Raw genomic sequence first — 57,215 nt, 5'->3', positions numbered from 1 at the left:
GTCGTCGCCGACGACGCCCTCGCGCAGGACGACGAACGCGCTCACGACCGATCCGCGTTCGGCGTCGGGTTCTCCCACGACGCCGGCCTCGACCACGTCGGGGTGTCCGTCGATCGCGGCCTCCACCTCGGGTGCGCCGATGTTGTAGCCCGAGGACACGATCATGCTGTCGGTGCGGGCACGGTAGAAGAAGTAGCCGTCCTCATCCTGCACGAAGGTGTCGCCGGTGACGTTCCAGCCGTCGACGACGTACCCGAGCTGCCGGTCGTCGTCGAGGTAGCGGCAGCCCACCGGCCCGATGACGGCGAGCCGGCCCTCGGTGCCGGGGGCGACGGGTCGGTCGTCGGGTCCGAGGATGGTGGCGCGGTAGCCGGGGACCGGCTTGCCCGTGCTGCCGGGGCGGATGTCGTCGCCGGCCGCGGAGATGAAGATGTGCAGCATCTCGGTGGCACCGATGCCGTCGACGATCGCCAGCCCGAGCTCGGAGCGGATCTGCTCCCAGACCTCCTGCGGGATGTGCTCGCCGGCGCTGACCGCCGTCCGCAGCCCGGCCAGCCTGGGCAGGTGGCCGGCCTTGATGATCTGCTTGTATGCCGTGGGGGCCGTGGCGAGGACGGTCACCCCGTGCTCCTGCACCAGCTCCGCGAGCTGGGCAGGCGTCGCCTGCTCGGTGACCAGCGCGCAGGCACCGGCCCGCAGCGTGAACACGACGAGCATGCCGAGGCCGAAGGTGAAGGCGAAGGGTGCGGTGCATGCGACGACGTCGTCCTCGGTGAGGCGCAGGACGTGCCGGCCGAAGGTGTTGTCGATCGAGAGCACGTCGCGGTGGAAGTGCGTGGTGATCTTGGGGACACCGGTGCTGCCCGAGGTCGGCCCGAACAGTGCGACGTCATCGGCTGCGGTGTCGACGGCGGTGAACTCCCCGGACTTCGCAGTCACGCGTCGGGTGAGGTCCTCGTCGGTGTCGCCCCCGAAGGGGACCACGACCAGCTCGGGGGCGACCGTTTCACGAACCGTCTCGACGTCCTCGGTGAACCGGTGGTCGACGAGCGCGATGCCGGGCCGGGTCTTCTCGACGATCGGGCCGAGCTCGCGGGCCCGCAGCGCCGCCATCGTGGTGACGACCACCCCACCGGCCTTGAGGACGCCCAGCCACGCAGCCACCGTCCACGGGTTGTTGGGCGAGCGAAGGAGCACCCGGTTGCCGGGCACCAGCCCGAGGTCGTCGGTCAGGACCGCGGCGACCTGGTTGACCGTGCGCTGCAGCTCGCCGTAGCTCCAGACCGTCCCGTCCGGTGCCCGCAGGGCAGGGCGGTCGGCGCCGAGCCGGGCGACGGTGGCGTCGAGCAGCTCCACGGCGGCGTTGACCCGCTCGGGGTACTGCAGGTCCGGTGTCGTGAACTCCAGCACCGGCCACTGGTCCGCGGGCGGGAGGTGGTCACGCGCGAAGGTGTCGGTGTACCCGCTCGGCGAGAGGGCGGCGGGGGCGGGGGTGCTCGGAGTGGGCGACATCAGTGACCTCCCGGGGTGGCGCGGATCATGCCTTCCTGGACGACGGTCGCGAGGTGCTCGCCGTCGGGGGTGAAGAAGCGGCCGAGGCCGACACCGCGACCGGAGTCGGCGGCCACCGCCTCCTGCGCGTAGAGCAGCCAGCCGTCGAGCACGCCGGGCTCGGGTGCGCGGTGGAACCACATGGCGTGGTCGAGGCTCGCCGTCACGAGACCCGGCTGCGCCCACGGGAGGCCGAGGACCCGCAGCACCGGCTCGAGGATCGTGTAGTCGCACACGTAGGCGAGGGCGGCGAGGTCGCGCTGGGCGTCGGTGAGCCCCTCGACCGGACGCAACGCGTCGAACGGCTTGACCCACAACGCCTGGTGGGGCGTGCTGCCCCCGTCCACCTCGAGGTAGACCGGCCCCGGCACGTGCCGCATGTCGAAGCTGCGGCCGCCCGACCAGTACGCCCTGGCCTCCTCCGTCATCGTCGAGTCCCCTCCCGGCGCCCGGTCCGCGAGGTATGCCGCGGTGCTGGGCAGCGTGTCCGGTGCGGGGACGCCGGGGGCCGGCTGCGCGGCATACGAACCTCCGGGCTCGCCGGCGGCGAAGCTGGCGAGGCAGGTGTAGGCGGCCTTGCCGTTCTGGAAGGCGCGGACCTGGCGGGTGGCGTAACCGCGCCCGTCGCGCAGCACCTCGACCTCGTAGGTGACCGGTGCGCCGATGTCGACCGGGCGCATGAAGTACGAGTGCATCGAGTGCATGGTCTTGCCGTCGGTCACGGTCAGCATCGCCGCGGCCGCCGCCTGGGCGACCATGTCGCCGCCGTACGCCTTGGGCCACGGGCACGGCTGCGTCGTCGCGGCGAAGGCGACGTCGAAGTGCTGCGCGGCGACAGGAACCAGCTCCAGCGCGCGAGTGAGGATCTCGGACGTCGGGGCGGGGTCTGGCTCGGAGCCCACGGGGCCTGCGGTCGTCACGGGCGGTCCACCCAGTGGCGCAGGTCGGTGTCGGCGACCTGGTCGAGGTTGACGACGATGTTCTCCGGGGTGCGGGTCGTCATCCAGGTCAGCGGGTTGTTGCGGTCGAGGTTGCACTCGACGTGCGGCATGAACGGCGGCACGAACACCCAGTCGCCCTCGGCCATGTCGAGGTAGTCCTCGAAGCGCTCGCCGAAGTAGATGCGGGCCCGGCCGGACAGGACGTAGCCGCCGGTCTCCGCCTCGCCGTGGTGGTGCGGCACCGAGCGGTAGCCGGCCTCGTTGCTCACCTTGCCGAACCACAGCCGCTGGGCCGGGGTGTGCTGGATGCTCACGCCGGAGATGCGGCTGGCGCCCCCGGACTGACCGGTGTCGCCGACCTCGCTGCCGCCGCGGGTGACCACGGGAACGACCAGGCCCGACTCGTTGGCGTACACCGAGTTGTCTCCCATGAGCTGGTACTTGCTGAAGTCGGGTTCCACGGTGGTCTCCTTCGTCGGGCGGTACGGCGGTCGGGTGGTGCGGCAGTCGGGCGGTACGGCGGTCGGGTGCGTCGGGGTCAGGCGGTGTGAGCGGGGAGTCGGATGACGTTGCACAACAAGCCGATCCGCTCGATCTCGGTCTCGAGGACGTCGCCGTCCGCCAGGAACCGCTTCGGGTCCCGGGCCACGCCGACGCCACCGGGGGTCCCGGTGAGGACGAGGTCGCCGGGACGCAGGGTGGTGAACGTCGAGATGTAGGCGAGCAGGTCGGCGGAGTCGAAGACGAGCGTCGCGGTGCTGGCGCGCTGGACCTCCTCACCGTTGACCCGGCACGTGATCGTGAGCCCTGCCACGGGGTCGACCTCGTCAGGGGTCACGACGACCGGACCCGTCGGGGTCGAGTCGTCCCACGCCTTGCCCTGGAACCACTGGAGGGTGCGGTACTGCCAGTCGCGCACGGACACGTCGTTGGCGACGGTCCAGCCGGCGATCGCCGCGGTGGTTGCCGCACGGTCCGCGTGGCGGATCGTCGCGCCGACGACCACGGCCAGCTCGGCCTCCCAGTCGACGTCCGTGCCGGCCAGCAGGGACACGTCGTCGGTCGGCCCGACGAGGCTGTCGGCGTACTTCACGAACAGGGTGGGGTGGCTCGGCAGCTCGCGGCCGGTCTCGCGGATGTGCTCGCCGTAGTTGAGCCCGCAGCAGATGACCTTGGCCGGCCGAGGGAGGGGAGCGACGGGCTCGGCACCCTCGAGCAGGTCGCCGAGCGGTGTCCCGGGACCGAGGGTGCCGCCGGCCGCGAGGAAGGCGGACAGGTCCGCGGTCGGTGAGCCCACGGCATACGCGTCGCCGTCCTCGGGGCGCGACGCCGGGGCGACCAGCGCGCGCCAGCCCTCGGTGGTGAGGGCGGCGGCACGGGTGCCGCCGTCGTGGGCGACGGTGCCGAACTTCATATAGCGAGATTTTCACGATCGTCGCCAAACGTCAATAGGTGGGCTACCCTCGGACCGGCACCCCGGACGCCGCCCTGTACGCCGCGCCGGGGTGGCCGACGACCACCCGCGACCCTGGAGGTTCGATGTCCGTCCACCCCTTGTCCCCGGTCCCCGTGAACCCGGCCTCGCTGCCGACGCCGAGCGGGTACTCCCACGGCACGCTGTCCGGCAACACGCTCCACCTCGGCGGGCAGACGGCGCTCGACGCGGACATGAAGATCGTCCCCGGGGGGATCGTCGAGCAGTTCCGCCAGGCGTTCTCGAACGTCCTGACGACGCTCGCCGAGGCCGGCGGCGTCCCGGAGGACCTCGTGAGCATCACGATCTACCTCACCGACATCCCCGACTACCAGGCCCACGGCCGGGAGATCGGCCGAGCCTGGCGCGAGCTGGCCGGACCGGTCTACCCCGCGATGGCGGGCATCGGCACCACGGCGCTCTGGCAGCCGGAGGCCCTGATCGAGATCGTCGGCGTCGCGGTCATCCCGGACGAGCGGCTCCGGCCTGCGCGGTGACGAAGTCGTGGGCCGGCCCGGCGAGCATCCCGTGCAGCGCGAAGAACGTCTGCGCAGCGGTCGTGCCCGACCACGAGGCCGGCAGCAGGTCGGTCGGCAGGCCCGGGTCGAGGTAGGGCAGGCGGCGCCACGAGGTGAGCGCGCGGACGTAGTCGGAGAACGCCTCGCCGCCCGGCGGAACCCGGTGCTGCGCCTCCCAGTGCCGTCGCGCCGGCTCGTGGGCCTCGAGGAAGTCGGTGTACAGCTGCTCGAGCGCCTCGAGGTCCCACCATCGCGCGATCTTGGTGGCCGGGTCGCCGAACGCGAGGTACTCCGCTCGGAACAGGTCGACGTAGGGGTCGAGGCCGTCGCCGAGCAGCACCTCGCGGGCGTCGTCGGCGAGCCGGCCGGGGGCGATCCACACTCCGGAGGACACGGTGCCGAACCCCAGCCAGGACAGCCGCGCCCGCAGCGCGTGCCGCTTCTGCCGCTCGGACTCGGGCACGGAGAAGACGACGACGACCCAGTCGCGCGTGTGCGCCTCGCGCTCGGCGAAGATGCGGCGGTCGCCCACCTCGAGGAGCTGGCGGGCGTACTCCGACAAGGCGTACCCGGCCGCGCCACCCCGGCGCTCGGCCTCGACGATCCCTCGCCGCTTGAGCCGGGACAGGGCCGAGCGCACGGCCTGCTCGTCGACCCCGGCTGCCGCCATGAGCCGGATCAGGGCGCTGACGCTGATCCAGCCGCCGAACTCGCGGACGTACAGACCGAGCACGGTGACGATGAGCGCACGCGGCGGGAGGGGGCCGCGTTCCGCACCCCCGTCGAGCTCGGTCGTCGTCACGAGGGGAATCTATCCGGCCGGGGCAGGGTGGGGTGCGTGCCGCCCCGGCGCGGAGGCAGCCGGTGGACGGTCCTTGTCGTCACAACGGGGCACGCCCTAGTCTTCCGTAGGACAAAAAGATAAATCCGTATCGTGGAAGATCGAGGTCGAGCCATGTCTGCACCGAGTCCGGGCTACTCCATCACCGTGCGCGCCGAGGCGCCTGCGGCCATCGACACGACCGGGACGCTGGCGGCTGCCGTCGCCGCCGCGGGCGGCGCGCTCACCGCGCTCGACGTCGTGGAGTCCCGGGGGCAGAGCCTCGTGGTCGACGTGACCTGCAACGCCTCGGACGCCGACCACGCCGACCGCATCACCGAGCAGATCGCGGCGGTGCCGGGCGTGACCGTGCGCAAGGTCAGCGACCGCACCTTCCTGCTCCACCTCGGCGGCAAGCTCGAGGTCAACCCCAAGGTGCCGCTTAAGCACCGCGACGACCTCTCGCGGGCCTACACGCCGGGCGTCGCCCGGGTCTGCCTCGCCATCGCGGCGAACCCCGAGGACGCCCGCCGGCTGACCATCAAGCGCAACACCGTGGCCGTGGTGACCGACGGTTCGGCGGTCCTCGGGCTCGGCAACATCGGACCCGCAGCAGCCCTGCCGGTCATGGAGGGCAAGGCGGCGCTGTTCAAGCAGTTCGCCGGCGTGGACGCCTGGCCGGTGTGCCTCGACACGCAGGACACCGAGGAGATCATCATGATCGTCAAGGCGATCGCCCCGGTCTACGGGGGCGTGAACCTCGAGGACATCTCGGCGCCGCGCTGCTTCGAGATCGAGCGCCGGCTGCGCGACGAGCTCGACATCCCCGTCTTCCACGACGACCAGCACGGCACCGCCATCGTCGTGATGGCTGCCCTCACCAATGCGCTACGCGTCGTCGGCAAGTCGCTCACGGACGTCCGCATCGTCGTCTCCGGCGTGGGTGCGGCCGGTCACGCGATCATCCGGCTGCTGCACGCGCAAGGGGCCGAAGACATCGTCGGCTGCGACCGGAACGGTGCGCTGGACGCGTCCAGCGGGCACCGCGACGAGTTCCGCGGCTGGATCGCCGACAACACGAACCCCCGCGGTGTCGAGGGCCCGCTCAAGCAGGTGCTCGCCGGTGCCGACGTCTTCATCGGGGTCTCGGCCCCCGACCTCCTCGACGAGGACGACATCGCCACCATGAACGACGGCGCGATCGTGTTCGCCCTGTCCAACCCCGACCCCGAGGTGGACCCGGTCGCCGCGAGCCGGCACGCCGCGGTCGTCGCGACCGGTCGCTCCGACTACGCCAACCAGATCAACAACGTGCTCGCCTTCCCGGGGTTCTTCCGGGGCCTGCTCGACGCGGGCGTCAGCGACATCACCGACGCGATGATGATCGCCGCGGCCACGGCGATCGCCGACTGCGTCCACGCCGACGAGCTCAACGCGAGCTACATCGTCCCGAGCGTCTTCGACCCCGACGTGGCCCCCGCCGTGGCCGCGGCGGTGCGGCACGCGGCAGGGGCGCACGAGCGCCATACCGAACGCTCCTCCTCCCTGGCAGCGGGCCGGACCGCTGACCGCACCACCTCCGACGAGACCAGCTCTCCCGACACGCACGAGGACCCCGCCCGATGACCTTCGACGTCGCCCACCTCTCCGCCGAGCTCGACGCGCACCTGGCCGATGCCGACGACGCGCTCGCGTCCGGCTTCCCCGGGGAGCGCGCCAGCCGCCAGCCCGTCCACACCGTCTACGTCCCGGCCGACCGCTACGACGCCGGGCTCGTGAGCCGTTGGGGCAGTGAGGCGCTCGCCACCCTGGACGAGCACGGCGGTGACGACGCCGCGTATGCCGCCGTGCTGGGTCTGCCTGCCGGCCTGGCCGGCGAGGTGGTGCCCCGGGTCCGGGCCAAGCTGGCGAGCGAGCCGATCGAGGACCTGCGGGTCGACTTCGAGGACGGGTACGGCAACCGGTCGGACGAGCAGGAGGACGCGGCGGTCGACGCCGCGGCGTCGGCGCTCCGCTCGTCGCTCGCCGCCGGAGGTGCCGCACCGTTCCACGGCATCCGGTTCAAGAGCTTCGAGGCGCCCACGCGGGCCAGGGGGGTGCGGACGCTGGCGAGGTTCGTCGAGGCGGTGGCCGTCGACGGGCACCTGCCCGACGGGTTCGTCGTGACCCTGCCCAAGGTCACCTCGGTCGACCAGGTCGAGGCGATGGTCGTCGCCTGCTGCCGCCTCGAAGCAGGGTTGGGGCTGGAGTCCGGGGCGATCGGCTTCGAGATCCAGGTCGAGACCCCCCAGTCCATCCTCGGTCCCGACGGCACCGCGCTCGTCGCCCGGATGGTGCACGCCTCGGCCGGCCGCTGCACCGGACTGCACTACGGCACCTACGACTACAGCGCCTCCTGCGGCATCGCAGCGGCGTACCAGTCGATGGAGCACCCGGCGGCCGACCACGCCAAGGCGGTGATGCAGGTGGCCGCAGCCGGGACCGGCGTGCGTCTCTCCGACGGGTCGACGAACATCCTGCCCGTCGGCGACCGGGACCGCGTGCACGCGGGGTGGGCGCTGCACGCCCGGCTCGTGCGGCGGTCGCTGGAGCGGGGTTACTACCAGGGCTGGGACCTGCACCCCGCCCAGCTCCCGAGCCGGTATGCCGCGACGTACGCCTTCTACCGCGAGGGTCTCCCTGCTGCCGCCGAGCGGCTGCGCAACTACGTGGGACAGGTCGACTCGGGGGTCATGGACGAGCCGGCCACCGCGCGGGCCCTGGCCGACTTCGTGGTGCGCGGGCTGGACTGCGGCGCCGTCGACGACGCCGAGGTGCTGGAGCTGACCGGCATCGACCGCGCCCGGATGGACGTCCTGGCCCGCCGCGCGAGGTAGCCGCCGCCCGCGCGACCGATGGGCGGAGACGAAGACGGACGGAGACCGGGACGGACCGGAGCCGTGGTCGGGATCGGGCCGGGACTGGCCGGGCTGGACCGGGGTCGAGACCGGGACGGGATCACGAACGGACCGCGGGTAGGTTGACCGCATGCGCGTCCGGGTGGAGTTCACGACCGAGCCGTTCCACGGTGAGGACGACCAGCTGCCGGCCCACGTCACCGTGTCGGCCGAGGCGCTGCGCGGGGCCGGCCTGACGCCCGACCTCGGGCCCCTCGGCACCTCCGTGGAGGGCGAGGCAGGGCTCGTCGTCGATGCCGTCGGCGCGGCCCTCAAGGAGGCGCTGTCGCACGGCGCGACGCGCGTCACCCTCACGGTGAGCGACCTCGACGCCGCGGTCGCACCGCCGGCCACCGGGGTCGCCACCGACCTGTCGGACGGCCTGGCCCGCCTCATCGCGGAGGTCGAGGCCCAGCTCGGCGGCAGCCTCTCCGGGCTGCCGCGGGCGCAGAAGCAGCACGCGGTGCGGTTGCTCGAGGAGCGCGGGGCGTTCGAGATGCGGCGGTCGGCCGAGACGGTCGCGGAGGCGCTCGGGCTGACCCGCTTCACCGTCTACAACTATCTCAACCGGATCCGCGAGACCGACGCCACCGGCGCCTGAACCCGCCGGCCCCCGCCGAGCCACTGACGCACGGGCTCGGCTGGTGGACGTGCTCTGGCGCCGCGAGGAAATTCTCAACAAACTGTTGACGTTGGCGTGGCGCCGTCCTACAGTTCCACTATTCGCAACATTGTTTCCGCATCGTGGAAGCATCATCGGACGCCCACCCTGCGCCCGCGGCAGGACCGGCCACCACCCGCCGGTCACCGCTTGCACCTCCAGGCCCGCCGACCACCGGCCCGCCTGGCCCGTCACCGGCACCGCAGCCCCGGCAAGGAGCACCATGAGCTTCGTCCTCGGACCCAACCAGTACGGCAAGGCGGAGAACCGCGTCGTCCGCGTCTACCGCGACACCGCCCGCCACGAGATCCGTGACCTCAACGTCTCGACCGCCCTGCGCGGCGACTTCCGCGACGCGCACGAGACCGGCGACCAGGCCAACGTCCTGCCGACCGACACCCAGAAGAACACGGCGTTCGCCTTCGCCAAGGAGCACGGCGTCACCTCCCCGGAGGACTACGCCCTCACTCTCGGCGACCGCTTCCTCGCCGTGACGCCGGCCGCCGACGCGAGCCGGGTCGAGGTCGAGGAGTACGCCTGGGACCGGATCGACGTCGGTGGCGCCGGGCACGACCACGCCTTCGTCAAGCGGGGCGGGGAGGTGCGCACCACGGTGGTGACGCGCCAGCGCGTACCGGACGGGACCGGGGCCGGCACGAAGGCGTGGGTGGTCTCCGGGGTCAAGGACCTCGTCGTCCTCAAGTCGACCGGCTCGGAGTTCAAGGGCTTCCTCAAGGACGAGTACACGACGCTGCAGGAGACCGACGACCGCATCCTCGCGACCTCTCTCGTCGCCCGCTGGCGCTACGAGGACGACGCCGTCGCCGGGGGCACCGACTGGAACAAGTCCTTCGACGACATCCGCCAGGTGATGCTCGAGACGTTCGCGACGACCTACAGCCGGGCGCTCCAGGAGAGCCTCTACGCCATGGGTTCCGCGGTGCTGGCCGCTCACCCCGAGGTCGCCGAGATCAAGTTCTCCGCCCCGAACAAGCACCACTTCCTCGTCGACCTGTCCCCGTTCGGGCTCGACAACCCCGGCGAGGTCTTCATCGCCGCGGACCGTCCCTACGGCCTCATCGAGGCCACCGTGCAACGCGAGGACGGCAGCGACCCGGGCGACGCCTGGCTCACCGTCCCCGGCTTCTGCTGACCGGCCGGAACAGGAGGCCACCGTGTCAACGACGACACGTCCCGAGGACGAGCGGCTGGGGCTCGGCCCCACCTACGCCTACGGCGTCCAGCACATCCTCACGATGTACGGCGGCGTCATCGCCCCACCGCTGATCGTCGGGGGAGCGGCCGGGCTGTCAGGCCCCGAGATCGCCCTGCTCGTCTCGGCCGCGCTGTTCGTCAGCGGGCTCGCGACCATCCTGCAGAGCGTCGGCATCCCGTTCTTCGGCTCGCAGCTGCCCCTCGTGCAGGGGATCTCGTTCGCGAGCGTCTCGACCATGACCGCGGTGGCGACCGGTGACGGCGGGCTGCCGGCGGTCTTCGGCTCGATCATCGTGGCCGGGCTCGTGGGGCTGGCGATCAGCCCGTTCTTCAGCCAGGTCGTGCGCTTCTTCCCACCGGTGGTCAACGGCACCATCATCACCGTCATCGGGCTGTCGCTCTTCCCCGTCGCGGTCCGCTGGGCCATGGGCGGCAACGACAAGGCCGCCGACTGGGGCTCGATGGGCAACATCGGCCTGGCTGCCTTCACGCTCCTCGTCATCCTGCTGCTCTCGCGCCTCGTGCAGGGACCCGTGAGCCGGCTGTCGATCCTGCTCGGGATCGTCGTGGGCACGGTGTTCGCGCTGCTCCTCGGCCGCGCCGACTTCTCCGGGGTCGGCACCGGGAGCTGGGTCGCCTTCCCGACGCCCTTCCACTTCGGTGCGCCCGTGTTCCAGGTCGGCGCGATCATCTCGATGACCATCGTCATCCTCGTGATCATGACCGAGACCACCGCCGACATCCTCGCGGTCGGCGAGATCGTCGGCACCCAGACCAGCCCGCGCCGGGTGGGGGACGGCCTGCGCGCCGACATGCTCGCCACCGCGATCGCCCCGGTCTTCAACAGCTTCCCTGCCAGCGCGTTCGCGCAGAACGTCGGCGTGGTCGCCATCACCGGGGTCCGCAGTCGTTGGGTGGTCACCGCCGGCGGTTCGGTCCTGGTCGCCCTGGGCCTGTTGCCGGTCCTCGGTCGCGTCGTGGCGGCCGTCCCCCAGCCCGTCCTCGGCGGTGCGGGCATCATCCTGTTCGGGTCGGTCGCCGCGAGCGGCATCCGCACCCTGTCCAAGGTCGACTACGACGGCAACCTCAACATCGTCCTGGTCGCCACGGCCCTCGGCTTCGGCATCATCCCCATCGCGGTCCCGTCGTTCTACGACCGGTTCCCCGAGTGGTTCGCCACGATCTTCCACTCCGGCATCAGCGCGGCCAGCCTCGTCGCGGTGCTGCTCAACCTGTTCTTCAACGTCATGCGCGGCGGGGTCGGCCGATCGCCCTCCGTCGTGTCCGGCGCACCGCCCGTCATGGTCACCAAGGACCAGGCCCGAGCGCTGCGAGGGCGGTGACCCCGCCTCCGCACGCGCCATACCGACGACGTGCGTCACGCCAGCGGCACCCCGGTGCCGTCCACACTCTCTCCGCACACCTCCCGCTCTGCTCCTCCCGCGAACAGAAAGGTGCCTGTCATGAGCACAGCCACCGCTGAACCCCAGTCGTCCCAACGTTCCTCACGCCACCCGGTCGACGAGGTGCTGCCCGTCCCGAAGCTCGCGATCTACGGTTTCCAGCACGTCCTGGCGTTCTACGCAGGCGCGGTCATCGTGCCGATCCTGCTCGCGAACTCGATCGGCCTCAGCACCGCCGAGCTCATCCACCTCATCAACGCCGACCTGTTCACCTGCGGGATCGCCTCGATCATCCAGTCGGTGGGGTTCTGGAAGGTGGGGGTGCGCCTGCCGCTGCTGCAGGGCGTGACGTTCACCGCGGTCTCGCCGATGATCGCCATCGGCCTCGCCGCCGGCGGTGGGACCGACGGGCTGCTCGTCATCTACGGCGCCGTCATCGTCGCGGGGCTGTTCACGTTCCTCATCGCGCCGTACTTCAGCCGGCTCATCCGGTTCTTCCCACCGGTCGTGACCGGCTCGGTGATCACGATCATCGGCCTCGCGCTCCTGCCGGTCGCCGCAGCCGACGCCGCAGGTGGCGCCGGTCCGACGCTCGACCCGAGCAGCGGCCGCAACCTCGCCTACGCGCTCGGCACCCTGGCGCTGATCGTCGCGATCCAGCGGATCTTCAAGGGGTTCATGGCCACCGTCGCCGTCCTCATCGGACTGGTCGCCGGGACGCTCATCGCCTGGCTGCTCGGTGACGCCCACTTCGACAGCGTCTCCGGATCGGGCTGGATCGGGTTCACGACACCGTTCCACTTCGGGTGGCCCCGGTTCTCCGTCGCCGCGATCATCTCGATGGTCGTCGTCATGCTCATCACCGCGGTCGAGACGACCGGTGACGTGTTCGCGACCGGCGAGATCGTCGAGAAGCGGATCGGGCGCGAGGACATCGCCCGCGCCCTGCGCGCCGACGGCCTGGCCACGACCATCGGTGGTGTCTTCAACTCCTTCCCCTACACCTGCTTCGCGGAGAACGTCGGCCTCGTGCGGCTCACCCGCGTCAAGAGCCGGTACGTCGTGGCGACCGCCGGCCTGATCATGATCGTCATCGGGCTGATCCCGAAGGCTGGTGCGATCGTCGCCGGCATCCCGCACCCGGTCCTCGGCGGTGCCGCCCTGGCGATGTTCGCGACGGTGGCGGTCGTCGGCTTCCAGACGCTGTCCCGAGTCGACTTCCACGACCACCGCAACGTCGTCATCGTCGCGACGAGCGTCGGCCTGGCGATGTACGTCACCGCGCAGCCCGATGTCGCCAAGGCGGTCCCCAGCTGGGCCCAGATCATCCTCGGCTCCGGCATCACCCTCGGGTCGATCACCGCCATCGTGCTGAACTTCCTGTTCCACCACGTGGGCTCGAGCCGGGGGCCGGCCGTCGCGGGCGCCCCGGGGCGCCTGGTCCGCCTCGCGCAGGTCAACGAGATGGGCCGTGAGCAGTTCGTCGACACCTTCGGAGGGCTCTTCCAGGGTCCCCGGTGGGCGGTCGAGCGTGCCTACGAGTCAAGGCCGTTCGCCGACACGACCGACCTGCGCCGAGCCTTCCAGGAGGCGCTCTACACCGCCGGTGAGGACGAGCAGCGCCTGCTCATCGACTCCTACCCCGACCTCGGTGCCGAGAGCGTCGCGGACGGACGGGAGGGGGAGGACTCGCTGCACGACCAGGCCTTCCTCGGCCTCACCCGCCTCGACGAGAAGTCCTACGGCGAGCTGTCCGAGCTCACCTCGCAGTACCGCGAGCGGTTCGGCTTCCCTCTGGTCACCTGTGTGCGCGACCGGGACTCCTTCGACCAGGTGCTGCGTTCCGGCTGGCAGCGGCTGGAGAACTCGCCCGCGCAGGAGCACGCCGCGGCGCTGGTCGAGGCTGCGAAGATCGCGGGGTACCGCTTCGACGACCTCGTCGCCGACGCCAACCCCATCCACTCCGCCCGCACCCGATTCGTGGAGAGCCAGTGAGCCAGTCCGTGAGCGTCGAGGACTTCAACGCGCTACCGCCCGACGAGGCGGGGGAGCGGCTGGCCGCGTGCCTGCCGGTGCCCCGCTGGGTGGACACCGTCCGGGACGGCCGCCCGTATGCCGCGTGGCCGGCCCTCGAGGAGACCGCTGCCGCCGCGGCGGCCCACCTCGACGACGGCGAGCTCGAGGCGGCCCTGGCCGGTCACCCCCGGATCGGGGAACGGGCGTCGAGCCCGGACCACCAGGCGGCGTTCAGCGCCAAGGAGCAGTCGGGTGTGGACCCTGCCGACGCGGAGGTGGCGCGCGAGCTCGCCGCCGGCAACGCGGCATACGAGGAGCGTTTCGACCGGGTGTTCCTCATCCGGGCGGCAGGGCGTTCAGCCCCCGAGATCCTCGCCGAGCTCCGGCGCCGCCTCGGGAACGACGACGACACCGAACGCGCCGAGACCGTGACCCAGCTGCGCGAGATCGCGCTGCTCCGACTGCGACAGGTGGTCTCCTGATGGGCACCCTCTCCACGCACGTGCTCGACACCAGCCTGGGCCGGCCCGCCGCCGGGATCGGGGTGGTCCTCGAGAGCGTCGACGGCACGGCCATCGGTGACGGCGTGACCGACGGGGACGGCCGGGTCGGCACCATCGGTCCGGAGCGCCTGGCTGCGGGCGACTACCGGCTGCGGTTCGCGTCGGGGGCGTACTTCGCCGCGCGTGACACCGAGGCGTTCTACCCCGAGGTGGTCGTGGTCTTCACCATCGCCGAGGAGGCCCAGCACTACCACGTGCCGGTGCTGCTCAACCCGTTCGGCTACTCCACCTACCGGGGCAGCTGAGCCGTAACCACGTCGGCGCGGATATATCTGCGCCGCGTGCTGGGACAGGGCGTCGGGACTGTTGACCCGCCGTCCCGCTTTCTCCTAACCTCTCACTAATCGGAAAAATAATTCCACGATACGAAAGTCAGAAGGACGTCATGACCGACCACGGACTGCGTTACCTCGTGAACTGCTCGATCCTCTTCGGCGAGCTGCCGCTCCTCGAGCGCCCCGCCGCGGCCAGGGCGGCAGGGTTCGACGCCGTCGAGTTCTGGTGGCCGTGGCCGGACCAGCCCGTCCCCTCCGACCGCGACGTCGACGCCTTCGTCACCGCGGTGCAGGAGGCAGGGGTCCAGCTCGTCGGCCTCAACTTCTTCGCCGGTGACCTGGCCGGCCCGGACTGCGGTGTGCTGTCGATCCCCGACCGGGCGCAGCAGTTCCGCGACAACGTGGACGTGACCGTCGGCATCGGTGAGCGCCTCGGCGCCTCGGCGTTCAACGCGCTCTTCGGCAACCGGGTCGACGGTGCCTCGGCGCAGGCGCAGGACGAGCTGGGGCGCGAGTCGATCGCCGCCGCGGCCAAGGCCGCCTCCGCCATCGGCGCCACCGTCCTCGTCGAGGCGGTCAGTGGCCCCAAGCCCTATCCGCTGCGCACCGCGACCGACGCGGTCTCGGTGGTCCGGGACGTGCGCGCGACCGGCGCGGACAACGTGGCGTTCCTCCTCGACCTCTACCACCTGGCCGCGAACGGCGACGACCTCGACGCCGCCATCCGTGACCACGTCGACGTCACCGCGCACGTCCAGATCGCCGACGCCCCCGGCCGTGGCGAACCCGGCACGGGCGACCTCGACCTCCAGCGCCACCTCGGTGACCTCGCCACCCGCGGGTATGCCGGGTGGGTCGGCCTCGAGTACAAGCCCACCACCGCGACCACCCCGGAGAGCTTCGCCTGGCTGCCGCGCGAACGCCGCGCCGCCACGGCCACCGCCTGACCCCCCGCCTTCCCCCGCCCTTCCCCCGCCCTTCCCCGCCCTTCCCCGGATTGGGTGCCTGAACGGTCGGAAACCCGACCACCTGAGCACCCAAAGCGGGTCAGAAACGACCAGCAAGGAGAACGACATGACCAGCATCGCCTTCATCGGACTCGGCATCATGGGCAGCCCGATGGCCGTCCACCTGCAGGAGGCCGGCCACGACGTCGTGGGCTACAACCTGCACCCCGACAAGACCCAGCCGCTCGTCGACGCCGGTGGCCGCGCCGCCGCCTCGATCGCCGAGGCGGTCGAGGACGTCGACGTGGTGGCCGTGATGGTCCCCGACAGCCCCGACGTGCAGGACGTCCTCGTCGGCGAGGGTGGCGTCTTCGACCACGCGAAGTCGGGAACGCTCGTCATCGACTTCTCGTCGATCCGTCCCGACGTGACCGCCGAGCTCGCGAAGGCGGCCAGGGACAGAGGGTTCCGGTTGCTGGATGCCCCGGTCTCCGGCGGTGAGGCCGGCGCGAAGAACGCCGCCCTGTCGATCATGGTCGGTGGCGACGGTGCCGACTTCGAGGAGGCCAAGCCGCTGTTCGACGTCGTCGGCAAGACCATCGTCCACGTCGGGGGCAACGGCGCGGGGCAGACGGTCAAGGCAGCGAACCAGCTCATCGTCGCGGCCAACATCCAGGCCCTGGCCGAGGCCGTGACCTTCCTCGACGCCTATGACGTCGACCTCGAGGCAGCCCTCGACGTCCTCGGCGGCGGACTGGCCGGGTCGAAGGTGCTCGACCAGAAGCGGGCCAACATGGCCAAGCACGACTTCACCCCGGGGTTCCGGATCGATCTGCACCACAAGGACATGGGCATCGTCACCTCGGCTGCGCGCGAGGCCGGGGTCGTCGTACCCCTCGGCTCGCTCGTCGCCCAGCTCATGGCCTCCGCCAGAGCCAACGGCGACGGTGGCCTCGACCACTCCGCGCTGCTGCGTGGCGTCGAGCGGCTCTCGGGCCGCCTCGCCGGCTGACCCAAGACCTCACCCCAGACCCGCGCCACCCGTTCGAGGTGTTCCCCCACCGGATCCCGGTAGCCGAACACCTCGACCGGGCGGCACCACCATTTCGCACAGACACTGGAGCACCACCATGGCACGCATGACTGCGGCCCAAGCGGCCGTCGAGATCCTCAAGCTGGAGGGGGTGACCAACGTCTTCGGCCTGCCCGGAGCGGCGATCAACCCGTTCTACAAGGCGATGGAGACCAATGGCGGCCTCCACCACACGCTCGCCCGGCACGTCGAGGGCGCCTCGCACATGGCCGAGGGCTACACCCGTGCGAAGGCCGGCAACATCGGTGTCTGCATCGGCACCAGCGGTCCGGCCGGCACCGACATGATCACCGGCCTCTACTCCGCGAGCGCCGACTCGATCCCGATCCTGTGCATCACCGGTCAGGCGCCGGTCTCCAAGCTGCACAAGGAGGACTTCCAGGCGGTCGACATCTCGTCCATCGCCAAGCCGCTCACCAAGATGGCTGTCACCGTCCTCGAGGCGGCCCAGGTGCCGGGGACGTTCCAGCAGGCGTTCCACCTCATGCGATCGGGCCGCCCCGGCCCCGTCCTCATCGACCTGCCGATCGACGTCCAGATGACCGAGATCGAGTTCGACGTCGAGACCTACGCACCACTGCCCGTCTACAAGCCGGCCGCGACCCGGGCCCAGGTGAGCAAGGCCCTCGACCTGCTCGAGGCGAGCACGAAACCGCTCATCGTGTCCGGTGGTGGGGTCATCAACGCCGACGCCGCCGAGCTGCTCGTCGAGCTCGCCGAGCTGACCGGCGTGCCCGTCGTCCCGACGCTGATGGGCTGGGGCACCATTCCCGACGACCACGAGCTCAACGCCGGCATGGTCGGTCTCCAGACCAGCCACCGGTACGGCAACGCCACGATGCTCGAGGCGGACTTCGTCCTCGGCATCGGCAACCGCTGGGCCAATCGCCACACCGGCGACCTCGAGACCTACACGAAGGGGCGCACGTTCGTCCACGTCGACATCGAGCCGACCCAGGTCGGGCGCGTCTTCGCGCCGGACTACAGCATCGTCAGCGACGCCAAGGCTGCTCTCGCGCTGTTCGTGGAGGTGGCACGGGAGCGTCGCGACGCCAACCTGCTGTCCGACCGCACCGAGTGGGCCGAGTCCTGCCGCCAGCGCAAGCGCTCGCTGTGGCGCAAGACGAACTTCGACGTCACGCCGATCAAGCCGCAGCGCGTCTACCAGGAGATGAACCGAGCCTTCGGCCGCGACGTCCGCTACGTCTCGACGATCGGCCTCTCGCAGATCCAGGCGGCCCAGCTGCTGCACGTCTACAAGGACCGGCACTGGATCAACGCCGGCCAGGCCGGACCGCTCGGCTGGACGGTCCCCGCTGCCCTGGGTGTCGCGACGGCGGTCCCCGACGAGACCGTGGTCGCCCTGTCCGGTGACTACGACTTCCAGTTCATGATCGAGGAGCTGGCGGTCGGGGCACAGTTCAACATCCCGTACATCCACGTCCTGGTGAACAACGCCTACCTCGGCCTCATCCGGCAGGCGCAGCGCGGGTTCGAGATGGACTACTGCGTGCAGCTGTCCTTCGACAACGTCAACGCCCCGGAGCTGAACGGCTACGGCGTCGACCACGTGAAGGTCGTCGAGGGACTGGGCTGCAAGGCGATCCGCGTCTTCGAGCCCGAGGAGATCGCCCCGGCGCTGGAGAAGGCCAAGGCGATGGCGCAGGAGTACCGCGTCCCCGTCGTCGTCGAGGTCATCCTCGAGCGCGTCACCAACGTCTCGATGGGCCAGAGCATCGCGAACGTCACCGAGTTCGAGGAGCTCGCCGACGGGGGAGCCGATGCCCCGACCGCCGTCTTCGCCCACCTGGACTGAGGCCTTCCCGTGACCGTCCCCACCTCGGCGCCGCGCGTCGTGATCGCCCCCGACAAGTTCAAGGGCACCCTCACCGCAGCCGCGGTGGCCACCAACGTGGCCGCCGGGCTCCGGTCGGTGCTCCCGGACGTCGAGGTCGTGATGGTGCCCGTCGCCGACGGCGGGGACGGCACGTTGGCCGCGGCCGAGGCCGCCGGGTTCGAGCGGGTCACGGTGCCCGCGCACGGTCCGACCGGTGAGGACCGCAAGGCCTCGTATGGCGCCCGCGGCAGCGAGGCGGTCGTCGAGCTCGCGGAGGTGTGCGGGTTGGACCTGCTCGCCGAGCGAGGCCTGGCGCCCCTCACGGCGACGAGCCGGGGGACGGGCGACCTCATCAGCGCGGCGCTGGACGACGGCGCCCGCAGGGTGGTGGTCGGCATCGGGGGCAGTGCCAGCACCGACGGTGGGCTGGGGCTGCTGCAGGCGTTGGGTGCCAGGGTGACCGGTGCCGACGGGCGTGAGGTCGGGCCCGGTGGCCTCGGCCTCGAGGATGCCGTCGCCCTCGACCTGTCCGGCCTGCACCCCGGTCTGGCCGGTGCAGAGGTCGTCGTCGCCTGCGACGTCGACAACCCCCTCACCGGGTCGCACGGGGCGGCGGCGGTCTACGGCCCGCAGAAGGGCGCCTCGCCCGACGACGTCGAACGCCTCGACGCCGCCCTCACCCGCTGGGCCGACCTCGTCGCCGCGACGACGGGGGCCGACCACCGGGACGATCCCGGTGCGGGGGCGGCGGGGGGTGTGGGGTTCGGGCTGGTCGCCGTCGCAGGGGCGACGACGCGACCGGGCGCCGACCTCGTCTTCGAGCTCGCCGGGTTCCACGACGCGCTCGTCGCCGCGACGCTCGTCATCACCGGTGAGGGAGCCATGGACCGGCAGACGTTGCACGGCAAGGCTCCTGCGGCCGTCGCCGCGGCGGCACGGGAGGCGGGCGTGCCCGTGGTCGCCGTGGCCGGGAAGGTCCTGCTCACCGAGGGCGACCTGCGCGCGGCCGGGATCGGCGCGGCATACGCGCTCGTCGAGGAGGGCTCCGAGCAGGAGGCCTTCGACGCTCCCGGTCCGCTCCTCGAACGGCTCGGGGCCCGGATCGCCCGCGAGCACCTCGGTGGTGCCCGATGAGGTTCGCGCGGGTGGGGGCGGCCGGCGCAGAGCGCCCCGTGGTGGTGTCCGCCGACGGCGGCCTGCTGGACCTGGGTGCTGCCTGGGGCGACGTCGACGGGGCCCTGGGTGACCTGGCCGCGGTGGGCTCCGCCCTCGAGGGTGGGCACCTCCCGTCGGTGGGTGGGGACGACGAGCTGCGGTTCGGGTCGCCGATCCCGCGACCGGGCAAGGTGGTCGGGATCGGGCTCAACTACGCCGACCACGCCGCCGAGGCCGGTGCGGCCCTGCCGACCGAGCCCGTGGTCTTCCTCAAGGCGACGACGTCGGTCTGCGGTCCGACCGACGACATCCGGATGCTGCCCGGGTCGTCGAGCACCGACTACGAGGTGGAGCTCGGCGTCGTCCTCGGCGCGACGCTGCGCGACGAGGCCGACCCGGCGCGCGCGCTGGAGGCCGTCGCCGGGTACGTCCTGGCCCACGACGTCTCCGACCGCGCGATGCAGCTCGAGCGCGGGGGGACCTGGACCAAGGGCAAGTCGGCCGACACGTTCTGCCCGGTGGGTCCGTGGCTGGTCACCCCCGACGAGGTCGGCGACCCGGCCGCCCTGCGGCTGCGGCTGTCGGTGAACGGTGAACCGCGCCAGGACGGGACGACGGGCGACATGGTGTTCGGCGTGGGGGAGCTGCTCGCCTACGTGAGCCGCCTGATGACCCTCGAGCCGGGTGACCTCGTCATCACCGGGACCCCCGCCGGGGTCGCCATGGGTCAGGTCGAGCCCAGGCCCTACCTGCGCCACGGCGACGTGGTGGAGCTCGACGGAGGGGTGCTGGGTCGGCAGCGCAGCCGGGTCGTCGACCCCTCGGCGAACCCGACCCCCGACCACGCCGGGGTGACAGGATGACCGACGTGGCTGCGGGCGCGAACGACAGCAACGGCGCGGACGAGAGGCGAGGTGCGGCAGTGGGTGCAGACGTGGTCCTGCGGGCCAGGCGGGCAGTGGTGGGTGGTCGCGAGACCCCGGTCAGCGTGCACGTGGCCGGCGACAGGGTCGTCGCCGTGGAGGCGTACGACGCGCCCGTCCCCGAGGGCGCCCGGGTCGTCGACCTCGCCGACGACGAGGTGCTGCTGCCGGGCCTCGTGGACTCGCACGTCCACGTGAACGAGCCGGGTCGCACCGAGTGGGAGGGTTTCGCCAGCGCCACCCGGGCGGCAGCCGCCGGCGGGGTGACGACCATCATCGACATGCCGCTCAACAGCATCCCGCCGACGGTGAATGTCGCTGCGCTGGAGGAGAAGCAGGCCGTCGCCCGGGACCAGGCGTACGTCGACGTCGGCTTCTGGGGTGGCGCGATCCCCGGGAACGTGGCGGACCTGCGGCCCCTGCACTACGCCGGGGTCTTCGGTTTCAAGTGCTTCCTGCTGCACTCGGGTGTCGACGAGTTCCCCCACCTCGAGCCGGACGAGCTCGAGGCGGCGATGCGCGAGACTGGGTCGTTCGACGCGCTGATGATCGTGCACGCCGAGGACTCCCACGCGATCGACCACGCAGCGGCCCCGGACGGCGAGGAGTACGACCGGTTCCTGCACTCGCGCCCGCGGGGCGCCGAGAACCTCGCCATCGCCCAGGTCATCGAGCTGGCCCGCTGGACCGGTGCCCGGGCGCACATCCTGCACCTGTCGAGCTCCGACGCGCTGCCCATGATCCGGTCAGCCCGCGCCGACGGGGTCCGGCTGACCGTCGAGACCTGCCCGCACTACCTGTCCTTCACGGCGGAGGAGATCCCGGACGGGGCGACGGAGTTCAAGTGCTGCCCGCCGATCCGTGAGGCGGCCAACCGCGAGCTCCTCTGGGACGGGCTGGTCGAAGGTGCCATCGACCTCGTCGTCACCGACCACTCACCGTGCACCGAGGACCTCAAGCGGTTCGACACGGGTGACTTCGGCCAGGCCTGGGGCGGCATCGCGGGCCTCCAGGTCGGGCTGTCGGCCACGTGGACCGGGGCACGCGAGCGTGGCCTGTCGCTCGCCGACGTCGTCCAGTGGATGGCGACCGGTCCCGCCGACCAGACCGGGCTCACCGACCGCGGACGCATCGAGCCCGGCGCGATGGCGAACTTCGCCGTCTTCGCGCCCGACGAGGCCTTCACCGTCGAGATCGGCCACCTGCACCACAAGAACCCCGTGTCGGCGTACGCCGGCCGCACGCTCACCGGAGTCGTCCGCCAGACCTGGCTGCACGGCACACCGGTCGACCTCGGAGCCGACCCGCGCGGGCGGCTCCTGACGAGAGGACAGTCATGACCACCCCCCGTACCACGACACCGAAGTACTACGCCCCCGCCGGTGGGCTGCCGCCGCAGACGCAGCTCACCACCGACCGGGCCACCTTCACCGAGGCGTATGCCGTGCTGCCGCGCGGGACGATGACCGACATCGTCACCAGCAACCTGCCCTTCTGGGACGACACGCGGCTGTGGGTGATCGCTCGGCCCCTGTCGGGGTTCGCCGAGACGTTCTCGCAGTACATCGTCGAGGTCTCGCCGGGAGGCGGCTCCGACCGGCCCGAGCTCGACCCCGGCGCCGAGGGCGTGGTCTTCGTCGTCGCGGGTGGCGTGCGGATCACCATCGAAGGGGTCTCGCACGACCTCGGTCCCGGTGGGTACGCGTACCTCCCCGCCGGCTGCGAGTGGACGCTGCGCGCCGACTCGAAGGAGACGGCGAAGTTCCACTGGATCCGCAAGGCGTACGAGCGGGTGGATGGCATCGACGTGCCGGAGCCGTTCGTCACCAACGAGACCGATGTCGAGGGCGGCGAGATGCCCGGCACCGACGGCGTGTGGACGACCCAGCGGTTCGTCGACCCCCAGGACGTGCGCCACGACATGCACGTCAACATCGTCAACTTCGAGCCCGGCGGGGCGATCCCGTTCCCCGAGACCCACGTCATGGAGCACGGCCTCTACGTCCTCGAGGGCAAGGCCGTCTACCTGCTCAACAACGACTGGGTCGAGGTGCAGGAGGGCGACTTCATGTGGCTGCGCGCCTTCTGCCCCCAGGCCTGCTACGCCGGTGGCCCCGGTCGGTTCCGCTACCTGCTCTACAAGGACGTCAACCGGCACGCGAAGCTCAGCCGCCAGTTCGTGTAGGTGGACGGACTCGGGTGGGCATGATGGTCGGGTGACCGGGCGAGGAGGGGCAGCGTGAACCAGCCACGACGGCAGTCGGGCATCGTCAGCCTGCTCGTCCGCGAGGGCAGCTATGCCACCGGTCCGCAGGTGCTCTCGGAGCTGCGCCGGGTCATCGCGTCCGGCGCGGTCCCACCCGGCAGCCCCATCCCGCTCGACGACGTAGCAGCGTTCTTCGGGGTGTCACTCATCCCGGTCCGGGAGGCTCTCAAGACCCTCCTCGGTGAGGGCCTGCTCGAGCACCAACCCCGCCTCGGCTACACCGTCACCGCCCTCTCCGCGGCCGAGCTCGACGAGCTCTACGTCGTGCGGGGCGCGCTCGAGGCAGCTGCTCTGGACGCTGCTGCGCTGCAGTCGACCCCGGCCGACCACACCCGCGCCGCCGCGATCCACGGGCAGCTCGTGCAGGCGGTGGCGGACGGTGACGCCGCCGGCTTCCAGCGGGCGAGCCGTGAGTTCCACGAGGCGCTGCTCGCGCCCTGCCGCATGCCGCGGCTGCTGCACATGCTCGACATCGCCTGGAACCTCACCGAGCCGGTCCAGACGATGATGCGCGTCACCGAGGACGAGCGCGAGGAGATGCGCGTCGACCACCAGGCGATGCTCGATGCGTTCGTGGCCCGCGACGCGGCCGGCCTGCGCGAGGCGAGCCACGAGCACCACGACCGGCTGACCGCCTGCATCTCCCGCCTCGGCGACCAGGGCTGAGCGGCGCGCTCACCGGCGCGCCGACCCGCGCCGACCGGCGCAAGGCCCGTGTGGATATACGCAGATATACGGTTCAAGGCCTTCTTCCACCCCGGTTCCGTCCCTAGCGTTCTCCGCAGGATCCGCGGCCGACGCGGTGGACAAAGGAGTCCGGATGAGCACCACTGAGAAGCCCTTCGAGACCGAGGCGGCAGCCGCTGCAGCCGGTTTCGCGACCCACCACGGCGAGCACGACCACGGCGCCGGCGCCGGCCTGATCAAGCCGTCGTACGACGAGCGCCTGACCAACGAGGACCTCGCGCCGCTCAAGGAGCAGACGTGGTCCTGGTACAACATCTTCGCGTTCTGGATGTCCGACGTGCACAGCGTCGGCGGGTACATCACCGCCGGCAGCCTCTTCGCCCTCGGCCTGACCAGCTGGCAGGTGTTCGTGTGCCTCATCGTCGGCATCACCATCGTCCTGTTCTTCTGCAACCTCGTGGCCAAGCCGAGCCAGCGCACGGGCGTCCCGTACCCCGTGATCTGCCGCTCGGTCTTCGGGGTCCTGGGCGCCAACATCCCGGCCATCATCCGCGGCCTGATCGCGGTGGCCTGGTACGGCATCCAGACCTACCTCGCGTCGGCCTCGTTGGACATCCTGCTGGTCCGCATGTGGCCCGGGCTCGCGCCGTACGCCGAGGTGGACCAGCACGGGTTCCTCGGGCTCTCCACCCTCGGCTACGCGACGTTCGCCCTCCTCTGGGTGGCCCAGGCGGCGGTCTTCTGGACCGGCATGAACACCATCCGCAAGTTCATCGACTTCGCCGGCCCGGCCGTCTACGTCGTCATGATCGCGCTCTGCGTCTACCTGCTGTCCAAGGCCGGCTGGAACGTCAACCTCAACCTCTCGGACCACGAGCTCTCCGGAGGCAAGGTCTTCACGACCATGCTCGCCGCGACCGCGCTGGTGGTCTCGTACTTCTCCGGGCCGATGCTCAACTTCGGTGACTTCTCGCGGTACGGCCGGTCGTTCGAAGCCGTGAAGAAGGGCAACTTCTGGGGCCTGCCGGTCAACTTCGTCTTCTTCTCGCTGCTGACCGTCCTCACCGCCGCGGCGACCCTGCCGGTCTACGGCAAGCTCATCACCGACCCCGTGGAGACGGTGGGACACATCGACAACACCTTCGCCCTCGTCCTGGCGGCGCTGACCTTCACCACGGCCACGATCGGCATCAACATCGTCGCCAACTTCGTCTCCCCCGCGTTCGACTTCTCCAACGTCAGCCCTCAGAAGATCAGCTGGCGCATGGGCGGCATGATCGCCGCCGTCGGCTCGGTCCTCCTCACCCCGTGGAACCTCTACAACAGCCCCGAGACGATCCACTACACGCTGGACACCCTGGGTGCCTTCATCGGTCCGCTCTTCGGGGTCCTCATCGCCCACTACTACGTCGTGCACAAGCAGCAGGTCTGCATCGACGACCTGTTCACCCTCGACGAGTCCGGGGCCTACCACTACACGAAGGGCTACAACCCGTCGGCGATCTGGGCCACCGCCATCGCCGCGGTGTGCGCGATGCTCGCGGTGTTCGTGCCCGGCATCAACCGGTTCGACGACTACAGCTGGTTCATCGGCTGCGGAATCGGCTTCGCCGCCTACGCCCTCATCGCCCCCCGCATGGGGATCGGCGCCGAGCAGCTGGCGGCCAAGTGCGTCGGCAAGACCGTCTCGGAGTGACCGCCGTGGGTGCCAACGACACCGTCCGACTCACCGTTATCAACCCCAACACGACGGTCGCGATGACCTCGCTCATCGAGTCGGAGGCCAGGCGCGTGGCGGGACCCGGGACCGTCGTGACGGGACGGACCCCGGCGATGGGGCCGGCGTCGATCGAGAGCCACTACGACGAGGCGCTCAGCGTCCCGGGAGTGCTCGAGATCATCCGCGAGGACACGCAGGCGGACGCGTTCGTGCTCGCCTGCTTCGGGGACCCCGGCCTGGACGCTGCGCGGGAGGCCGCGTCCAGGCCGGTGATCGGCATCGCCGAGGCGGCGATGAAGACCGCGTCGCTGCTCGGCCGGTCGTTCAGCGTCGTCACGACGATGAACCGGACGGTCGGCCGCGCGTGGGACCTCACCCGAACCTATGGTCTCGAGCGGCAGTGCGCCGGGGTGCACGCCTGCGACATCCCCGTCCTCGAGCTGGAGGAGGACCAGGACCACACGTATGCCGTGATCCTGGCCTTCGCGAAGACCGCCCTGGCCCAGGACGGCAGCGACGCCATCGTGCTCGGGTGCGCGGGGATGGCCGGCCTCCCCGAGCTGCTCACGCAACAGCTCGGGGTGCCGGTCGTCGACGGCGTCGCCGCCGGGACGTTGCTCGCGGAGTCGCTGGTGCGACAGGGACTTCGGCCCGCGACCCACGGTGAGCTCGCCCCGCCGCCGCCCAAGGCCTTCACCGGCGCCCTGTCCGCCTTCGGCCGCCAGGGCTGAGGCCGCGGCATCGGTCCAGTCCTTGAAACAGCAGGCCGCAAACCCTTGATTCAACAGTTTGTAGAGGATTACCGTCGTCGCAGCACAACGCGGCCGTTGTTCTGCATGGATAACCGGCGGACCCGCTCGTCACGCAACCATGCACCCGGTCGATCTCGCCCGGGTGGATGATGGACCCCAACGGCGGGGGACGGGAGCTGCGGGTATGGCGTCACGGCACGAGGTCACGGTCAACGGGGCGGCGCGCCCCCTCACCGGGGTCGACCCGGCGACGAACGCGTTGGACTTCCTGCGGGCCCAGGGCCTGACGGGGGCCAAGGAAGGGTGCGCCGAGGGGGAGTGCGGCGCCTGCTCGGTGATGATTGCCCGACCCGACGGGGACGACGCCTCCCGGTGGACCGCCGTCAACGCCTGTCTCATCCCTGCGGCGGCACTCGACGGCCAGGAGGTCGTCACCGCCGAGGGCCTCGGCACCCCCGACGACCTCCACCCGGTGCAGCGCGAGATGGCCGTCCGGGGTGGGTCGCAGTGCGGCTACTGCACGCCCGGGTTCATCTGCAGCATGGCAGCCGAGTTCTACCGCGGAGACCGCTGCCCGGCGCCCGGTGGACCCTCCGACGACGCGGTGTCGTCCAACGGGTCGGCCCACGCCGCGCACGGCACCGACCCCGAGCACGGCGAGAACGGGTTCGACCTGCATGCCCTGTCCGGCAACCTGTGTCGTTGCACCGGCTACCGGCCCATCCGTGACGCCGCCTACGCGCTCGAGCAGCCCGCCGACGGGGACCCGCTCGCCGAGCGCTCGAGCCGTCCGGCTCCCGTCGCCGCCCACACCCGCCTCGAGGGCTCGAGCGGCGTCTTCGAGCGACCCGCCGACCTGCCGCAGGCGCTCGCCCTGCTCGCCGACCACCCGGGCGCCGTCCTCGTCGCCGGTTCGACCGACTGGGGCGTCGAGGTCAACATCCGAGGTGTCCGCGCGCCGTACGCCATCGGCATCGACCGACTCCCCGAGCTGCGCAGCTTCCACGTGGGGGACCACTCGGTCGAGATCGGCGCAGCCCTGACGCTGAGCGAGGTCGAGCGTGGGCTGGAGGGCCGGATCCCGTTGCTGGACCAGCTGTTCCCCCAGTTCGCCTCACGCCTGATCCGCAACGGCGCCACCATCGGCGGCAACCTCGGCACCGGCTCGCCGATCGGCGACAGCCCACCGGCGCTGCTCGCCCTCGAGGCCACCGTGGTGCTGGCGTCCGTCGACGGGGACCGCGAGGTGCCCCTGTCGGACTACTTCACCGGGTACCGCCAGACCGTCAAGCGCGACGACGAGCTCATCCGCGCAGTGCGGATCCCCCTGCCCGTCAGCGGGATCGCCGCGTTCCACAAGATCGCCAAGCGCCGGTTCGACGACATCTCCAGCGTCGCTGTCGGCTTCGCCATCGACGTGCAGGAGGGTGTCGTCGCCAAGGCGCGCATCGGCCTCGGCGGTGTGGCGGCGACCCCTGTGCGGGCGCTCGCCACCGAGGCCGCGCTCGAGGGGCGCGCCTGGACCATCGACGTCGTCCGCGAGGCGGCGGACGTGATGGCCCGCGAGGGCACGCCGATGGACGACCACCGGGCCAGCGCTCCATACCGCTCCGCGATGCTCGGCACCGCCCTCCTCAAGCTGCATGCCCAGACCGCGACCCCGCAGGAGGTGGGAGCATGAGCGCACTCTCCGAGCGCCCGGCGAACCCCGTTGTCGGACAAGAGATCCCGCACGAGGCGGCCGCTCTGCACGTGACCGGTCTGGCCCTCTACACCGACGACCTCGTCCAGCGCACGCACGCTGTCCTGCACGCCCACCCGGTGCAGGCTCCGCACGCCCACGCCCGGGTGACCGGCTTGCGCACGGCCCCGGCCCTCGACGTGCCCGGAGTGGTCCGGGTCCTCACCGCGGACGACGTCCCCGGGGTCAACGACGCCGGCGTGAAGCACGACGAGCCGCTGTTCCCGTCCGAGGTGATGTTCCACGGCCACGCGGTGTGCTGGGTCCTCGGCGAGACGCTCGAGGCCGCGCGCCTCGGGTCCCTGGCCGTCGAGGTCGACTACGAGCCGCTGCCCTCGATCGTCAGCGTCCGTGAGGCCATCGAGGCCGACAGCTTCCAGGGGGCGCGGCCCAAGGTGGAGCGCGGTGACATCGACGCCGGGTTCGACGGCGCGGCCCACGTGTTCAGCGGGGAGTTCGAGTTCGCCGGCCAGGAGCACTTCTACCTCGAGACGCACGCCTCGCTCGCCCTGGTGGACGAGAACGGCCAGGTCTTCATCCAGAGCAGCACCCAGCACCCGACCGAGACGCAGGACATCGTGGCCCACGTCCTCGGCGTGCCGAGCAACGAGGTCACGGTGCAGTGCCTGCGCATGGGGGGCGGCTTCGGGGGCAAGGAGATGCAACCCCACGGGTATGCCGCCATCGCCGCCCTGGGGGCGCGGCTCACCGGTCGCCCGGTGCGGCTGCGCCTCACGCGCACCCAGGACATGACGATGTCCGGCAAGCGGCACGGGTTCCACGCGCAGTGGCGGGTGGCGTTCGACGAGTCCGGGCTGATCCGGGCGCTCGACGCGACCCTCACGTCCGACGGCGGGTGGAGCCTCGACCTGTCCGAGCCCGTCCTGGCGCGCGCGCTGTGCCACATCGACAACGCCTACTGGATCCCCAACATCCGCGTGAACGGCCGGATCGCCAAGTCCCACAAGACCTCCCAGACCGCGTTCCGAGGATTTGGTGGACCGCAGGGGATGCTCGTCATCGAGGACATCCTCGGCCGGTGTGCTCCGTTGCTGGGCATAGACCCCATCGACCTGCGGAGCCGCAACTTCTACGCAGACGGCCAGAGCACGCCGTACGGGCAGCCGGTCCGGCACCCCGAGCGGACCGGCACCTGCTGGGACCAGGTCCTCACGACCGGTGACATCCGGGCCCGCCAGGCGAAGATCGAGGAGTTCAACGCGACCCACGAGCACACCAAGCGTGGGCTGGCCATGACGCCGGTGAAGTTCGGGATCTCCTTCAACTTCACCGCCTTCAACCAGGCGGGCGCCCTCGTCCACGTCTACAAGGACGGCTCGGTGCTCATCACGCACGGCGGCACCGAGATGGGGCAGGGTCTGCACACCAAGATGCTCCAGGTCGCGGCCACGACCCTCGGGGTGCCCCTGTCGACCGTGCGCCTCGCACCGACCCGCACCGACAAGGTGCCCAACACCTCGGCCACCGCGGCCAGCTCCGGTGCCGACCTCAACGGTGGGGCGGTGAAGAACGCCTGCGAGCAGGTGCTCGAACGGCTGCGTGAGGTCGCGGGTCGCAGGCTCGGGGTGCACCCGGCCGACGTCAGGTTCGTCGACGGGCAGGTGACCACGGTCGGTGGCAGCGAGTCGGTGCCGTGGGCCGACCTGGTCAACCAGGCGTACTTCCAGCGGGTCCAGCTGTGGGCGGCGGGCTTCTACCGCACCGAGGGACTGCACTGGGACTCCTCGATCATGCACGGGTCACCGTTCAAGTACTTCTCGTACGGCGTCGCGGCCACCGAGGTCGAGGTCGACGGGTTCACCGGCGCCTACCGCACGCGCCGGGTGGACATCGTCCACGACGTCGGCGACAGCCTCTCGCCGCTGGTCGACATCGGTCAGGTCGAGGGCGCGTTCGTCCAGGGCGCCGGCTGGCTGACCCTGGAGGACCTGCGCTGGGACGAGAGCGACCGGCCGTCCCGCGGTCGGCTGGCGACCCAGGCGGCCAGCACCTACAAGCTGCCGAGCTTCTCCGAGATGCCCGAGGTCTTCAACGTGGCGCTGCTCCAGCGGGCCCACGAGGACGGCGCCGTCTACGGTTCCAAGGCGGTCGGCGAGCCGCCGCTCATGCTCGCGTTCTCCGTCCGGGAGGCGTTGCGCCAGGCTGCCGCGGCGTTCGGGCCGGCGGGCACCAGCGTCGACCTTGCCTCGCCGGCGACCCCCGAGGCCGTGTGGTGGGCGCTGGAGCAGGCCCGTCGCAGCGGTGGTGGACGCGACGAGCACGGCCACGTCGAGGAAGGCGCTCCCGGCGTGGTCCCCGACCAGCCGGCGACCAAGCCGCTGCGCCCGCACTCCGAGCTCGCGGCGCAGTCCGCCTCCGGTGGAGCCTGAGATGCACTGGCTGGCAGCGGTCGAACGGCTCCGGCGCGAGCGTCGCGCCGGCGTCCTGGTCACCCTCGTCTCCGTCCGCGGCCACTCGCCGCGGGAGGCGGGAGCCAAGATGGTCGTCTCCGTCGACGACGCCTGGGACAGCATCGGCGGGGGCAACCTCGAGGCCACTGCCGTGGCCCGGGCACGGACCATGGTCGCCGAGGGCGTGCTCGTCCCCGAGCAGCTGTCGTTGTCGCTCAACGACAAGGCGCGTGCCGAGCACGGTCAGCAGTGCTGCGGCGGGGAGGTCGTCATCCTGCTCGAGCCGCTGGCCGTGGCCCCCTCGGTGGCGATCTTCGGGATGGGCCACGTCGGCCTCGAGCTGGCCCGCATCCTCGCGCGGCACGACCTCGAGCTGCACCTCGTCGACTCGCGCGCCGACCACGTCTCACCACGGAGGCTGGCGCCGCTCGACGACGCCGTCGCGCGGGTGCACGCCCACCACGCACCGGTGCCCGAGCTGGTGCTAGGCCAGGTGCCGCACGGCACGCACGTCCTCGTCATGACGCATGACCACGCCGAGGACGCGGCCCTGTGCGACTCCGCGCTGCGCTGCAGCCACCTCGCGTCGATCGGGCTCATCGGCTCGTCGGCGAAGTGGTCCCGCTTCCGCAAGCGCCTTGCGGCGGAGGGACATTCGGCCGAAACCCTCAGTCGTATCACCACGCCGATCGGCCTGCCCGAGCTCACCGGCAAGGATCCCGCGACCATCGCCGTGAGCGTCGCTGCCGACCTCGTGCGGGTGTTCGAGGCCGAACGGTCCTCGGCCCGTGTCGACGACCGCCAGCAGGTCACGACGTGACCCTCTACCGCGCCCGCATCGTCGACACCCCGTCCGACCCCTTCGCCGGTGGCGCCCTGCGTGCAGAGGAGGACGGCGGCCTCGTCGTCGACGAGTCGGGGCTCATCGTCGCGCGCGGTTCCTTCGCCGAGGTGCGCGCCGAGCACCCGGACGAGGTGGTCATCGAGCTGCCCGGGGGCATGCTCCTGCCGGGCCTGGTCGACACCCACGTGCACTACCCGCAGGTGCGGGTCATCGGCGGTCTGGGCATGCCGCTGCTCGACTGGCTCGACCAGTGCGCCCTCCCCGAGGAGGCACGCCTCGCCGACGTCGCCTACGCCAAGGGTGTCGCGCGCGACTTCGTCACCGGTCTGGTCGATGCCGGCACCACGACGGCGCTCGTGTTCGGCTCCCACTTCGCCACCGCCGTCGACTCGATGTTCGCCGCCGCCGACGTGGCCGGGTTGCGGGTCACCACCGGGCTCGTCGTCTCGGACCGCAGCCTGCGGCCCGAGCTGCTGTCCACCCCCGACCGGGCCTACGACGAGGCGCGCGGGCTCGCCGAGCGCTGGCACGGCCACGGTCGCCTCCGGTATGCCGTGACGCCCCGCTTCTCGTTCTCCGCCAGCGACGCGATGCTCGAGTCGTGCGCGGCGACGTTCAAGGAGGTGCAGGGCTCGTGGTTCACCTCCCACGTCAACGAGAACCTCTTCGAGGTCGCCGAGGTGAGGCGGCTCTTCGGTGGGACGAACTACGTCCACACCTACGCCAACCACGGCCTGGTCGACCGCAACTCGGTGCTGGCCCACAACGTGCACCCGGTCGACGAGGAGCTGGCCCTGCTCGCCAGCCAGGACGCCTCCGTGTCGCACTGCCCGACGAGCAACTCCGCGCTGGGAAGCGGGTTGTTCCCGCTGCAGCGGCACCTCGACCACGGGGTCCGGGTGGCGTTGGGGTCGGACGTCGGTGCAGGAACAGGCTTCTCGCTGCTGAAGGAGGGGCTGCAGGCCTACTTCATGCAGCAGCTGCTCGGCGCCGACGGCGTGGCGCTCACGTCGGCCCACCTGCTGTGGCTGGCGACGTCGGCCGGTGCCGACGCGCTCGGCCTGGCCGACGAGGTCGGTGACCTGTCGGTGGGCAAGCAGTTCGACGCGGTGTGGGTGCTGCCGCAGGCGGGCAACCCGCTCGACGTCGGGCTCGGCAACGCGAACTCGACCGTGGACGCCCTGGCCAAGGTGTTCGCGCTGGGCACGACGAGCGACATCGAGGGCGTCTGGGTCGGTGGCGACCAGATCGCCGCCGGGCGGTTCCGCCGTCCCGCGACCCGCTGACGACGACGCCCGCCCCGGGTCCGACCGGGGCGGGCGTCGTGGGCGAAGCGGTGGAGGTCAGGCCTTCTCGAGCCGGAGCACCTCGGTGTAGGCGGGGAGGGTGAGGAAGTCGGGGAAGTCGGGGTCGAGCGCGCACTCGACGAACAGCCGGCGAGCGGCCTCCCACTCGCCGTCGGCGAAGGCGTCCGTGCCGACGGACTCCTCCAACGCTGCATACTCCTCCTCGACCAGGCGGTCGACGAGCTCGCGGGTGACCTTCTCCCCGGAGGTGAGGGTGACCTCGTTGTGGATCCACTGCCAGATCTGCGAACGCGAGATCTCGGCGGTGGCGGCGTCCTCCATGAGGTTGTGGATGCCGACCGCGCCGTTGCCCCGCAGCCACGACTGGAGGTAGGCGATGCCCACGGTGATGTTGCCGCGCAGGCCCTCCTCGGTGCGGTCACCGGGCGTCTTGCCCGCTGCGAGCAGGTCGTCGGCGGAGACCGAGACGTCGTCGCGCTGCTTGCCGAGCTGGTTGGGCCGGTCGCCGAGGACCTCGGTGAAGACCTCCTTGCAGAGGTCGACCATGCCCGGGTGCGCGACCCACGAGCCGTCGAACCCCGCGCCGGCCTCGCGCTCCTTGTCGGCGCGGACCTTGGCGAACGCCTGGTCGTTGACCTCGGGGTCCTTGCTCGGGATGAACGCAGCCATGCCGCCGATCGCGAATGCTCCGCGCCGGTGGCAGGTCTTCACGAGCAGCTCGCTGTAGGCCTTCATCATCGGCGCGGTCATCGTCACGGCGTTGCGGTCGGGGAGCGTGAACTCGGGACCGGAGTCGCGGAAGTACTTGATGATGGAGAACAGGTAGTCCCAGCGCCCCGCGTTGAGGCCGGCGGCGTGGTCGCGCAGCTCGTAGAGGATCTCGTCCATCTCGAACGCGGCCGGGATGGTCTCGATGAGGACGGTTGCCCGGATCGAGCCGTGGGGGACGCCGACGTGCTCCTGGGCGAAGGTGAAGACGTCGTTCCAGAGGCGGGCCTCGCGGTGCGACTCCATCTTCGGCAGGTAGAAGTACGGGCCGCTGCCACGCTCGAGGAGCTCCTTGGCGTTGTGGAAGAAGTACAGGCCGAAGTCGACGAGCGCTCCGACCAGCGGCCTGCCGTCCAGCTGCAGGTGCTCCTCGTCGAGGTGCCAGCCGCGGGGACGCGGCACGATCACCGGCGTGGAGCTCGGGTCCTCGAGCGAGTAGTCCTTGCCCTGCGGCGAGGTGAACGCGATCGTGCCGCGGACGGCGTCTCGCAGGTTGACCTGGCCGCCGATGACGTTGGCCCAGTGCGGGGTGTTCGCGTCCTCGAGGTCGGCCAGCCACACCTTGGCGCCGGAGTTGAGGGCGTTGATCGCCATCTTGCGCTCGGTCGGACCAGTGATCTCGACACGGCGGTCGCGGAAGTCGGCCGGCGCTTGCGCCACGGTCCAGTCGCCCTCGCGCACCTCCCGGGTCTCGTCGAGGAAGTCGAGCCGGCCGGTCTTCGAGACCTCCTCGCGGCGAGCCCTGCGGGCGGCGAGGAGCTCGTCGCGGGTGCCGCCGAAGCGGGTCTGCAGCTCGGCGAGAAAGTCGAGGGCCTCGGGGGTCAGGACCTCGTCGCTGCGCTCGACCGGGCCTCCGGTCACGGTGATGGCGGACATCGGTGGCTCATCCTCACTGTCGGGGTCGGTGCACTACGATACTTCCATGATACGAAATCTTCTTCTCATTCGCCTCGTGGGGAGAGATATATGAGCACCGACGAGACCGCGATCGAGCCGGTCACGGCGGCGCCCAAGACCGGTGGGGTGCAGTCCCTCGAGCGGGCCTTCGCCATCCTCGAGACGATGGCCGACGCCGGTGGGGTGATCAGCCTCTCCCAGCTCGCGAACGACGCCGACCTGCCGCTGCCGACGATCCACCGCCTCGTGCGCACGCTGGTCGACCTCGGCTACGTGCGCCAGGAGGCCTCCCGCCAGTACTCGCTCGGACCGCGCCTGATCCGCCTCGGCGAGACCACCTCGCGCATGCTCGGCCGCTGGGCCCGCCCCCACATGGAGCGGCTCGCCCACGAGCTCGGGGAGTCGGTCAACCTCGCGATGCTCGACGGCGACCAGGTGGTCTACGTCGGCCAGGTGATGGCCTCCCGCAACTCGATGCGCATGTTCACCGAGGTGGGCCGTCGGGTCCTGCCGCACTCCACCGGGGTCGGCAAGGCGATCATGGCCGACCTCGACCCGGCCGACGTCCGCGCCCTCTTGGAGCGCACCGGGATGCCGGCCCGGACCGAGCACACGATCACCACCCCGGAGGAGTTCCTCGCCGAGCTCGAACGCACCCGCCGTCGAGGTCACGCCCTCGACGAGGGGGAGCAGGAGGTCGGCGTCCGCTGCGTCGCGGTGGCCGTCCCCGACGCGCCGCAGCTCCTGGCCCTGTCGGTCTCCGGACCCGTGACGCGGGTGACCGACGAGTTCGTCGCGCGGGCGACGGGTCCGCTGCACCGTGCCGCCGAGGCCATCTCGCGGGAGATGCGCGGCGCCCGGTAGGGGTCACCGGGTGTCCGCACGGCAGCATCGGGCGAACGGTTGTCCCTGATGGGGTGAACAGTGGTCCCAACGGCCGTTTCCGGTCCGTGGTGGCCGTTTCCTTCGGCACGCTGGTGCCATGGCCTACGGCTCCGAGTTCGGACCCATCGCCCTCGCCCACCGCGGAGGCGCCGGCCTCGCGCCCGAGAACACCCTGGCCGCGTTCGGTCGGGCTGCCGCCCTCGGCTTCCGCTACCTCGAGACCGACGTCAAGCTCACGTCCGACGGCCACCTCGTCTGCTTCCACGACAACACCCTCGACCGCGTCACGGACGGCCGCGGCCCTGTCGCCCGGCACACCCTCGCGCGGTTGCGCGGCATACGGGTGGAGGGCACTGAGCCGATCCCGACCCTGACCGAGGCCTTGGAGGCGTTCCCCGACGCCCGGTTCACCGTCGACCTCAAGGACCGCGGGGCCATTGGTCCCCTCGTGAAGGTCTTGCAGCACAAGGACTTCCGGGAGCGCGTCTGTGTGGCGGGCGCGTGGGACAGCTGGCTAGCGACCGTGCGGGCCGAGGCACCCGGGGTGCGCAGCGCCCTCGGCTGGCGTTCGCTCGCCGCCCTGGTCACGTCGTCGCGGACGGGGGTGCGGCCATCGCGGCGCCTGGCGACCGCGGAGTTCGCCCACGTGCCCCTGCGCCTGGGCCGCGTGCCGGTGTTCGTCGAGCGACTGGTCGAGGGTGCGCACCGCATCGGTGTGCGGGTGGTCGTCTGGACCATCGACGACCCGGTCGCGATGCGCCGGGTCCTCGACGCCGGGGTGGACGGCATCATCAGCGACCGGCCCGACCTGCTGCGCGAGGTCCTGGTCTCCCGCGGCCAGTGGACTCCCATGCCGGGCGCGCCCACGTTCCCGGAGGCCCTGAGCGCCTGACCACGCCGGGGCGGGGTCAGGCGCTCAGGACTCGTCGGACAGGGTCAGGCGGTCCGCTGGAGCGCCTTGACCTCGTCGCGCGCCGCCACGATCGCGGCGTGCTGCTGCTGGACGACGGTGCGGAACCCGTCGCTGAGGTCGTCCTCCGCCAGCGCCTTCTCGTACTCCGACACCGCGTGGTCCTCACCGGTGACGGCCGCGCCGAGGACACCTGAGGCGTCGTCGCCGGTCAGGGCGTCCTTGAGGGACAGCCAGCCGCGGTGCAGCGTGGCGGCCACCGAGCCGCTCTCGTCGACGTCGTCACCGTAGTCGTGGCCCATGGACACGATGTCGCGCGCGAAGGCGGCGCGCTGCTCGGCCAGGCGCTCGAGCGTCGACGCGGCCTCCGGGCTGTCGCTGTCACGCAGCTTCTCGGCGGCGGACGTGAAGCCGTTGCGGCCGTCCTTGAGGGTCTCCACGAGGTCCTTGGCGACCTTCTCGTCAGCTGACATGGCTGTGCTCCTTCTGTCGGTGATGGCGTTCTCCGGTCACCTACCCGCTTCCGCAGCGTCCAAACCCCGCCACGGACACAGGCGTGCCGCGGACGCGAGGTGCGTCCGTGGCATACCTGCGCGGGGTGGTGTGGTGGAGGTCAGTCCTCCGACGAACCCGACATGCCCTGCTTGATGAGGTTCATGACCGACGAGTCGGCCAGGGTCGTGACATCGCCGACCTCGCGGTTCTCGGCGACGTCGCGCAGCAGGCGGCGCATGATCTTGCCCGAGCGGGTCTTGGGGAGCTCGGCGACCACCATGATCTGGCGGGGTTTGGCGATCGGACCGATCTCCTTGGCCACGTGGTTGCGCAGCTCCTGGACGGTCTCGTCACCGTTGTCGACGAACCCACCGCGCAATATGACGAACGCGCACACCGCCTGGCCCGTGGTCTCGTCCGTCGCACCGACGACCGCGGCCTCGGCGACCGACGGGTGCGACACGAGGGCCGACTCGATCTCGGCGGTGGAGAGGCGGTGGCCGGACACGTTCATGACGTCGTCGACGCGGCCCAGGAGCCAGATGTTCCCCTTCTCGTCGTACTTGGCCCCGTCGCCGGCGAAGTAGTACTTCTCGCCGAACCGCGACCAGTACGTCTCCTTGTAGCGCTCGGGGTCGCCCCAGATGCCGCGGAGCATGCCGGGCCACGGCTTGGTGAGCACGAGGTAGCCGACGGCCTCGGGGTCGTGCAGCGGCTGGCCCTCGTCGTCGAGGATCTCGGCGCTGATGCCGGGGATCGGGCGCTGCGCCGAGCCGGGCTCGAGCGTGGTGACGCCCGGCAGCGGGCTGATCATGATGCCGCCGGTCTCGGTCTGCCACCACGTGTCGACGATCGGGGCCTTGTCGCTGCCGATGTGCTTGCGGTACCAGAGCCACGCCTCGGGGTTGATCGGCTCGCCGACCGACCCGAGCACGCGCAGCGACGACAGGTCGAACTTCGCCGGGATGTCGTCGCCCCACTTCATGAACGTCCGGATCGCCGTCGGCGCGGTGTAGAGGATCGAGACCTTGTACTTCTCGACGATCTCCCACCACCGGCCCTGGTGCGGCGTGTCCGGGGTGCCCTCGTAGATGACCTGCGTCGCGCCGTTCGCGAGCGGGCCGTAGACGATGTAGCTGTGGCCGGTGACCCAGCCGATGTCGGCGGTGCACCAGTAGACGTCGGTCTCGGGGTGCACGTCGTGGACGACGGAGTTCGTGTAGGCCGCCTGCGTGAGGTAGCCGCCCGTGGTGTGGAAGATGCCCTTGGGCTTCCCGGTGGTGCCGGACGTGTAGAGGATGAAGAGCGGGTGCTCGCTGTCGTGGGCGACGGCCTCGTGCTCGTCGCTCGCACTGTCGACGACGTCGTGCCACCAGACGTCGCGCTGGTCGTCCCACTCGACCTCGCCCTCGGTGCGCTTGACGACGAGGACCTTCTCCACGGTGCTGTCACCCGTGACGGCGGCGTCGACGGCAGGCTTCAGCGCTGCCGGCTTCCCCCGGCGGAACTGGCCGTCGGCGGTGATGACGACCTTGGCCTCGGCGTCAGCGATGCGGGTGCGCAGGGCGTCGGCCGAGAACCCGCCGAACACCACCGAGTGCGGCGCGCCGATGCGGGCGCAGGCCAGCATCGCGACGACGGCCTCGGGGATCATCGGCAGGTAGATCGCGACGCGGTCGCCCTTGGCCACCCCGAGGGACTCGAGTGCGTTCGCGGCCTTCGCGACGTCCTTCTGCAGGTCGGCGTACGTGATGGTGCGGGTGTCGCCACCCTCGCCCTCGAAGTGGATGGCGACGCGGTCACCGTTGCCCGCCTCCACGTGGCGGTCGACGCAGTTGTGGGCGACGTTGAGCTCACCGCCGACGAACCACTGGGCGAAGGGTGCACCGCTCCAGTCCAGGGTCTGGTCGAAGTCCTTGGCCCAGCTGATGCGCTGGCGGGCCTGGGCGGCCCAGAAGCCCTCGTGGTCGGACTCGGCCTGGTCGAAGAGCTCCTTGGTGCCGTTGGCCTGGGCCGCGAACTCGGGGGAGGGGGACAGGTCCCGCTCCGGCGACTGGCTCGTGGTGGTGCTCGTGGTGCCGGTCTCGGACACGGGTTCCTCCTGGAAGGGCTGAAGACGGCGTTGGCTTGCTACCCCCAGCCAACCCGCCCGACCCCTGCCACTGCAAGGGGAACGGTCGGCGTGGTCGTCCGGCGGCCCACTGGGCCAGCCGAGCGGCTAGCCTCGTCGCCGTGACCACCACGACCCAGGCGTCGGCGCCGTCCTTCCCCGACGAGCCCGGCCGCGGATCCCGTCGTGGCGCAGCACGGCTCCGCCACCTCTGGGCGCCCCTGTCGTTCGTCCTCGGCGCGCTGCTCTGGTGGCCGGTCGGCTTCCTCGGACTCGAGACGTGGCTGCACCTGCCACTCGACGTGTTCAAGGGCGACGTGCTCTTCCTCGGCGCAACGGCCGCCGCGGCGTCGGTGTCGCTCGTGGTGCGTTCGCCCTGGCCGCGGTTCGCCATCGTGCTGGTGTTCAGCGCCCTCGGCTGGGCCCTGGACGGACCGCACACGGACACCTATCCCCACGAACGCCTCGTCCTCGTCGCGCTGCTGGGCGGCGGTGCGCTGCTCGGCATCCTGCTCGGTGCGCGCGGGGCGAAGGGAGCGCTCGCCGCCGCGACGGTGCTGGCGGTGGTTGCCGGCCTGTCGCCGACGACCTGGCCCCGCGGCCTGGCGCTGGCCCTGGCGCTCGCGCTTCCGTTCGCGGTGGCGACCTGGCAGCGGGTCGCGCCGACGGTGCTCAGCCTGCTGCGGCTGGTGGTGACCTGGCTGGTGTTCGCCCTGCTCGCCAAGGCGCTGTCGTACGGCTGGGAGACGGTGCGTCCCGGCACCGGGGGCGTCCCCGTCAAGGAGGAGGCGCGCACCGTCGCCGACACCGCGTGGCTCTTCGTGCGGACCCAGTGGTGGCACCACTCGCAGGCCCTCCTCACCTCGTCGACCAAGTGGTACGTCCTCGCGGCGGTCCTGGCCGTCCTGGTCGTGCTGGTGCGCGCCGGTCGCGCGGCCCTGGCGCGCCGGTCGGCCACGGCGCCCGACAAGGCCAGGGCCTGACCGACCGGCGCGCGGGCGCCATACCTCCCGCGGGCGGCACACTCCCGCCGACCTGACCGGTCGCACGGGAGGTGTGCCGCGCAGTCGCCTACCAGCGGTGGGCGACGTCGATGACGAGGCGGCTGGTGGTGCCGTCGTTGACGGTGAAGGCGCGGAACGGCAGCCGTGCCCGCACACCGAGGCCCATCGAGGTGTACCCCTCGAAGGTGCCGGCCCAGGCGACCTGTCGGAACGTCGTGTACCCGGTGACGTCGACGACCTCCTTGGGGTTCTTCGGCGCGTAGGACGTCGTGCCGTTCGGGTTGTACGCCGGGGCGTTGACGACGACGACCAGCTTGGCCCCGCCGCGCAGCGGCACGAGCTTCCCCTGGCCCTCGGTGAACACGTTGCTGACGTACTTCACCGTGTAGCCCGACGGCCTCCCCTTGAGGTCGACGACGAGCCGGTCGTAGCACGAGTGTCGGCCCGACCGGACCCCGGTGACCGGGCCGATGGCCATGGTGCTGTTGGTCTTCGCGAGCGAGCCCCACGTGATGCCGCAGTACGGCGCGGCGGTGGTGGCGGTGGTCGCGCTCGTCGGCGAGGCGAGCGCGGCAGTGACGGGGATGGCCCCGAGGGCGGCGGCGACGACGAGTGACCGGATGGCCAGGCGGGTCGTGCGGTTCGTGCGGGTGGTCTTCATGGTGTCCCCCTTTCGGACACCCCAACGACGCGGGCCACGGCGTGCAGGTTGACCGCTCGCGGGCCACTGACCGTGTCGTCCACATAAGTCCGGTCGGTCCCGGCAGCACGGTGCCGCGCCCCCTGCTCGGGGACGCGGCACCGTGGTTCGCGCAGACCGGGTATGGCGCGTGGCTCCGCGCGGTCGTCGGGCCGCCCTAGTGGGTGGTCGCCTTCTCGGCACCGTGGCCGGTCAGGGACCGGACCTCCATCTCGGCGTACTTGGCGGCGTTGAACTCCTTGCTCGTCACGGTGCCGAGCCAGCCCAGGACGAAGGCCAGCGGGATCGAGACGATGCCCGGGTTGTCGAGCGGGAACCAGTGGAAGTCGGTGTCCTGCAACATCGACAGCGACTTGCCCGTCGCCTGGTCGACCGGCTTGCCAGAGACCACGGGGCTGAAGATGATCAGCGTCAGCGCGGTGATGAGGCCGCCGTAGATCGACCACAGGGCGCCACGGGTGTTGAACCGCTTCCAGAACAGCGAGTAGAGGATCGTGGGCAGGTTCGCGGACGCCGCGATGGCGAACGCGAGGGCCACGAGGAACGCGATGTTCTGGCCGTTGGCCAGGATCCCGCCGAGGATGGCGAAGATGCCAATGACGACCGCGGTGATGCGGGCGACCCTGACCTCCTCCTCCGCCGAGGCGGTGCCCTCCTTGATGACGGAGTTGTAGATGTCGTGCGACAGGCTGGCGCTGGCGGTGATGGTCAGTCCCGCGACGACCGCGAGGATCGTGGCGAACGCCACCGCCGAGATGATGCCGAGCAGCAGCTCCCCGCCCAGCTCGTAGGCGAGCAGCGGCGCAGCCGAGTTGGCCTTGCCCGGTGCGGCGGCGATGACCTTCGGGCCGACGAGGGCGGCGGCGCCGTACCCGAGCACGAGGGTGAACAGGTAGAAGATGCCGATGAGCCAGATGGCCCACTCGACCGACTTCCGGGCCTCCTTGGACGAGGGCACCGTGTAGAAGCGCATCAGCACGTGCGGCAGGCCGGCCGTGCCGAGCACCAGGGCCAGCGACAGCGAGATGAAGTCGATCTTGGTCAGGCCGCTCTTGCCGTACTGCAGGCCCGGGTCGAGGACCTTCTTGCCGCCGGACGCCTGGACGGCGTCGCCGAGCAGGCTGCTGAGGTTGAGCCCGAACTTGCCGAGCACCCACAGGAACATCACACCGGCGCCGATGATGAGCAGCACGGCCTTGATGATCTGCACCCACGTCGTGCCCTTCATGCCGCCGATGAGGACGTAGGAGATCATCAGCACGCCGACGACGGCGATCACCAGCGACTGGCCCGCCTTGTCGTCGATGCCGAGCAGGAGCGCGACGAGTCCGCCGGCACCGGCCATCTGGGCGAGCAGGTAGAAGAAGCAGACCGCGAGCGTGGAGATCGCCGCGGCCATGCGCACCGGGCGCTGCTTGAGCCGGAACGACAGGACGTCGGCCATCGTGTACTTGCCGGCGTTGCGCAACAGCTCGGCGACCAGGAGCAGGGCGACGAGCCAGGCGACGAGGAAGCCGATGGAGTAGAGGAAGCCGTCGTACCCGTTGAGGGCGATGGCCCCGGCGATGCCGAGGAACGATGCGGCCGAGAGGTAGTCGCCCGCGATGGCGATGCCGTTCTGGCGGCCGGTGAAGGCGCGGCCACCGGCGTAGAAGTCGGCCGCGCTGCGGTTGTTCTTCGACGCCCGGATGACGATGCCCAGGGTGATGAGGACGAAGATCCCGAAGATCGTGATGTTCAGGGTGGGGCTGCCGACGTTGGTGGCCATGGGGACCAGGCCGGGGGCGGCGTGCACGACGGTGGCGCTCATCGGTGGTCCTCCCCGATGGTCTTGGCGAGGGCGGCGGCGCGCGGGTCGAACTCCCGGTCGGCCCAGCGCACGTAGATGATCGTGATGACGAAGGTGGACACGAACTGCCCGAGCCCGAGGATCAGGCCGATGTTGACGTTGCCGAACACCTTGGTGCTCATGAACGCCGGGGCGTAGGTCGAGAGCAGGACGTACAGGAAGTACCACGCGAGGAAGAGCGCGGTCATGGGGAAGACGAACTTGCGGAACCGGCTCCGCAGCTCGTCGAACTCCGGCGACCCTTGCAGGTCGACGTAGGGGTCGTGATCCGTGCGAGCGTCGTTGCTCACGGGACACCTCCAGTGGCTGGCGTGGCGCGGCCGGCGGGAACCGGTCGCAGGGCGCCGCGGTGTGCGGTTGGCGCCACTGTGACGTGGGCAACAGCAGGTCGGCAGGGGTGCCGGGCGGTGGCGCGCCGTACGGGGTCTGTGGTCGCCGGGTGGCCACGACCCCTGCGGTGAGCGGTCGGTGTGCTGCGACCAGCGGCAGGCTCGGCGTTCAGTCGCGGTCGAGGACGAGGTCCTCCGGGGTGTGCAGGCGGACCATGGTGCGTGCGGTGTGCAGCGGGATCCGGCCCGGCGTCGCCAGCGACACCACGACGGCGGTGGCGAACGCGAGCGGGATGCTCCAGGCCGCCGGCTGCCCGAGCAGGGCGCCGGGCCACCCGGGGATGGGTCCGGCCAGGACGGTCGCCGCCACGGCGCTCGCGGCGAGACCGCCGCCGACCACGAGCCCGGCGGCGGCTCCGACGGTGCTCAGGCCACGCCACCAGGACCCGAGGACCAGCAGCGGGCAGAACGTCGAGGCCGCGACGGCGAAGGCCAGGCTGACCATCGTCGCGAGGCCCACCGGCTCGATCAGCCGCGACGCGGCATACGGGACGACCACGCCCAGGACCGTCGCGATCCGGAAGCCCTGGACGACCGTGAAGTCGCCGCCGGTCACCCGGCCCAGCCGTCGGCGCAGGAGGTCCTGGTCGATGACCCCGGCGACCGACATCGTCAGGCCGGACGCGGTCGACAGGAACGCCGCGAACGCCCCACCGGCGAGGACCGCCGACAGGACCTCGCCGAGGTGGTCGGGCAGCATCGCCCCGGGCAGCTGGAGGACCAGCGTGTCGGCGGCGACACCCACCGGGAGCTCCGGGAGGTAGACCCGGCCGAGCACGCCGTACAGCGGGGGGAAGAGGTAGAACGCGCCGAGCAGGGCGACGACGGTGAGGGTGGTCCGGCGGGCCCCCCGGCCGTCGGGGTTGGTGTAGAAGCGCACGAGCACGTGCGGCAGGCCCATGGTCCCCAGCGCCAGCGCGAGCAGGAGGCTGTAGGTCGCGTACACGGGATGACCCTGTCCGGCGAGGCCACCCAGCGGTTCGACCCAGCCGGAGTCGCGGGCGCTCGCCGGACCGGGTGCGCCGTCGTGGAACCACACCGCGAGCAGCACGAACGCCGGTGCGGCGATCGCCGTGAGCTTGATCCAGTACTGCACGGCCTGCACCAGGGTGATCGAGCGCATGCCACCGGCGGCGACGTTCGCCACGACGACGACGGCGACGACGAGGCCACCCACCCAGCTCGGCGCTCCGGTCACGCTCGTCAGGGCCAGCCCCGCGCCCTGGAGCTGTGGCAGCAGGTAGAGCCATCCGATGCCCACGACGAGCACCGAGCAGAGGCGGCGGATCGTCGTGCTCTCGAGCCGCGCCTCGGCGAAGTCGGGCAGCGTGTAGGCGCCGGACCGTCGCAGCGGGGCGGCGACGAGGACGAGGAGCACGACGTAGCCCACGGTGTAGCCGACCGGGAACCACAGCATGTCGAGGCCGTTGGTGTAGACGAGCCCGGCGATCCCGAGAAAGCTTGCGGCAGAGAGGTACTCGCCACCGATCGCGCTGGCGTTGCGGTAGGGGGTGACCGTGCGGCCGGCGACGTAGAAGTCGCTCGTCGTGCGGGAGAGCTTGAGGCCGAACGCACCGATCGCCAGCGTCACGAGGCAGATGAGTCCGATGGCAGCCAGGCCGTAGGCGGTGTTCACGGTTCCCGCCGGGCGACGACGGCGGAGAACTCCGCCTCGATGCGTTCGCTCTGGCGCACGTAGTAGCGCGCGACCACGAGCGCCACCGGGTAGACCACCACCGCGAGGATCAGCCAGGGCAACGGGACCCGACCGATCTCCAGGCTGCGCGTCGCGGGGACGAGCAGGAAGAGCAGGGGCAGCCCGCCCAGGCCCACCGCACCGAACGCCAGCACCATCGCGGCGAGCCTCAGCTGGGCCGACATGAGGCCCGACATGTAGACCTCACCGAGGTTGCTCTGCTCGTCGATCTCCCGGGTGAGCGGCCGGGCGCCGTGGCGCGTGGTGGCGTCGCGGCGGGTGCTGGTCACCCGGACCCGTGGCGGGGCCGGGGGTGGAGGTCCCGCCGGTTCGCTCACGACGTCACTCGGCGGGGCGGTTGGGGCGCAGGAGGCGGTCACGCAGCTCCCGCGTGTGGCGCCGGCTCACCTGGAGCTCGACCTCGTCGAGCACGACGCTGCACCGACCGTGCTCCATCCGCACCTCCTTGACGTGCCTCAGGGAGACGAGCGTGCTGCGATGGATCCGCACGAATCCCGCTGCGGCCCAACGTTCCTCGAGAGTGCTGAGGGGGATCCGGACGAGGTGGGACCCGGCCGGGGTGTGGAGGCGGGCGTAGTCGCCCTGCGCCTGCGCGTACCGGATCTGGCTGCGCGTGATGAACCTCGTGACACCCGCCAGCTCCACCGGGATGGTCTCGTCCTGGTCGCCGACCGGGGGCGGGGCGGGGTCGGAGCCCGTCGGCTCCACCGAGGCGACCACCCGGCGCACGGCCTCCGCGAGGCGGTCGCGGCGCACCGGCTTCATGACGTAGTCCACCGCGTCGACCGCGAAGGCGTCCACGGCGTGCTGGTCGTGGGCGGTGACGAACACGACCTGCGGGCGCTGGGTGAACCGGGCGATCACGCGGGCGAGGTCCATGCCGTCGAGCCCGGGCATCGAGATGTCCGAGAACACCACGTCGATGTCGCCGGTCTCGAGCGCCCGCAACGCCTCCGCACCACTGCCGGCCGTCCGCACCTCGGCGATCCGGTCGTCCTGCCGCAACAGCCAGCTGAGCTCCTCCAGCGCCGGGACCTCGTCGTCGACGACCAGGGCCCGCAGGGCGTGCGGCGACGTGCCCGCGGCGCCGGCACTGGCGTCCTGCGGGCTGAGCAGCTCCGGGTCGCCGGAGGGGGCGCCAGCCATGGGGGGACTCTACGTGGTGGGGTGCACGCCCGGCGCGTACTTGGGCACCCGGAACGACACCTTGGTCCCCGCCCCGGGGGCCGTCTCGACGACGAGGCCGAAGTCGTCGCCATACACCTGGCGCAGTCGGGCGTCGACGTTGCCGAGCCCGACGTTGTCGCCGTCCGCCCGGCCGTCGAGCACCGCCCTGATGACCTGCGGGTCCGAACCCACACCATCGTCCTCGATGGTGATGCCGGCCTCGGCCCCCTCGTCCGTGGCGACGATCCGCACGTGGCCGCCGCCCTCCTTGGTGGCCAGGCCGTGCCGGACGGCGTTCTCCACCAACGGCTGGATCGCCAGGTAGGGAACGGTCACGGGGAGCACCTCCGGCGCGATGAGCAACGAGATGGTGAGCCGGTCCCCGAACCGCGCCTGCTCGAGGACGAGGTACCGCTCGACGTTGCGCAGCTCCTCGGCGAGGGTCGTGAAGGCCCCGCCCCGGCGCAGGGCGTACCGCGTGAAGTCGGCGAACTCGAGCAGCAGCTCGCGGGCGCGCTCGGGGTCGGTCCGCACGAACGACGCGATGGCAGCCAGGGAGTTGTAGATGAAGTGCGGGCTGATCTGCGCCCGCAGGGCCCGCAGCTCAGCCTCCATGGTGCGGGTCCGCTGGTGCCCGAGCTCGGCGAGCTCGGCCTGGGTCGCCATCCAGCCGGCCACCTCCTCGGTCGCCCGGGCGAGCCCCGCCGACGCGTTCGGTCCGTATGCCGCGATGGCAGCCACCACCCGGTCGGCGCTCACGACGGGGGCGATCACCGCACCCCGCACCGGGCAGTCGGGGTCGGAGCAGCTCACCTGCCCGGCGCCGAGGACGATGGTGTGCCCGCTGCGCAGCACTTCGGTGGCGTGCTCCAGCGCGTGCGGCGCGTGGTGGTCGGCGACGCCGTCCCACGCGAGCAGCGAGGCCGCGTCGGTGACGGCGATCGCCGGAGCGCCCAGGAGCTGGCGCAGGTGCTTGGCGGCGCGACCGACCCCCTCGGGAGTCAGGCCGTCCTGCAGGTGCCGCGCCGCCAACGACGCGGTGTGCAGGGTCGCGTGGGTGGCGTGGTCGACGTCGGACACGAAGCCACGCGAGCCGCTGCGGCCGTGGCGGACCAACCGGACGAGCGCGTAGACGAGCACCATCGCGCCGGCGACCACGATGGCGGTGGGGAGGTGGAAGCTGCCCGACACATGCGCACTCTAGGGCGATCGGGCCTCCAAGGACGGGCGCCCTAGGCTGGCGCCGTGCCTGATGCCGTCGCCTCGCTCCGTGCCCTCGCCGAGCTCCCGGGGGTGCCCGAGCGGATCTCCGCCGCCCGAGAGGCGTGCGAACGACTGCGGTGGCACGAGGCCCTGCGTCGCAGGATCCCCGAGGCGTCCGCCGAGTCCCGGGTCCGCGGCGCGCAGGCGAGTGCTGCGCTGGAGGGTGCGACCGTCCCCCTCGAGCTCGTGCGGGACGTCATGCGCGGCGCGGCTGCCTGGCCGCTCGAGCCGGACCCGGTCGAGCGGGTCGCACGGGGGGTCGTGCAGGCCACGGCCGAGAGCGAGCACGTCCGCTCGCTGGTGGCGACGGCCCCGCTGCAGGCCCTGGCCCGGCTGCACGTGGCCGCGGCCTCGGGGTTGGTCGAGGACGCCCAGCTCGGACGCCCGCGCCTGCACGGGGAGGACTGCGAGGAGCTGGTCGACCTCGGTCCCGCGCCGTCGGCCGCTGCGCTGCGCGCCCGGCTGGACGGTGTGGTGGGCCTGCTGGCAGCGGGGGCGAAGGGTGCGCAGGTGCCGGCGCTCGTGGTGGCTGCCGTCGTGCACGCCGAGGTGGCGACGATGCGTCCGTTCGTGCGCGGGAACGGCGTCGTCGCGCGGGCGCTGGAGCGCGCCGTCGTGCAGGCGCTCGGGCTCGACCCGACCGGCGTCGCGGTCACGGAGGCCGGCCACGCGGCCCAGGGCGGGCCGGCCTACCTCGGTGCGCTCGCGGCATACGGGACGGGCACGCGGGAAGGTGTGGGGCTGTGGCTGGAGCACTGCGCCGCCGCCCTCGTCGCCGGCGCCGAGCAGGGGGAGCAGGTCTGCGACGCGGTCCGGGCCGGACGCCTGAGCTGACCCGGAAGCGTTGCGGTCGCAGCGGATTCAGGCACCCGTCCTGACATGGAGCCGGTGGACGGTCACGATCGGGGGCGACACGCCGGGCGCCGGGGGACACGTCCCTGGTGAGCCAAAAGTCAAGGGTTCCCATCGCGTCCGGACCGCGGTACACATGGAGTTGACGTCGACGCACGAGAGTCCGACGACCACCGTGACCCCATCGGGCACCCACGCGCGGGCAGTCCACTGGTGGACCGATCGTGACGGGCTTGTCCCGGTGCGACAACTACAGGAAGCACGCCTGGTAACCCGAGGCGGATCACGGTCGATGGCACCCCGTTCGCGCGGGGTGCCATCCTCGTGTGGCGGGTGTGACGCCCGGGCCGGGCGTGGCGGATGTGACCGTTTGGGCTCGGTTGTTCGCGGACGTCTCCGCCTGGCCCGGCGCCCGAGACGACCCCCGCTCGAACGAGTTGCGGTTGAACGGTTAATGGTCCACGATGTTCCTGTTCGCTCCCCCTCGGGGTAGAGCGGACCGGCGTACCTGCTCCTCCCCCCCGGAGCATGGTGCGTCGACGGCCCCGGTTGTCCCCCCGACCGGGGCCGTCCCCTTTCTCCGGCCGGTTCCGTCCACAGGTCCGTATGCCGCCCGCGGCCGTCCACAGGCCCGTCGCCGCCCGCTTCCGGGCCGGTCCGTGACCCCTGCAGGCTCGTCGCATGGAGCATCGCGTGCTGGGTGTCGTCGGAGCGTCGGGCGGGCTGGGGGCCTCGACCCTCGCTGTCGCCCTGGGGGTGCGTGCGGCCGCCTCGGTGGGGGCGACCGTGTGCGTCGACGGCTCGTTCGAGCGCGGCGGCCTGGACGTCACTGCCTGCATCGAGCACGAACCCGGGCTGCGTTGGCCCGACCTGTCCGACGTCCGGGGCGAGGTCGACGGCGCGGACCTGCTGAGGTCCCTGCCTGCAGACGGTGTGGCGCGCGTGCTGGCCGCCCGCGGGTCGCCGGTGCCTGACGACGTGGTCGGTGCCTGTCTGGGGGCGCTGTCCTCGATCTGCGCGCTGACGGTCCTCGATCTCGGCGGATCCCTGCGGTGGGTCGCGGAGTGCACCGACGTCCTGCTGGTCTGTGGCCCCACTGCCCGGCACCTCGCCGATGCTGCGGCGGTGGCGGCGGAGGTCGGCCGCCTCGGCGTCCCAGTGCGGCTGGTCCTGCGGGCGGGTCGGCGGGAGCCGGTGACGGGGGAGCAGGTCGCCCAGCACCTCGACCTGCCGCACGCCGGCACCCTGGTCGACGACAGCCAGGTCGTCGCCGACGCCGAACGCGCACGCGCACCGGGCACCCGCAGGAACGGGGCGTTCGTCACCGCCGTGGACCGACTGCTGGCCGAGCTGGAGGTCTGCGCCGGCCGCGGCGTCGACGCCGACCGGGTCAGCGCGTGAGCGGCCCGCCCCGCCCGGGCCGCGGCGCACACGTCGGGGTGTCGACGTGAACGGGGCCGAGCACATCGCCGGACGGATCCGGCGCGGGGAGTCGCCGGACGTCGCGGCGGTCGGTCGGGTGGCGACCGCGGACGCGGTGCGGCTGGGGTCCCGTGGTGCCGAGGAGGCCCGAGCCGCGCTCGCGGCGGAGGTGTTGGGGTTCGGCCCGCTGGAGGGCCTGGTCGCCGACCGGTCGGTCACCGACGTCCTCGTCAACGGCGACGGATCCGTGTGGGTCGACCGCGGTGCCGGCGTCGAGGCGGCAGGGGTCGACCTCGCCGACGCCGCGGCCGCGCGGCGCCTCGGTGTGCGCCTGGCCGCCCTGGCGGGGCGGCGTCTGGACGAGAGCCAGCCGTGGGTGGACGGCCTGCTGCCGGGTGGGGTCCGGTTGCACGCCATCCTCCCGCCGCTGGTGGAGGGCGGGGTCCACGTCAGCCTCCGCATCCCGCGTGCGCGGGCCGACGGGTTGGCCTCGTTGCGGTCCACGAGGATGTTCGACGCCTCGGTGGAGGAGCTGCTGCGCGCACTGGTCACCCGTCGGCGGTCCTTCGTCGTGACCGGTGGCACCGGCTCCGGGAAGACCACGCTGCTCGCCGCCATGCTCGCCGAGGTGCCGGTCGACGAGCGGCTGGTCGTGGTGGAGGACGTCCGCGAGCTCGCCATCGCCCACCCCCACGTGGTGCTGCTCCAGGGCCGTGGGGCCAACGTGGAGGGGCACGGTCACGTCGGCCTGGTCGACCTCGTCCGCCAGGCGCTGCGCATGCGGCCGGACCGGCTCGTCGTGGGAGAGGCCCGCGGACCGGAGGTGCGCGAGATGCTCGCGGCCCTCAACACCGGGCACGACGGCGGCTGCTGCACGGTCCACGCCAACTCCCCGGGCGACGTGCCGACCCGGTTCGACGCGCTCGGGGCGCTCGCGGGGATGCCGCGGGAAGCGGTGCAGCGCCAGCTCGCCAGCGCGGTGCAGGCGGTCGTGCACGTCGAACGGACCCGCACCGGCAGGAGGGTGGCGTCCCTGTCGGTGCTGCGGCGCGAGGGCGACGAGGTGGTCTGCGAGCTGGCCCTCGATGCCGTGACGGGGCGGCGGGGTCCGGCCTGGTCGGCGTTGGTGGAGCACGGGGTCCGGCCCGTGGCGCGGGCATGATGGCGGGTTCCGTGGACGCGATGACGGGCTGGTCCGCCGAAGGGGTCCTGCACGTCACGCTCGGACTCGTCGTGGCTGCGGTGCTGGCCTGGCCCGGACGACGGGTCGGGTCGGGGCGGCGGGTGTGGCCGGGTCGGCGGGTCGGGCGGGACGCCGTCGGCCCGTCATGTGGTGACGAGTGGCCCCCGCGCCCACGTCGCCCCCACCCGCGCCGGGTGGTGGTCGCGGCGGAGGGTCGGCTGGCCGACCTGCTGGGCCTGGTCGCCGCGCCGCTGCGCGCAGGAGTCCCGGCGACCACCAGCCTGGAGGCCGGCGCGGCTGCGGTCGCCGACGACCGGGTGCTCGGGCCGCTTCTCCAGGAGCTCGTCAGCGTCGGCGCCTCCGGCGAACCGGTCTCGAGCACCTGGCGCCACCACGCCGCCCTGCTCGACAGCGAGGCCCTGCGGTTCGTCGGTCAGGCATGGGCGCTCAGCGAGCGCACGGGCGCGCCGCTGGCCGACGCCCTCACCGCCAGCGAGCAGGTGCTGCGAGCCCGGGTGCGCTCGCGCGAGCGCCTCGCCAGTGCCGCAGCCGGCCCCCGGGCCTCGATGACGGTGCTGGCACTGCTGCCGCTCAGCGGTCCTGTGGTCGGCCTCGCCTGCGGGATCAGCCCCCGTGACCTGTACCTCTCGACCACCTGGTCGACGGCCAGCCTCGTCGCAGGTGTGGTGTTCGCGGGGTTCGGCTGGTGGTGGAGCCGGTCCATCCTCGCCCGGGCGGCATGAGCTGGGCGCTCGCGCTCGCCGCCGGCGTGGCCGTCCTGGTCTGGCCGGGGCGCCTGCGGCCGGCGGTTCGGCGCGCGGCGTCGACCCCGGGCCGGAGGGTGCCGCGCGTCCGGCGCCGGTCCCGGGACGCGTCTCCTGCGCCTCCGGTCGACGAGGTGGCCGATGCGCTGGTCCTCGTCGCCCTGGCCCTGCGTGCCGGCCTCGACCTCACGCGGGCGCTCGAGGAGGTCGCCACAGGGGCGGGGGCGCTGGTGTCCAAGGACCTGTCCGCGGTCGTCGCCGCAGTGCGCTGGGGGCGCCCCGTGGACGAGGCCTGGTCGTACGCCAGCCCGGTCTGGCGGCCGGCTGCCCTCGCCTGGTCCGTGGCCGAGGCCACCGGTGCCGCTCCGGCAGCCCTGGTCGCCGACGCCGCCGCACGGCTGCGAGACGGTCGGGAGCGTGACCGTGAGCGACGAGCGGCGCGAGCCGGGGTGCTGCTCGTGCTGCCCCTCGGGCTGGGCTTCCTCCCCGCGTTCGCCTGCACGGCGGTGCTCCCCGTCGTCATCGCCCTGGCCGTGGGCGTCCTCGACACCGCGGGCCGATGAGGGCCGTCGGTCCACAGCACCGGGACGTCGGGGACACCGTCCACAGGAAGGGACGACGACGGTGGTGGGTCGTCCTCCAGATGGCTGGACTGGTGCCGAAGACGGCACGCAGCCGTCACCGACACAAGGAGTGCAGCGTGAGATGCAAACTGGCACAGCGGTTCCCGAGGGTTCGTCTCGCAGGGGAGGCCGGCATGACGACCGCGGAGTATGCCGTGGGGACGCTGGCCGCCTGCGCGTTCGCGGCCGTGCTCCTGGCCGTGGTCCGCTCGGGAGGCGTGAAGTCGGCGTTGGCCTCGGTGATCACGGCGGCCCTCGGCATGGCGAGCTGAGGCGGGAGAGGGGGATGGCGACCGTCGAGCTGGCGGTCGCACTCCCCGCCCTCGTGCTGGTCCTGGTCCTGGCGCTGTCGGCTCTGACCACCGTGCTGGACCAGGTCCGGTGCGTCGACGCGGCTCGCGCGACTGCCCGGGCGATGGCGAGGGGTGACGCGACCGGAGCGGCGGTGGAGCAGGGTCGGCGGCTGGCTCCGCCGCTCGCAGGGTTCGTCGTGTCCGGGTCGGCCGGTGCGGTGGAGGTCACCGTTCGTGCTCCGGCAGCGCCGGCGCTGCACTGGCTGGGTGCGCGGGCCTCGCCGGTGGCGCGCGCCGTGGCGGCGAGGGAGGACGCGCCGGCCGCCGGAGCGCCCGGCGGTGGGTCGCCGTGAACGCCCGGGAGAGGCGTGTGGTCCAGCGGCCGGGGCCGCTCGGGATCCTGAGGCGTGGCGCCCCCGGCGGGCGTGGGCGCTACCGGCGGGGGGAGCGAGGGAGCGGCACCGTCCTTGCCCTCGCAGCGATCGGGGTGGTGCTCATCGTGCTGGTCGGAGGACTCGCCCTCGCCAGCGCCGTGGTGGCGACCCATCGTGCTCGTGCTGCTGTCGACCTCGCCGCCCTGGCGGCCGCCACGGCCGTCCAGGGAGGGGCCACGACTGCGCAGGCCTGCGCCCGCGCGGCCGCCGTCACCGTCGCCAACGATGCTCGGCCGAGCGCGTGCTCCGTCTCGGTGGACGGTTCGGCACGGGTCGTGGTCACCGCCCCGGTGGGCCTGGTCCTCCCGGGCTTCGGAGCGCCCCGGGCACGAGCGACGGCGCGGGCTGGGCCCGCGCCGTCGGAGTGAGTCGTGGCCTCGCTGGGTGATCTCCCGGGAGGCCCCCTGGGTCTCGCCTGCGCGTCGCCCGGGGTCTACTCGCCGCGGTGGGCGGCCCGGCCGACGGGGTCAGCCGTGGTTCTGCGGGTCCCGGCCCATGATGCGGTCGGCCATGGTGCGGTGCGCGGGGCGGTTCTCGGCGGAGGCGTCGGTGCCGTCGCCGACCTCGGCGTCGTCGGCATTGCCGTCAGCGGCCGCCGCGTCACGGTTCGAGTGGCTGTCAGCGCTGTCACCGGGGGTGTAGAGGCGCTCGTCGGCCGAACCGTCCCCGAGCCCGGAGCCGGAGGCGGCGACATCGTCGTGGCGCTGGTCGGCGGTGCCACCGGCCACGGGGACCTCGGTGCCCTCGCGCCCGTGGTCGTGGTCGTGCGCCTGGTCGTGCCCGTGGTCCGCGTGGTCACCGTGCGAGGCCGCAGCGACGCCAGCGGCCGGGACGGCAGCGGCAGCAGCAGCCTGTCGAGCGCTGAACTCGCGCTCCAGGCGCTCGCGCTCGTCGGCGCGGGCGCGGTCCTCGATCTCGCGCTCGCGGGTGCGGAACTCCTCGTCGCGGGCGCGGTCCCGCTCGGCCAGGGTCGACTCCAGCTCGGCGTCCTTGGCGCGGTCCCGCTCGGCGAGGGCGCTCTGGTGGGTCTCCTCGGCGCGCTTGCGCTCGTCGGACCGGATCGACTCCTCGAGCTCGGCCTGGCGCTGCGCCTCCTTGGCCTCACGACCGGGTCGACGCCTGCGCTTCATGCTGCCTCGCACCATGCCGAGGCCGAACCACACGAGCAGCATGATCGCCGCACCTGCGATCAACAGCTGCAACGGCGTCAGCTCGAACTTGAAGATGCCGGTCTCGAGCGTCGAGGTGGCGGTCACGGGCAGGGCGCCGAGGACCAGGAGGATCGCGGCGACGACGGCCACCACGACCAGGATCAGTCCGAGCACGATCACGGGGGACCTCCGAAAAATCTGCGGCGCGCGGTGCGCCATTCGCTTCGACCCTAGCCCGTGGCCTGCGGTTTTGCCCGTTTCGCGGCCGTCGCTCCGGCGTGGTACCCAGGCGTCGGCCGGGGCCGGGACGCAGGCGGTTCAGGCGGGTTCGGGAGCGTGGCGCAGGACGGCCTCGAGCAGCCGGACCGCCCCCGCCTTGTCCAGGGGTTCGTTGCCGTTGCCGCACTTGGGGGACTGGACGCACCCCGGGCACCCGCTCTCGCAGCGGCAGGAGCGCACGGCCTCGAGCGTGGCCGACAGCCACATCTCGAAGACGCCGAACGCCCGCTGGGCGAAGCCTGCGCCGCCCGGGTGCCCGTCGTAGACCATGATCGTCGGCAGTCCGGTGTCCGGGTGCAGGGCCGTCGAGACGCCGCCGATGTCCCAGCGGTCGGAGGTCGCCACCAGCGGCATCATGCCGATGGCCGCGTGCTCCGCGGCGTGGGCGGCCCCCGGGATGTCGACCTCGGCCACGCCGGCGGCCTCCAGCCAGTCGACGGGCATGGTCCACCACACCGCCTTGGTGGCCAGGGTCCGCTGCGGGAGCGTGAGCGGATGGGTGCCGATGACCTCACCCCCGGGGAGCCGTCGCAGGAAGCTCGTCACCTGGTGGTGCACGCGCACGTTCCCGAACGCGACGTCGATCGGTCCCCACGAGAACTCGTCCGAGGCGCCCACGACGTCGAACGCGCTCACCGACTGCGCGAACGTGCTCCACCCCGGGTCGCCACGGACCGCCGTCGCCGTCCCCGCCTCGAGGTCGAGCTCGGTGACGACGTAGGTGCTGCCCTGGTGCACGTGCACCGCGCCGGTGTGGACCTGGGAGTGCGCCGAGGCCTCGTCGATGGTGCCGAGGACCCGACCTGTGCGGCGCTCGACGATCCCGACGACCTCCCCGCTGCCCCGGAGCGAGACGTGGTCGCTGGCGCGGTCCGACCTGGCCCAGAACCACCCCGTGGGCCGACGCCGCAGGATCCCGCGGGCCACGAGGGCGTCCACCAGGCGCCGCGCATCCGGTCCGAACATCTCCAGGTCCGCCTCGCGCAACGGCAGCTCCGCCGCCGCGGCCGCGAGGTGGGGGGCGAGCACGTGCGGGTTGTCGGGGTCGAGCACCGTGCTCTCCACCGGCTGCCCGAACACGACCTCGGGGTGGTTGACGACGTAGGTGTCGAGCGGGTCGTCCGCGGCCACGAACACCGCCAGCGAACGCGTGCCGGCCCGCCCGGCCCGGCCAGCCTGCTGCCACAGCGAGGCCCGCGTCCCCGGCCAGCCGGCGAGCAGGACGGCGTCCAGCCCGCTGATGTCGACGCCGAGCTCGAGGGCGTTGGTGGCGGCCAGGCCGAGGATGTCGCCGTGGCGCAGGGCGCGTTCGAGCTCGCGCCGCTCCTCGGGGAGATAACCGCCCCGGTATGCCGCGACGGCGGCTGCCAGCCGCGGCTGTCCCTCCAGCGTGCGCCGGGCGCTCGAGGCCAGGGCCTCGACCCCGGCCCGGGACCGGGCGAACGCCACGGTCTGCACCTTGGCGGCGACGAGCTGGGCCAGCAGGTCGGCGGCCTCGGACGTGGCGCTGCGGCGGGCCGGGGTCTCACCGGAGGTGTCCGTGAGCTCGGCGGCGGAGAAGGACTGCCCGAAGAACTCGTCCTGCGGTCCCGACGGGACCTCGTCCGCGGGGCGGCCACCGGACCAGCCGAGGTCCGTCGGCGCCGTGGCGCCGAACCCCTCGTCGAGCGGCCCGGGCTCCCACAGCGCGAACGTCATCGCCTCGCGCGGGGACCCGTCGGTCGTCACGGCCGTCACCGGGAGGCCGACCAGCCTGCTGGCGTGGTCGCCGGGGTCACGCACGGTCGCGGACGCGAGGACGAAGGTGGGGGAGGCGCCATACCGGGCACAGACACGACGCAGGCGGCGGAGCAGGGCGGCGAGGTGGGAGCCGAACACCCCTCGGTAGACGTGGCACTCGTCGATGACGACGTAGCGCAGTCGTCGCAGGAACGGTGCCCAGCGCTCGTGCAGCGGCAGGAGGGAGTGGTGGACGAGGTCGGGGTTGGTGAGCACGAGGTGGGCGTGGTCGCGGATCCAGCGGCGCTCCTCGCTGGGGGTGTCACCGTCGTACGTCGCGGCCCGCACGCCGGGCACCGCCATGGCCTGCACCCGGGACAGCTGGTCGGCGGCCAGGGCCTTGGTGGGGGAGAGGTAGAGGGCGGTGGCGCCCCGACCTGTGGGTGCAGCAGACCCCTCGACCAGGGCCGTGAGCACCGGCAGGAGGTACCCCAGGCTCTTGCCCGAGGCGGTGCCGGTCGCCATGACGACGTGCGACCCGGAGTGGGCGAGGTCGGCCGCCTCCCGCTGGTGCGACCACAGGGAGGTGACCCCGGCCCCGGCGCACGCGGCATACACGGACGGGTCCACCCACTGCGGCCACTCCGCCAGCGACGCGGGGCGGGCCGGCACCTCGTGGACGTGCCGCAGGCGGTCGGCGCGGGGGCTGGAGGCCAGGGCGGCGAGCGTCGCCTCGGGGTCGAAGGCGAGGCGCGCGCCGGGTGCGGTACCAAGGGGTGTGGACATTGCCGCTACCGTAATCCCGAGGGCAGACGGCCGAGCCGCGCGCCCGAGGGTGAAGAACTGGCGTAGTCGAGGGAAAGGGTGACTGTGGACCTGTCGGTCTCGAGCAGCGAGCAGGGTGCCGTGACGATCGTCCACGTGGCGGGCGAGATCGACGTGTACACCGCTCCGTTGCTCCGTGAGGTGCTCGACAAGCAGGTCGCCGCCGGCCGCACGACGCTGGTGGTCGACCTCGAGAACGTCACCTTCATGGACTCCACCGGGCTGGGCGTCCTCGTCGGCCGTCTCAAGCTCGTCCGCGGCCAGAGCGGCAGCCTGCGCATCGTCAGCGCCCAGGACCGCATCCTCAAGGTCTTCAAGATCACCGGGCTCGACAAGGTGTTCCACATCTACCCGTCGGTCGACGAGGCCACCGCGGCCTCCAACGCCTGACCGGAGCCTCCTCCCGCCCCACCTGCGTGACCTCCTGCGTCACGAATTCACTGTGACGCTGCTCACCGGCCGTCACATTCGGTGTGACGTGCATTACTCTCGCCAGCATCGTCCCCCGTGGTGGTGCGTCATCACGTCGTGCCCGGGGACGAGCCCGCAGTGTTCCCCATCGAGGAGGATGGAATGTCGCGCCTTGCGCCTGCCGCCGCTGCTGACCTGCAGCTGGACGGCACCAATCTCACCCTGGTCATAGCCGTGCTCGCCATCTCGGTGATCGCGCTGGTCATGGGTGTCTTCTTCCGCCAGCAGGTGCTGGCGGCCGACCCCGGCACCGAGAAGATGCAGGAAATCGGCGCCGCCGTCGAGGAAGGTGCGCAGGCGTTCCTCGCCCGCCAGTTCAAGACGCTGTCCGTGTTCGTCGGCCTCGTCTTCTTCCTCCTGCTCCTGCTCCCTGCCGACACCGCCGGCGTCCGCTGGGGGCGTTCCGCCTTCTTCATCGTCGGCGCGCTGTTCTCCGCGGCGATCGGCTACTTCGGCATGAGCCTGGCCGTGAAGGCCAACGTCCGCGTCGCGTCCGCCGCCCGCGGTGGCGACCGTGACTCCGGCATGCGGATCGCCTTCCGCACCGGTGGCACGGTCGGTATGGCGACGGTGGGCCTGGGCCTGCTCGGTGCCTCCGTGGTCGTCCTGCTCTACAAGGGCGACGCCCCCAAGGTGCTCGAAGGCTTCGGCTTCGGTGCCGCCCTGCTCGCCATGTTCATGCGTGTCGGCGGTGGCATCTTCACCAAGGCTGCCGACGTGGGTGCCGACCTGGTCGGCAAGGTCGAGGCCGGCATCCCCGAGGACGACCCCCGCAACGCCGCGACGATCGCCGACAACGTCGGTGACAACGTGGGTGACTGCGCGGGCATGGCCGCGGACCTGTTCGAGTCCTACGCCGTCATGCTCGTCGCCGCCCTCATCCTCGGGTCGGCCGCCTTCGGCAGCTACGGCCTCGTCTTCCCGCTGATCGTGCCGGCCATCGGCGCGATCACCGCCCTGATCGGCGTCTTCATCACGCGCGTCAAGCC

At 71.9% G+C, this 57,215-nt stretch carries 53 protein-coding genes (2 of these 53 running past the window's edge); 36 read left to right on the top strand and 17 right to left on the bottom strand.

Annotated features, from left to right (window positions below; all coding sequences use genetic code 11):
• The 4 genes from ASD62_RS09580 to ASD62_RS09565 all read right to left on the bottom strand — a co-directional run.
• A protein-coding gene (locus ASD62_RS09580) for an AMP-binding protein (RefSeq protein ID WP_056915761.1) crosses the window boundary here: on the bottom strand, positions 1–1,512 show its 5' portion. 165 nt of this gene lie to the left of the window's left edge; only the first 1,512 of its 1,677 coding nucleotides appear in the window; its start codon is at positions 1,510–1,512; the stop codon falls past the left edge of the window.
• The gene (locus tag ASD62_RS09575; protein WP_200956871.1) at positions 1,512–2,471 is read right to left on the bottom strand and encodes an acyl-CoA thioesterase II; all 960 of its coding nucleotides are present in this window, start codon (positions 2,469–2,471) and stop codon (positions 1,512–1,514) included. Before ASD62_RS09575 ends, ASD62_RS09580 begins: the two co-directional genes overlap by 1 nt.
• On the bottom strand, positions 2,468–2,953 hold the full coding sequence (locus ASD62_RS09570) for a cupin domain-containing protein (protein WP_056915760.1): 486 nt from the start codon (positions 2,951–2,953) through the stop codon (positions 2,468–2,470). The genes ASD62_RS09575 and ASD62_RS09570 overlap by 4 nt, the downstream gene beginning before the upstream one ends.
• A gap of 77 nt (positions 2,954–3,030) precedes the next feature.
• The gene (locus ASD62_RS09565; RefSeq protein ID WP_056915759.1) at positions 3,031–3,906 is read right to left on the bottom strand and encodes a fumarylacetoacetate hydrolase family protein; all 876 of its coding nucleotides are present in this window, start codon (positions 3,904–3,906) and stop codon (positions 3,031–3,033) included.
• 125 nt (positions 3,907–4,031) lie between these two features.
• Between ASD62_RS09565 and ASD62_RS09560 the strand changes: the two genes are divergently transcribed.
• Positions 4,032–4,463 (top strand): RidA family protein, encoded by a 432-nt coding sequence (locus tag ASD62_RS09560; RefSeq protein ID WP_056917293.1) that lies wholly within the window; start codon positions 4,032–4,034, stop codon positions 4,461–4,463.
• On the opposite strand, the gene ASD62_RS09555 is transcribed toward ASD62_RS09560, so the two are convergent.
• Positions 4,429–5,286, bottom strand: a complete 858-nt coding sequence (locus tag ASD62_RS09555; protein WP_056915758.1) for a PaaX family transcriptional regulator C-terminal domain-containing protein — start codon at positions 5,284–5,286, stop codon at positions 4,429–4,431. The two genes, ASD62_RS09560 and ASD62_RS09555, sit on opposite strands and share 35 nt — an antisense overlap.
• A gap of 153 nt (positions 5,287–5,439) precedes the next feature.
• Between ASD62_RS09555 and ASD62_RS09550 the strand changes: the two genes are divergently transcribed.
• The 22 genes from ASD62_RS09550 (at position 5,440) to ASD62_RS09445 (ending at position 32,035) form a co-directional block, all read left to right on the top strand.
• Positions 5,440–6,930, top strand: coding sequence for an NAD-dependent malic enzyme (locus ASD62_RS09550; protein WP_082580670.1), 1,491 nt, complete (start codon positions 5,440–5,442; stop codon positions 6,928–6,930).
• Entirely contained in the window at positions 6,927–8,180 is a 1,254-nt protein-coding gene (locus tag ASD62_RS09545; protein ID WP_056915757.1) for an aldolase/citrate lyase family protein, read from the top strand. Before ASD62_RS09550 ends, ASD62_RS09545 begins: the two co-directional genes overlap by 4 nt.
• A 151-nt stretch (positions 8,181–8,331) precedes the next feature.
• Complete coding sequence (locus ASD62_RS09540) at positions 8,332–8,841, top strand: helix-turn-helix domain-containing protein (protein WP_056915756.1); 510 nt, start codon at positions 8,332–8,334, stop codon at positions 8,839–8,841.
• Positions 8,842–9,124: 283 nt separating this feature from the next.
• Positions 9,125–10,054, top strand: a complete 930-nt coding sequence (gene pucL / locus ASD62_RS09535) for a factor-independent urate hydroxylase (RefSeq protein WP_056915755.1) — start codon at positions 9,125–9,127, stop codon at positions 10,052–10,054.
• 22 nt (positions 10,055–10,076) lie between these two features.
• Entirely contained in the window at positions 10,077–11,459 is a 1,383-nt protein-coding gene (locus ASD62_RS09530; protein ID WP_082580668.1) for a nucleobase:cation symporter-2 family protein, read from the top strand.
• A gap of 120 nt (positions 11,460–11,579) precedes the next feature.
• A complete protein-coding gene (gene uraD / locus ASD62_RS09525; protein ID WP_056915754.1) occupies positions 11,580–13,514 on the top strand; it encodes a 2-oxo-4-hydroxy-4-carboxy-5-ureidoimidazoline decarboxylase in 1,935 nt (644 codons plus the stop codon).
• Positions 13,511–14,017, top strand: a complete 507-nt coding sequence (gene uraD / locus ASD62_RS09520) for a 2-oxo-4-hydroxy-4-carboxy-5-ureidoimidazoline decarboxylase (RefSeq protein ID WP_200956870.1) — start codon at positions 13,511–13,513, stop codon at positions 14,015–14,017. Before uraD (ASD62_RS09525) ends, uraD (ASD62_RS09520) begins: the two co-directional genes overlap by 4 nt.
• Positions 14,017–14,343 carry a hydroxyisourate hydrolase gene (gene uraH, locus ASD62_RS09515; RefSeq protein ID WP_056915753.1) on the top strand — a complete coding sequence of 109 codons (327 nt, stop codon included), beginning with the start codon at positions 14,017–14,019 and terminating at the stop codon, positions 14,341–14,343. The genes uraD (ASD62_RS09520) and uraH overlap by 1 nt, the downstream gene beginning before the upstream one ends.
• Positions 14,344–14,483: 140 nt before the next feature.
• Positions 14,484–15,320 (top strand): hydroxypyruvate isomerase family protein, encoded by an 837-nt coding sequence (locus ASD62_RS09510; protein ID WP_056915752.1) that lies wholly within the window; start codon positions 14,484–14,486, stop codon positions 15,318–15,320.
• On the top strand, positions 15,217–16,332 hold the full coding sequence (locus tag ASD62_RS09505; protein WP_200956935.1) for a 2-hydroxy-3-oxopropionate reductase: 1,116 nt from the start codon (positions 15,217–15,219) through the stop codon (positions 16,330–16,332). The genes ASD62_RS09510 and ASD62_RS09505 overlap by 104 nt, the downstream gene beginning before the upstream one ends.
• A 118-nt stretch (positions 16,333–16,450) precedes the next feature.
• Complete coding sequence (gcl, locus tag ASD62_RS09500) at positions 16,451–18,229, top strand: glyoxylate carboligase (protein WP_056915750.1); 1,779 nt, start codon at positions 16,451–16,453, stop codon at positions 18,227–18,229.
• Between the two features lie 9 nt (positions 18,230–18,238).
• Entirely contained in the window at positions 18,239–19,384 is a 1,146-nt protein-coding gene (locus ASD62_RS09495) for a glycerate kinase (RefSeq protein ID WP_056915749.1), read from the top strand.
• Positions 19,381–20,268 carry a fumarylacetoacetate hydrolase family protein gene (locus tag ASD62_RS09490; RefSeq protein ID WP_056915748.1) on the top strand — a complete coding sequence of 296 codons (888 nt, stop codon included), beginning with the start codon at positions 19,381–19,383 and terminating at the stop codon, positions 20,266–20,268. The genes ASD62_RS09495 and ASD62_RS09490 overlap by 4 nt, the downstream gene beginning before the upstream one ends.
• 59 nt (positions 20,269–20,327) lie before the next feature.
• Complete coding sequence (allB, locus tag ASD62_RS09485) at positions 20,328–21,668, top strand: allantoinase AllB (protein WP_056917290.1); 1,341 nt, start codon at positions 20,328–20,330, stop codon at positions 21,666–21,668.
• Positions 21,665–22,513 (top strand): bifunctional allantoicase/(S)-ureidoglycine aminohydrolase, encoded by an 849-nt coding sequence (locus ASD62_RS09480; RefSeq protein ID WP_056915747.1) that lies wholly within the window; start codon positions 21,665–21,667, stop codon positions 22,511–22,513. Before allB ends, ASD62_RS09480 begins: the two co-directional genes overlap by 4 nt.
• A 54-nt stretch (positions 22,514–22,567) precedes the next feature.
• Entirely contained in the window at positions 22,568–23,260 is a 693-nt protein-coding gene (locus ASD62_RS09475; protein ID WP_056915746.1) for a GntR family transcriptional regulator, read from the top strand.
• Between the two features lie 154 nt (positions 23,261–23,414).
• Positions 23,415–24,977: an NCS1 family nucleobase:cation symporter-1 gene (locus tag ASD62_RS09470; protein WP_082553448.1), complete on the top strand. Its 1,563-nt coding sequence runs from the start codon at positions 23,415–23,417 to the stop codon at positions 24,975–24,977.
• Positions 24,974–25,732: an aspartate/glutamate racemase family protein gene (locus tag ASD62_RS09465; RefSeq protein WP_235530672.1), complete on the top strand. Its 759-nt coding sequence runs from the start codon at positions 24,974–24,976 to the stop codon at positions 25,730–25,732. Before ASD62_RS09470 ends, ASD62_RS09465 begins: the two co-directional genes overlap by 4 nt.
• A 205-nt stretch (positions 25,733–25,937) precedes the next feature.
• The gene (locus tag ASD62_RS09460; RefSeq protein WP_056915745.1) at positions 25,938–27,434 is read left to right on the top strand and encodes a xanthine dehydrogenase small subunit; all 1,497 of its coding nucleotides are present in this window, start codon (positions 25,938–25,940) and stop codon (positions 27,432–27,434) included.
• Positions 27,431–29,884 carry a xanthine dehydrogenase molybdopterin binding subunit gene (gene xdhB, locus ASD62_RS09455; protein ID WP_056915744.1) on the top strand — a complete coding sequence of 818 codons (2,454 nt, stop codon included), beginning with the start codon at positions 27,431–27,433 and terminating at the stop codon, positions 29,882–29,884. The genes ASD62_RS09460 and xdhB overlap by 4 nt, the downstream gene beginning before the upstream one ends.
• Before the next feature lies 1 nt (position 29,885).
• On the top strand, positions 29,886–30,725 hold the full coding sequence (gene xdhC / locus ASD62_RS09450) for a xanthine dehydrogenase accessory protein XdhC (RefSeq protein ID WP_056915743.1): 840 nt from the start codon (positions 29,886–29,888) through the stop codon (positions 30,723–30,725).
• Positions 30,722–32,035 carry a guanine deaminase gene (locus ASD62_RS09445; protein ID WP_056915742.1) on the top strand — a complete coding sequence of 438 codons (1,314 nt, stop codon included), beginning with the start codon at positions 30,722–30,724 and terminating at the stop codon, positions 32,033–32,035. Before xdhC ends, ASD62_RS09445 begins: the two co-directional genes overlap by 4 nt.
• 57 nt (positions 32,036–32,092) lie before the next feature.
• Here ASD62_RS09445 and aceB read toward each other — a convergent pair whose 3' ends face one another.
• Positions 32,093–33,700 (bottom strand): malate synthase A, encoded by a 1,608-nt coding sequence (aceB, locus tag ASD62_RS09440; RefSeq protein ID WP_056915741.1) that lies wholly within the window; start codon positions 33,698–33,700, stop codon positions 32,093–32,095.
• Positions 33,701–33,790: 90 nt separating this feature from the next.
• On the opposite strand from aceB, the gene ASD62_RS09435 reads away from it, so the two are divergent.
• Positions 33,791–34,585 (top strand): IclR family transcriptional regulator, encoded by a 795-nt coding sequence (locus ASD62_RS09435; protein ID WP_056915740.1) that lies wholly within the window; start codon positions 33,791–33,793, stop codon positions 34,583–34,585.
• Positions 34,586–34,703: 118 nt separating this feature from the next.
• The gene (locus tag ASD62_RS09430) at positions 34,704–35,498 is read left to right on the top strand and encodes a glycerophosphodiester phosphodiesterase (RefSeq protein ID WP_056915739.1); all 795 of its coding nucleotides are present in this window, start codon (positions 34,704–34,706) and stop codon (positions 35,496–35,498) included.
• A 44-nt stretch (positions 35,499–35,542) separates the two neighbouring features.
• Here the strand turns inward: ASD62_RS09430 and ASD62_RS09425 are convergent, their stop codons facing one another.
• Both ASD62_RS09425 and acs read right to left on the bottom strand, forming a co-directional pair.
• Positions 35,543–35,989 carry a PA2169 family four-helix-bundle protein gene (locus ASD62_RS09425; protein WP_056915738.1) on the bottom strand — a complete coding sequence of 149 codons (447 nt, stop codon included), beginning with the start codon at positions 35,987–35,989 and terminating at the stop codon, positions 35,543–35,545.
• Positions 35,990–36,129: 140 nt separating this feature from the next.
• Positions 36,130–38,103, bottom strand: a complete 1,974-nt coding sequence (gene acs / locus ASD62_RS09420; RefSeq protein ID WP_056915737.1) for an acetate--CoA ligase — start codon at positions 38,101–38,103, stop codon at positions 36,130–36,132.
• A 140-nt stretch (positions 38,104–38,243) separates the two neighbouring features.
• On the opposite strand from acs, the gene ASD62_RS09415 reads away from it, so the two are divergent.
• Positions 38,244–39,104 (top strand): hypothetical protein, encoded by an 861-nt coding sequence (locus ASD62_RS09415; protein ID WP_056915736.1) that lies wholly within the window; start codon positions 38,244–38,246, stop codon positions 39,102–39,104.
• An 88-nt stretch (positions 39,105–39,192) separates the two neighbouring features.
• Here the strand turns inward: ASD62_RS09415 and ASD62_RS09410 are convergent, their stop codons facing one another.
• The 7 genes from ASD62_RS09410 to ASD62_RS09380 form a co-directional block, all read right to left on the bottom strand.
• Positions 39,193–39,786, bottom strand: coding sequence for a hypothetical protein (locus ASD62_RS09410; RefSeq protein WP_235529313.1), 594 nt, complete (start codon positions 39,784–39,786; stop codon positions 39,193–39,195).
• Between the two features lie 196 nt (positions 39,787–39,982).
• Complete coding sequence (locus ASD62_RS09405; protein ID WP_056915735.1) at positions 39,983–41,635, bottom strand: cation acetate symporter; 1,653 nt, start codon at positions 41,633–41,635, stop codon at positions 39,983–39,985.
• Positions 41,632–41,964 (bottom strand): DUF485 domain-containing protein, encoded by a 333-nt coding sequence (locus tag ASD62_RS09400; protein ID WP_056915734.1) that lies wholly within the window; start codon positions 41,962–41,964, stop codon positions 41,632–41,634. The genes ASD62_RS09405 and ASD62_RS09400 overlap by 4 nt, the downstream gene beginning before the upstream one ends.
• Before the next feature lie 208 nt (positions 41,965–42,172).
• The gene (locus ASD62_RS09395) at positions 42,173–43,699 is read right to left on the bottom strand and encodes a cation acetate symporter (RefSeq protein ID WP_056915733.1); all 1,527 of its coding nucleotides are present in this window, start codon (positions 43,697–43,699) and stop codon (positions 42,173–42,175) included.
• The gene (locus tag ASD62_RS09390) at positions 43,696–44,049 is read right to left on the bottom strand and encodes a hypothetical protein (RefSeq protein ID WP_235529314.1); all 354 of its coding nucleotides are present in this window, start codon (positions 44,047–44,049) and stop codon (positions 43,696–43,698) included. Before ASD62_RS09390 ends, ASD62_RS09395 begins: the two co-directional genes overlap by 4 nt.
• A 52-nt stretch (positions 44,050–44,101) precedes the next feature.
• Complete coding sequence (locus tag ASD62_RS09385; RefSeq protein WP_082580664.1) at positions 44,102–44,926, bottom strand: LytTR family DNA-binding domain-containing protein; 825 nt, start codon at positions 44,924–44,926, stop codon at positions 44,102–44,104.
• Between the two features lie 9 nt (positions 44,927–44,935).
• Entirely contained in the window at positions 44,936–46,138 is a 1,203-nt protein-coding gene (locus tag ASD62_RS09380; RefSeq protein WP_235529315.1) for a sensor histidine kinase, read from the bottom strand.
• A gap of 54 nt (positions 46,139–46,192) precedes the next feature.
• Between ASD62_RS09380 and ASD62_RS09375 the strand changes: the two genes are divergently transcribed.
• From ASD62_RS09375 to ASD62_RS09345, 8 genes are all read left to right on the top strand, one after another.
• Positions 46,193–47,044, top strand: coding sequence for a Fic family protein (locus ASD62_RS09375; protein ID WP_056915732.1), 852 nt, complete (start codon positions 46,193–46,195; stop codon positions 47,042–47,044).
• A 699-nt stretch (positions 47,045–47,743) separates the two neighbouring features.
• Complete coding sequence (locus ASD62_RS09370) at positions 47,744–48,463, top strand: hypothetical protein (RefSeq protein ID WP_157581419.1); 720 nt, start codon at positions 47,744–47,746, stop codon at positions 48,461–48,463.
• A 46-nt stretch (positions 48,464–48,509) separates the two neighbouring features.
• Positions 48,510–49,646 (top strand): TadA family conjugal transfer-associated ATPase, encoded by a 1,137-nt coding sequence (locus ASD62_RS09365; protein ID WP_056915730.1) that lies wholly within the window; start codon positions 48,510–48,512, stop codon positions 49,644–49,646.
• A 20-nt stretch (positions 49,647–49,666) separates the two neighbouring features.
• Positions 49,667–50,410 (top strand): type II secretion system F family protein, encoded by a 744-nt coding sequence (locus ASD62_RS09360; protein WP_162254759.1) that lies wholly within the window; start codon positions 49,667–49,669, stop codon positions 50,408–50,410.
• Positions 50,407–50,994 carry a type II secretion system F family protein gene (locus ASD62_RS09355; RefSeq protein ID WP_056915728.1) on the top strand — a complete coding sequence of 196 codons (588 nt, stop codon included), beginning with the start codon at positions 50,407–50,409 and terminating at the stop codon, positions 50,992–50,994. The genes ASD62_RS09360 and ASD62_RS09355 overlap by 4 nt, the downstream gene beginning before the upstream one ends.
• Complete coding sequence (locus ASD62_RS20985) at positions 50,991–51,326, top strand: DUF4244 domain-containing protein (RefSeq protein ID WP_369818789.1); 336 nt, start codon at positions 50,991–50,993, stop codon at positions 51,324–51,326. The genes ASD62_RS09355 and ASD62_RS20985 overlap by 4 nt, the downstream gene beginning before the upstream one ends.
• 14 nt (positions 51,327–51,340) lie before the next feature.
• Complete coding sequence (locus tag ASD62_RS09350; RefSeq protein ID WP_056915727.1) at positions 51,341–51,700, top strand: TadE family type IV pilus minor pilin; 360 nt, start codon at positions 51,341–51,343, stop codon at positions 51,698–51,700.
• A gap of 17 nt (positions 51,701–51,717) precedes the next feature.
• Entirely contained in the window at positions 51,718–52,149 is a 432-nt protein-coding gene (locus tag ASD62_RS09345; RefSeq protein WP_200956869.1) for an Rv3654c family TadE-like protein, read from the top strand.
• A gap of 99 nt (positions 52,150–52,248) precedes the next feature.
• On the opposite strand, the gene ASD62_RS09340 is transcribed toward ASD62_RS09345, so the two are convergent.
• The gene (locus ASD62_RS09340) at positions 52,249–53,112 is read right to left on the bottom strand and encodes a hypothetical protein (protein WP_056915726.1); all 864 of its coding nucleotides are present in this window, start codon (positions 53,110–53,112) and stop codon (positions 52,249–52,251) included.
• A gap of 138 nt (positions 53,113–53,250) precedes the next feature.
• Positions 53,251–55,716 carry a DEAD/DEAH box helicase gene (locus ASD62_RS09335; protein ID WP_056915725.1) on the bottom strand — a complete coding sequence of 822 codons (2,466 nt, stop codon included), beginning with the start codon at positions 55,714–55,716 and terminating at the stop codon, positions 53,251–53,253.
• A gap of 84 nt (positions 55,717–55,800) precedes the next feature.
• Here ASD62_RS09335 and ASD62_RS09330 point away from each other — a divergent pair, with 84 nt between their 5' ends.
• Positions 55,801–56,145 carry an anti-sigma factor antagonist gene (locus ASD62_RS09330; RefSeq protein ID WP_056915724.1) on the top strand — a complete coding sequence of 115 codons (345 nt, stop codon included), beginning with the start codon at positions 55,801–55,803 and terminating at the stop codon, positions 56,143–56,145.
• Positions 56,146–56,328: 183 nt separating this feature from the next.
• Positions 56,329–57,215, top strand: the beginning of a protein-coding gene (locus ASD62_RS09325) for a sodium-translocating pyrophosphatase (protein WP_056915723.1). Its footprint extends 1,609 nt past the window's final position; the window shows 887 of its 2,496 coding nt (coding positions 1–887); the start codon lies at positions 56,329–56,331; the stop codon falls past the right edge of the window.

It is taken from the genome of Phycicoccus sp. Root563, assembly GCF_001427915.1.
Classification (GTDB): Bacteria; Actinomycetota; Actinomycetes; order Actinomycetales; family Dermatophilaceae; genus Pedococcus.
This window is presented reverse-complemented; position numbering and strand designations above follow the sequence as displayed.

What these genes read in the sequence shown, in the direction of transcription:
- ASD62_RS09565 (WP_056915759.1), bottom strand. Translation starts at nt 3,906, where the DNA reads ATGAAGTTCGGCACCGTCGCCCACGACGGCGGCACCCGTGCCGCCGCC.
- ASD62_RS09560 (WP_056917293.1), top strand. Translation starts at nt 4,032, where the DNA reads ATGTCCGTCCACCCCTTGTCCCCGGTCCCCGTGAACCCGGCCTCGCTG.
- ASD62_RS09550 (WP_082580670.1), top strand. Translation starts at nt 5,440, where the DNA reads ATGTCTGCACCGAGTCCGGGCTACTCCATCACCGTGCGCGCCGAGGCG.
- ASD62_RS09545 (WP_056915757.1), top strand. Translation starts at nt 6,927, where the DNA reads ATGACCTTCGACGTCGCCCACCTCTCCGCCGAGCTCGACGCGCACCTG.
- ASD62_RS09540 (WP_056915756.1), top strand. Translation starts at nt 8,332, where the DNA reads ATGCGCGTCCGGGTGGAGTTCACGACCGAGCCGTTCCACGGTGAGGAC.
- pucL (WP_056915755.1), top strand. Translation starts at nt 9,125, where the DNA reads ATGAGCTTCGTCCTCGGACCCAACCAGTACGGCAAGGCGGAGAACCGC.
- uraD (WP_056915754.1), top strand. Translation starts at nt 11,580, where the DNA reads ATGAGCACAGCCACCGCTGAACCCCAGTCGTCCCAACGTTCCTCACGC.
- uraH (WP_056915753.1), top strand. Translation starts at nt 14,017, where the DNA reads ATGGGCACCCTCTCCACGCACGTGCTCGACACCAGCCTGGGCCGGCCC.
- ASD62_RS09510 (WP_056915752.1), top strand. Translation starts at nt 14,484, where the DNA reads ATGACCGACCACGGACTGCGTTACCTCGTGAACTGCTCGATCCTCTTC.
- ASD62_RS09505 (WP_200956935.1), top strand. Translation starts at nt 15,217, where the DNA reads ATGCCGGGTGGGTCGGCCTCGAGTACAAGCCCACCACCGCGACCACCC.
- gcl (WP_056915750.1), top strand. Translation starts at nt 16,451, where the DNA reads ATGGCACGCATGACTGCGGCCCAAGCGGCCGTCGAGATCCTCAAGCTG.
- ASD62_RS09490 (WP_056915748.1), top strand. Translation starts at nt 19,381, where the DNA reads ATGAGGTTCGCGCGGGTGGGGGCGGCCGGCGCAGAGCGCCCCGTGGTG.
- ASD62_RS09480 (WP_056915747.1), top strand. Translation starts at nt 21,665, where the DNA reads ATGACCACCCCCCGTACCACGACACCGAAGTACTACGCCCCCGCCGGT.
- ASD62_RS09470 (WP_082553448.1), top strand. Translation starts at nt 23,415, where the DNA reads ATGAGCACCACTGAGAAGCCCTTCGAGACCGAGGCGGCAGCCGCTGCA.
- ASD62_RS09460 (WP_056915745.1), top strand. Translation starts at nt 25,938, where the DNA reads ATGGCGTCACGGCACGAGGTCACGGTCAACGGGGCGGCGCGCCCCCTC.
- xdhB (WP_056915744.1), top strand. Translation starts at nt 27,431, where the DNA reads ATGAGCGCACTCTCCGAGCGCCCGGCGAACCCCGTTGTCGGACAAGAG.
- xdhC (WP_056915743.1), top strand. Translation starts at nt 29,886, where the DNA reads ATGCACTGGCTGGCAGCGGTCGAACGGCTCCGGCGCGAGCGTCGCGCC.
- aceB (WP_056915741.1), bottom strand. Translation starts at nt 33,700, where the DNA reads ATGTCCGCCATCACCGTGACCGGAGGCCCGGTCGAGCGCAGCGACGAG.
- ASD62_RS09435 (WP_056915740.1), top strand. Translation starts at nt 33,791, where the DNA reads ATGAGCACCGACGAGACCGCGATCGAGCCGGTCACGGCGGCGCCCAAG.
- ASD62_RS09430 (WP_056915739.1), top strand. Translation starts at nt 34,704, where the DNA reads ATGGCCTACGGCTCCGAGTTCGGACCCATCGCCCTCGCCCACCGCGGA.
- ASD62_RS09425 (WP_056915738.1), bottom strand. Translation starts at nt 35,989, where the DNA reads ATGTCAGCTGACGAGAAGGTCGCCAAGGACCTCGTGGAGACCCTCAAG.
- ASD62_RS09410 (WP_235529313.1), bottom strand. Translation starts at nt 39,786, where the DNA reads ATGAAGACCACCCGCACGAACCGCACGACCCGCCTGGCCATCCGGTCA.
- ASD62_RS09405 (WP_056915735.1), bottom strand. Translation starts at nt 41,635, where the DNA reads ATGAGCGCCACCGTCGTGCACGCCGCCCCCGGCCTGGTCCCCATGGCC.
- ASD62_RS09385 (WP_082580664.1), bottom strand. Translation starts at nt 44,926, where the DNA reads ATGGCTGGCGCCCCCTCCGGCGACCCGGAGCTGCTCAGCCCGCAGGAC.
- ASD62_RS09370 (WP_157581419.1), top strand. Translation starts at nt 47,744, where the DNA reads ATGGAGCATCGCGTGCTGGGTGTCGTCGGAGCGTCGGGCGGGCTGGGG.
- ASD62_RS09360 (WP_162254759.1), top strand. Translation starts at nt 49,667, where the DNA reads ATGACGGGCTGGTCCGCCGAAGGGGTCCTGCACGTCACGCTCGGACTC.
- ASD62_RS09355 (WP_056915728.1), top strand. Translation starts at nt 50,407, where the DNA reads ATGAGCTGGGCGCTCGCGCTCGCCGCCGGCGTGGCCGTCCTGGTCTGG.
- ASD62_RS20985 (WP_369818789.1), top strand. Translation starts at nt 50,991, where the DNA reads ATGAGGGCCGTCGGTCCACAGCACCGGGACGTCGGGGACACCGTCCAC.
- ASD62_RS09350 (WP_056915727.1), top strand. Translation starts at nt 51,341, where the DNA reads ATGGCGACCGTCGAGCTGGCGGTCGCACTCCCCGCCCTCGTGCTGGTC.
- ASD62_RS09335 (WP_056915725.1), bottom strand. Translation starts at nt 55,716, where the DNA reads ATGTCCACACCCCTTGGTACCGCACCCGGCGCGCGCCTCGCCTTCGAC.